At 70.1% G+C, this 54,993-nt stretch carries 57 protein-coding genes and 3 tRNA genes (1 of these 60 running past the window's edge); 27 read left to right on the top strand and 33 right to left on the bottom strand.

Annotated features, from left to right (window positions below):
* The 3 genes in view from HUS56_RS12505 to HUS56_RS12495 are tightly spaced (at most 44 nt apart) and all read left to right on the top strand, a layout consistent with a single transcriptional unit that may run on beyond the window.
* A protein-coding gene (locus HUS56_RS12505; RefSeq protein WP_173923728.1) for a metal-dependent hydrolase crosses the window boundary here: on the top strand, positions 1–105 show its end. It extends 777 nt beyond the left edge of the window; 105 of the gene's 882 nt are visible here — the last part of the coding sequence; its start codon lies beyond the left edge, outside the window; it ends in the stop codon at positions 103–105.
* A gap of 44 nt (positions 106–149) precedes the next feature.
* Positions 150–644 (top strand): cation:proton antiporter regulatory subunit, encoded by a 495-nt coding sequence (locus HUS56_RS12500; protein WP_173923727.1) that lies wholly within the window; start codon positions 150–152, stop codon positions 642–644.
* Positions 645–654: 10 nt separating this feature from the next.
* Positions 655–1,848 carry a cation:proton antiporter gene (locus HUS56_RS12495; protein WP_173923726.1) on the top strand — a complete coding sequence of 398 codons (1,194 nt, stop codon included), beginning with the start codon at positions 655–657 and terminating at the stop codon, positions 1,846–1,848.
* Positions 1,849–1,865: 17 nt separating this feature from the next.
* On the opposite strand, the gene HUS56_RS12490 is transcribed toward HUS56_RS12495, so the two are convergent.
* Complete coding sequence (locus tag HUS56_RS12490) at positions 1,866–2,984, bottom strand: LLM class flavin-dependent oxidoreductase (RefSeq protein WP_173923725.1); 1,119 nt, start codon at positions 2,982–2,984, stop codon at positions 1,866–1,868.
* A gap of 190 nt (positions 2,985–3,174) precedes the next feature.
* Here HUS56_RS12490 and HUS56_RS12485 point away from each other — a divergent pair, with 190 nt between their 5' ends.
* On the top strand, positions 3,175–3,834 hold the full coding sequence (locus tag HUS56_RS12485; protein WP_173923724.1) for an NADPH-dependent F420 reductase: 660 nt from the start codon (positions 3,175–3,177) through the stop codon (positions 3,832–3,834).
* A gap of 16 nt (positions 3,835–3,850) precedes the next feature.
* On the opposite strand, the gene HUS56_RS12480 is transcribed toward HUS56_RS12485, so the two are convergent.
* The 5 genes from HUS56_RS12480 to galU form a co-directional block, all read right to left on the bottom strand.
* Positions 3,851–5,347 (bottom strand): MFS transporter, encoded by a 1,497-nt coding sequence (locus tag HUS56_RS12480; RefSeq protein ID WP_371808307.1) that lies wholly within the window; start codon positions 5,345–5,347, stop codon positions 3,851–3,853.
* 44 nt (positions 5,348–5,391) lie between these two features.
* A tRNA-Ala gene (locus HUS56_RS12475) sits at positions 5,392–5,464 on the bottom strand.
* Between the two features lie 53 nt (positions 5,465–5,517).
* Positions 5,518–6,525 (bottom strand): hypothetical protein, encoded by a 1,008-nt coding sequence (locus tag HUS56_RS12470; RefSeq protein WP_173923723.1) that lies wholly within the window; start codon positions 6,523–6,525, stop codon positions 5,518–5,520.
* Between the two features lie 53 nt (positions 6,526–6,578).
* Positions 6,579–7,241: a GNAT family N-acetyltransferase gene (locus HUS56_RS12465; RefSeq protein WP_173923722.1), complete on the bottom strand. Its 663-nt coding sequence runs from the start codon at positions 7,239–7,241 to the stop codon at positions 6,579–6,581.
* Between the two features lies 1 nt (position 7,242).
* Complete coding sequence (galU, locus tag HUS56_RS12460) at positions 7,243–8,142, bottom strand: UTP--glucose-1-phosphate uridylyltransferase GalU (RefSeq protein WP_173923721.1); 900 nt, start codon at positions 8,140–8,142, stop codon at positions 7,243–7,245.
* Positions 8,143–8,225: 83 nt separating this feature from the next.
* On the opposite strand from galU, the gene HUS56_RS12455 reads away from it, so the two are divergent.
* Both HUS56_RS12455 and HUS56_RS12450 read left to right on the top strand, forming a co-directional pair.
* Positions 8,226–8,804, top strand: coding sequence for a 5-formyltetrahydrofolate cyclo-ligase (locus tag HUS56_RS12455; protein WP_173923720.1), 579 nt, complete (start codon positions 8,226–8,228; stop codon positions 8,802–8,804).
* Between the two features lie 31 nt (positions 8,805–8,835).
* The gene (locus tag HUS56_RS12450) at positions 8,836–9,183 is read left to right on the top strand and encodes an FmdB family zinc ribbon protein (protein WP_173923719.1); all 348 of its coding nucleotides are present in this window, start codon (positions 8,836–8,838) and stop codon (positions 9,181–9,183) included.
* A gap of 251 nt (positions 9,184–9,434) precedes the next feature.
* Here HUS56_RS12450 and HUS56_RS12445 read toward each other — a convergent pair whose 3' ends face one another.
* Positions 9,435–13,205 carry an ATP-binding protein gene (locus HUS56_RS12445; protein WP_173923718.1) on the bottom strand — a complete coding sequence of 1,257 codons (3,771 nt, stop codon included), beginning with the start codon at positions 13,203–13,205 and terminating at the stop codon, positions 9,435–9,437.
* Between the two features lie 78 nt (positions 13,206–13,283).
* Entirely contained in the window at positions 13,284–14,381 is a 1,098-nt protein-coding gene (gene ald / locus HUS56_RS12440) for an alanine dehydrogenase (RefSeq protein ID WP_173923717.1), read from the bottom strand.
* 128 nt (positions 14,382–14,509) lie between these two features.
* Between ald and HUS56_RS12435 the strand changes: the two genes are divergently transcribed.
* Positions 14,510–15,028, top strand: coding sequence for an Lrp/AsnC family transcriptional regulator (locus HUS56_RS12435; RefSeq protein ID WP_371808306.1), 519 nt, complete (start codon positions 14,510–14,512; stop codon positions 15,026–15,028).
* A 51-nt stretch (positions 15,029–15,079) separates the two neighbouring features.
* On the opposite strand, the gene HUS56_RS12430 is transcribed toward HUS56_RS12435, so the two are convergent.
* Positions 15,080–16,147 (bottom strand): ATP-dependent DNA ligase, encoded by a 1,068-nt coding sequence (locus HUS56_RS12430; RefSeq protein WP_173923716.1) that lies wholly within the window; start codon positions 16,145–16,147, stop codon positions 15,080–15,082.
* A 179-nt stretch (positions 16,148–16,326) separates the two neighbouring features.
* Between HUS56_RS12430 and HUS56_RS12425 the strand changes: the two genes are divergently transcribed.
* From HUS56_RS12425 to HUS56_RS12415, 3 genes are read left to right on the top strand one after another with little or no spacing between them, the layout of a single operon-like run.
* On the top strand, positions 16,327–16,485 hold the full coding sequence (locus HUS56_RS12425; RefSeq protein WP_173923715.1) for a hypothetical protein: 159 nt from the start codon (positions 16,327–16,329) through the stop codon (positions 16,483–16,485).
* Positions 16,482–16,751, top strand: coding sequence for a hypothetical protein (locus tag HUS56_RS12420; protein WP_173923714.1), 270 nt, complete (start codon positions 16,482–16,484; stop codon positions 16,749–16,751). The genes HUS56_RS12425 and HUS56_RS12420 overlap by 4 nt, the downstream gene beginning before the upstream one ends.
* A gap of 59 nt (positions 16,752–16,810) precedes the next feature.
* Positions 16,811–17,506: a TMEM175 family protein gene (locus HUS56_RS12415; protein ID WP_173923713.1), complete on the top strand. Its 696-nt coding sequence runs from the start codon at positions 16,811–16,813 to the stop codon at positions 17,504–17,506.
* 27 nt (positions 17,507–17,533) lie between these two features.
* Here HUS56_RS12415 and HUS56_RS12410 read toward each other — a convergent pair whose 3' ends face one another.
* Positions 17,534–17,899, bottom strand: coding sequence for a DUF952 domain-containing protein (locus HUS56_RS12410; RefSeq protein WP_173923712.1), 366 nt, complete (start codon positions 17,897–17,899; stop codon positions 17,534–17,536).
* Between the two features lie 74 nt (positions 17,900–17,973).
* Here HUS56_RS12410 and HUS56_RS12405 point away from each other — a divergent pair, with 74 nt between their 5' ends.
* Entirely contained in the window at positions 17,974–18,396 is a 423-nt protein-coding gene (locus HUS56_RS12405; protein ID WP_173923711.1) for a group III truncated hemoglobin, read from the top strand.
* The gene (locus HUS56_RS12400) at positions 18,393–19,025 is read left to right on the top strand and encodes a metalloregulator ArsR/SmtB family transcription factor (protein WP_173923710.1); all 633 of its coding nucleotides are present in this window, start codon (positions 18,393–18,395) and stop codon (positions 19,023–19,025) included. The genes HUS56_RS12405 and HUS56_RS12400 overlap by 4 nt, the downstream gene beginning before the upstream one ends.
* Positions 19,026–19,062: 37 nt before the next feature.
* On the opposite strand, the gene HUS56_RS12395 is transcribed toward HUS56_RS12400, so the two are convergent.
* From HUS56_RS12395 to HUS56_RS12375, 5 genes are all read right to left on the bottom strand, one after another.
* A tRNA-Arg gene (locus HUS56_RS12395) sits at positions 19,063–19,134 on the bottom strand.
* 296 nt (positions 19,135–19,430) lie between these two features.
* Entirely contained in the window at positions 19,431–20,291 is an 861-nt protein-coding gene (locus HUS56_RS12390; protein ID WP_173923709.1) for a CHAP domain-containing protein, read from the bottom strand.
* Between the two features lie 139 nt (positions 20,292–20,430).
* On the bottom strand, positions 20,431–20,931 hold the full coding sequence (locus tag HUS56_RS12385; protein ID WP_173923708.1) for an HNH endonuclease: 501 nt from the start codon (positions 20,929–20,931) through the stop codon (positions 20,431–20,433).
* Positions 20,932–21,290: 359 nt separating this feature from the next.
* Positions 21,291–22,091 (bottom strand): C40 family peptidase, encoded by an 801-nt coding sequence (locus tag HUS56_RS12380; RefSeq protein ID WP_254431424.1) that lies wholly within the window; start codon positions 22,089–22,091, stop codon positions 21,291–21,293.
* 242 nt (positions 22,092–22,333) lie between these two features.
* Positions 22,334–23,026 (bottom strand): metal-dependent transcriptional regulator, encoded by a 693-nt coding sequence (locus HUS56_RS12375; RefSeq protein ID WP_173923707.1) that lies wholly within the window; start codon positions 23,024–23,026, stop codon positions 22,334–22,336.
* Positions 23,027–23,105: 79 nt separating this feature from the next.
* Between HUS56_RS12375 and serC the strand changes: the two genes are divergently transcribed.
* Positions 23,106–24,221: a phosphoserine transaminase gene (gene serC, locus HUS56_RS12370; protein ID WP_173923706.1), complete on the top strand. Its 1,116-nt coding sequence runs from the start codon at positions 23,106–23,108 to the stop codon at positions 24,219–24,221.
* Between the two features lie 5 nt (positions 24,222–24,226).
* Positions 24,227–24,493, top strand: coding sequence for a DUF2530 domain-containing protein (locus HUS56_RS12365; RefSeq protein ID WP_173923705.1), 267 nt, complete (start codon positions 24,227–24,229; stop codon positions 24,491–24,493).
* Here HUS56_RS12365 and HUS56_RS12360 read toward each other — a convergent pair.
* The 3 genes from HUS56_RS12360 to HUS56_RS17470 form a co-directional block, all read right to left on the bottom strand.
* On the bottom strand, positions 24,469–25,164 hold the full coding sequence (locus HUS56_RS12360) for a DUF3027 domain-containing protein (protein WP_173923704.1): 696 nt from the start codon (positions 25,162–25,164) through the stop codon (positions 24,469–24,471). The two genes, HUS56_RS12365 and HUS56_RS12360, sit on opposite strands and share 25 nt — an antisense overlap.
* Positions 25,157–25,537, bottom strand: coding sequence for a cold-shock protein (locus HUS56_RS12355; protein WP_173923703.1), 381 nt, complete (start codon positions 25,535–25,537; stop codon positions 25,157–25,159). Before HUS56_RS12355 ends, HUS56_RS12360 begins: the two co-directional genes overlap by 8 nt.
* Positions 25,538–25,629: 92 nt before the next feature.
* Positions 25,630–26,871, bottom strand: coding sequence for an FAD-dependent oxidoreductase (locus tag HUS56_RS17470; RefSeq protein WP_173923702.1), 1,242 nt, complete (start codon positions 26,869–26,871; stop codon positions 25,630–25,632).
* A 78-nt stretch (positions 26,872–26,949) separates the two neighbouring features.
* Here HUS56_RS17470 and HUS56_RS12345 point away from each other — a divergent pair, with 78 nt between their 5' ends.
* From HUS56_RS12345 to HUS56_RS12320, 6 genes are all read left to right on the top strand, one after another.
* Entirely contained in the window at positions 26,950–27,225 is a 276-nt protein-coding gene (locus tag HUS56_RS12345; RefSeq protein ID WP_173923701.1) for a multidrug ABC transporter ATPase, read from the top strand.
* Between the two features lie 9 nt (positions 27,226–27,234).
* On the top strand, positions 27,235–29,100 hold the full coding sequence (locus tag HUS56_RS12340) for a helicase-associated domain-containing protein (RefSeq protein WP_173923700.1): 1,866 nt from the start codon (positions 27,235–27,237) through the stop codon (positions 29,098–29,100).
* 75 nt (positions 29,101–29,175) lie between these two features.
* Entirely contained in the window at positions 29,176–30,819 is a 1,644-nt protein-coding gene (locus HUS56_RS12335) for a DNA repair helicase XPB (RefSeq protein WP_173923699.1), read from the top strand.
* Between the two features lie 115 nt (positions 30,820–30,934).
* On the top strand, positions 30,935–31,993 hold the full coding sequence (locus tag HUS56_RS12330; RefSeq protein WP_173923698.1) for an extracellular solute-binding protein: 1,059 nt from the start codon (positions 30,935–30,937) through the stop codon (positions 31,991–31,993).
* 36 nt (positions 31,994–32,029) lie between these two features.
* Positions 32,030–33,577, top strand: coding sequence for an iron ABC transporter permease (locus HUS56_RS12325; RefSeq protein WP_173923697.1), 1,548 nt, complete (start codon positions 32,030–32,032; stop codon positions 33,575–33,577).
* On the top strand, positions 33,574–34,725 hold the full coding sequence (locus HUS56_RS12320; protein WP_173923696.1) for an ABC transporter ATP-binding protein: 1,152 nt from the start codon (positions 33,574–33,576) through the stop codon (positions 34,723–34,725). Before HUS56_RS12325 ends, HUS56_RS12320 begins: the two co-directional genes overlap by 4 nt.
* Here the strand turns inward: HUS56_RS12320 and HUS56_RS12315 are convergent.
* The 4 genes from HUS56_RS12315 to folE are packed head-to-tail and all read right to left on the bottom strand — an operon-like array spanning position 34,707 to position 38,284.
* The gene (locus HUS56_RS12315) at positions 34,707–35,420 is read right to left on the bottom strand and encodes a pyrimidine reductase family protein (protein WP_173923695.1); all 714 of its coding nucleotides are present in this window, start codon (positions 35,418–35,420) and stop codon (positions 34,707–34,709) included. The two genes, HUS56_RS12320 and HUS56_RS12315, sit on opposite strands and share 19 nt — an antisense overlap.
* The gene (gene folP, locus HUS56_RS12310) at positions 35,417–36,292 is read right to left on the bottom strand and encodes a dihydropteroate synthase (protein ID WP_173923694.1); all 876 of its coding nucleotides are present in this window, start codon (positions 36,290–36,292) and stop codon (positions 35,417–35,419) included. The genes HUS56_RS12315 and folP overlap by 4 nt, the downstream gene beginning before the upstream one ends.
* Positions 36,293–36,348: 56 nt before the next feature.
* The gene (locus HUS56_RS12305) at positions 36,349–37,623 is read right to left on the bottom strand and encodes an NAD(P)/FAD-dependent oxidoreductase (protein ID WP_254431423.1); all 1,275 of its coding nucleotides are present in this window, start codon (positions 37,621–37,623) and stop codon (positions 36,349–36,351) included.
* A gap of 16 nt (positions 37,624–37,639) precedes the next feature.
* Positions 37,640–38,284, bottom strand: a complete 645-nt coding sequence (gene folE, locus HUS56_RS12300; protein ID WP_173923693.1) for a GTP cyclohydrolase I — start codon at positions 38,282–38,284, stop codon at positions 37,640–37,642.
* A gap of 88 nt (positions 38,285–38,372) precedes the next feature.
* On the opposite strand from folE, the gene HUS56_RS12295 reads away from it, so the two are divergent.
* The 4 genes from HUS56_RS12295 (at position 38,373) to HUS56_RS12280 (ending at position 42,161) form a co-directional block, all read left to right on the top strand.
* A complete protein-coding gene (locus HUS56_RS12295) occupies positions 38,373–39,062 on the top strand; it encodes a metalloregulator ArsR/SmtB family transcription factor (protein ID WP_173923692.1) in 690 nt (229 codons plus the stop codon).
* Positions 39,063–39,185: 123 nt separating this feature from the next.
* Entirely contained in the window at positions 39,186–39,878 is a 693-nt protein-coding gene (locus tag HUS56_RS12290) for a response regulator transcription factor (protein WP_173923691.1), read from the top strand.
* Positions 39,879–39,909: 31 nt separating this feature from the next.
* Complete coding sequence (locus HUS56_RS12285; protein ID WP_173923690.1) at positions 39,910–41,754, top strand: cell wall metabolism sensor histidine kinase WalK; 1,845 nt, start codon at positions 39,910–39,912, stop codon at positions 41,752–41,754.
* Between the two features lie 116 nt (positions 41,755–41,870).
* A complete protein-coding gene (locus tag HUS56_RS12280) occupies positions 41,871–42,161 on the top strand; it encodes a WXG100 family type VII secretion target (protein ID WP_173923689.1) in 291 nt (96 codons plus the stop codon).
* Positions 42,162–42,332: 171 nt separating this feature from the next.
* Here HUS56_RS12280 and groL read toward each other — a convergent pair whose 3' ends face one another.
* The 4 genes from groL to HUS56_RS12260 all read right to left on the bottom strand — a co-directional run bounded on the left by groL (position 42,333) and on the right by HUS56_RS12260 (position 45,442).
* On the bottom strand, positions 42,333–43,955 hold the full coding sequence (groL, locus tag HUS56_RS12275) for a chaperonin GroEL (RefSeq protein WP_173923688.1): 1,623 nt from the start codon (positions 43,953–43,955) through the stop codon (positions 42,333–42,335).
* 201 nt (positions 43,956–44,156) lie between these two features.
* Positions 44,157–44,360 carry a cold-shock protein gene (locus tag HUS56_RS12270; protein ID WP_173923687.1) on the bottom strand — a complete coding sequence of 68 codons (204 nt, stop codon included), beginning with the start codon at positions 44,358–44,360 and terminating at the stop codon, positions 44,157–44,159.
* Between the two features lie 207 nt (positions 44,361–44,567).
* Positions 44,568–45,113 carry a LytR C-terminal domain-containing protein gene (locus HUS56_RS12265; RefSeq protein WP_173923686.1) on the bottom strand — a complete coding sequence of 182 codons (546 nt, stop codon included), beginning with the start codon at positions 45,111–45,113 and terminating at the stop codon, positions 44,568–44,570.
* 29 nt (positions 45,114–45,142) lie between these two features.
* Positions 45,143–45,442: a DUF3263 domain-containing protein gene (locus HUS56_RS12260; protein WP_173923685.1), complete on the bottom strand. Its 300-nt coding sequence runs from the start codon at positions 45,440–45,442 to the stop codon at positions 45,143–45,145.
* A gap of 189 nt (positions 45,443–45,631) precedes the next feature.
* Between HUS56_RS12260 and msrB the strand changes: the two genes are divergently transcribed.
* A complete protein-coding gene (msrB, locus tag HUS56_RS12255) occupies positions 45,632–46,033 on the top strand; it encodes a peptide-methionine (R)-S-oxide reductase MsrB (protein ID WP_173923684.1) in 402 nt (133 codons plus the stop codon).
* Between the two features lie 10 nt (positions 46,034–46,043).
* Here the strand turns inward: msrB and HUS56_RS12250 are convergent.
* Positions 46,044–46,116, bottom strand: a tRNA-Thr gene (locus tag HUS56_RS12250).
* A 100-nt stretch (positions 46,117–46,216) separates the two neighbouring features.
* Positions 46,217–47,152, bottom strand: a complete 936-nt coding sequence (locus tag HUS56_RS12245) for a thioredoxin domain-containing protein (protein WP_173923683.1) — start codon at positions 47,150–47,152, stop codon at positions 46,217–46,219.
* 288 nt (positions 47,153–47,440) lie between these two features.
* On the opposite strand from HUS56_RS12245, the gene HUS56_RS12240 reads away from it, so the two are divergent.
* Together HUS56_RS12240 and HUS56_RS12235 are read left to right on the top strand one after the other, a co-directional pair.
* Complete coding sequence (locus tag HUS56_RS12240; RefSeq protein ID WP_173923682.1) at positions 47,441–48,541, top strand: ABC transporter ATP-binding protein; 1,101 nt, start codon at positions 47,441–47,443, stop codon at positions 48,539–48,541.
* Between the two features lie 106 nt (positions 48,542–48,647).
* Complete coding sequence (locus HUS56_RS12235; RefSeq protein ID WP_173923681.1) at positions 48,648–49,964, top strand: DUF4032 domain-containing protein; 1,317 nt, start codon at positions 48,648–48,650, stop codon at positions 49,962–49,964.
* A gap of 17 nt (positions 49,965–49,981) precedes the next feature.
* Here HUS56_RS12235 and HUS56_RS12230 read toward each other — a convergent pair whose 3' ends face one another.
* The 5 genes from HUS56_RS12230 to HUS56_RS12210 form a co-directional block, all read right to left on the bottom strand.
* Positions 49,982–50,530 (bottom strand): pyridoxamine 5'-phosphate oxidase family protein, encoded by a 549-nt coding sequence (locus tag HUS56_RS12230; protein ID WP_173923680.1) that lies wholly within the window; start codon positions 50,528–50,530, stop codon positions 49,982–49,984.
* A 94-nt stretch (positions 50,531–50,624) separates the two neighbouring features.
* A complete protein-coding gene (gene rlmB / locus HUS56_RS12225) occupies positions 50,625–51,677 on the bottom strand; it encodes a 23S rRNA (guanosine(2251)-2'-O)-methyltransferase RlmB (protein ID WP_173923679.1) in 1,053 nt (350 codons plus the stop codon).
* Positions 51,674–53,101 carry a cysteine--tRNA ligase gene (gene cysS / locus HUS56_RS12220; RefSeq protein ID WP_173923678.1) on the bottom strand — a complete coding sequence of 476 codons (1,428 nt, stop codon included), beginning with the start codon at positions 53,099–53,101 and terminating at the stop codon, positions 51,674–51,676. The genes rlmB and cysS overlap by 4 nt, the downstream gene beginning before the upstream one ends.
* Before the next feature lie 40 nt (positions 53,102–53,141).
* Entirely contained in the window at positions 53,142–54,332 is a 1,191-nt protein-coding gene (ispD, locus tag HUS56_RS12215) for a 2-C-methyl-D-erythritol 4-phosphate cytidylyltransferase (RefSeq protein WP_173923677.1), read from the bottom strand.
* Between the two features lie 35 nt (positions 54,333–54,367).
* On the bottom strand, positions 54,368–54,850 hold the full coding sequence (locus HUS56_RS12210) for a CarD family transcriptional regulator (protein ID WP_056734541.1): 483 nt from the start codon (positions 54,848–54,850) through the stop codon (positions 54,368–54,370).
* Positions 54,851–54,993: the final 143 nt, after the last annotated feature.

Genomic DNA, 54,993 nt, shown 5'->3' with positions numbered 1-54,993 from the left:
ACCTCGCTCGGCGAACTCGGGCGAGTACGGGTGTCGTTCGAGCTCGACGAGGATGCCGGAACGCGCGTGCTGACCATGCTCACGCGCGCGGAGCCCGAGCGCTGACGCGCCCTGCCGGCGGGGTCCTCCGGCGGGTTTACCATTACCACGTGGCAATTCACATCGAGCGGGTCGACCTCCCCGGCATCGGGTTCCGGCACGACCTCATCACCGAACGCGGGCGTCGCATCAGCGTGGTGTCGCATCGCGACGGCGAACGCGACCTCGGCATCTTCGACTTCGACGACCCCGACGAGTGTCGCGATTCCATTCCGCTGAACGACGACGAGGCCGCAGCCCTCGCCGACGTGCTCGGCGCCTCGGTCATGCTCAGCCGTCTCACGAGCCTCAGCGATGAGACGGCCGGCCTCTTCACCGAGCAGATCGCCCTGCCGACCGACTCGCCGTACCTCAACCGCACGCTCGGCGACACGAAGGCACGCACGCGAACCCATTCGTCGATCGTCGCCATCGTGCGCGACGGTGCGATCATCCCCTCCCCGACGCCGGCTGAACCGCTGCGCGCCGGAGATGTCATCGTCTGCGTCGGAACTCGTGAAGGACTCGACGGAGTAGCCCGACTCCTCTCCAACGGCCCCGGCTAGGCGGCCTCGCATGCACGAGACGACGCTGCTCCTCATCGAAGTCGGCGCGCTGCTTCTCGGTATGAGCCTGCTCGGTCGTCTCTCGCTCCTGATCGGCATCTCGCCGATCCCGTTCTACCTCCTCCTCGGCCTCGCCTTCGGCGAGGGAGGCCTCGTGCCGCTCGACGCCAGCGCCGAGTTCCTCGAGGTGGGGTCGGAGATCGGCATCATCCTGCTGCTGGCCCTCCTCGGACTCGAGTACACGGCCGAGGAGCTCTTCACCAGCCTGAAGTCGGCGCGCGTGCCGGGCATCGTCGACGCGCTGCTCAACGCCCTGCCAGGAGCAGCGCTCGCGCTCCTGCTCGGATGGGGGCCGATCGCCGCGGTCGCGCTCGCCGGCGTCACATGGGTCTCGTCGTCGGGCGTCATCGCCAAGCTGCTCCGCGACCTCGGCCGCCTCTCGAACCGCGAGACGCCCGCGGTGCTGGCCGTGCTCGTGATCGAGGACCTCGCGATGGCCTTCTACCTGCCCGTGCTCTCGGCCGTCGTGGTGGGCGTGAGCCTCATGCAGGGGGCGATCGCCGTGGCCGTCGCCGTGGCGGTGGTCGCCGTCATCCTCTTCGTCGCCCTGCGGCATGGCCACGTGGTCTCGCGGCTGTTCCCGGCCGACGAGTTCGAGGCGCTGCTGCTCGGCGTCATGGGGTTGACCATGCTCGTGGCCGGCCTCGCCGCGCAGGTGGGGGTCTCCGCCGCGGTCGGCGCCTTCCTCGTGGGCATCGCCCTGTCGGGCCGGGTCGCGGCGAACGCGAGCCAGGTGCTCACCCCGCTCCGCGACCTGTTCGCGGCGACGTTCTTCCTCTTCTTCGGCCTCACGTCGGACTTCGCCGGGCTGCTCTCGATGCTCCTGCCCGCGCTCGGGCTCGCGATCGTCACGATCTTCACGAAGCTCGTGACCGGCGCGTACGCGGCTCGGCGAGCGGGCGTCGGCACGCTCGGCCAATGGCGGGCCGGCCTGTCACTCGGCCCTCGCGGCGAGTTCTCGATCGTGATCGCCGGGCTCGCGGTGAGCGCCGGGGGGCCACCTGAGATCGCACCCCTCGCGACGGGTTACGTCCTGATCACGATCATCGCGGGCACGTTCCTGTCGAGGCTTCCGGATGCCGCGTGGTTCCGCGCCGCCGTCAGGCGGCGCGCCGCGGCGGCTCCGGCGCGCGGCACCGCCTGAGGCGGCGTGCGCTCGCGTCAGTCGCGTGCGTGCTCGGCCGCTGCGGCGGCATCCGCTCGATCTGCCGCGTCGAGCTCGACGGGCTCGCCAGCGGCGTCGGACTCGGCGAGCAGCTCGCGGACGCGGGGCACGACCTCCGTCGCGTACCGCTCGATGCTGCCCATCATGTGCTCGTGCGACAGGGTCCCGTTCGAGTACTTCAGATCGAAGCGGGTCGCGCCGATCGCCCGCATCGCCGCCGCGATCTTCTGCGCGACCGTCTCGGACGAGCCGGCGTACAGCGCACCGCTCGGGCCGGCCTCGACCTCGAAGTGCTCGCGAGTCACCGGACCCCAGCCGCGCTCCTTGCCGATGCGGTCGATATTGGCCTTGTAGTGCGGCCACAGCGTGTCGCGCGCCTCAGCGTCGGTCTCGCCGATGTGCCCGGGCGAGTGGACCGCGATGGGCTGCGGTTCGTGGCCGAACTGCTCGAGGGCGCGCCGGTAGAGGTCGGCGAGCGGGGCGAACCGAGCGGGACTGCCGCCGATGATCGCGAGCACGAGCGGAAGCCCGTAATGGGCGGCGCGCACGACGGACTCGGGGCTGCCGCCCACGCCGACCCACGTCTTCAGCCGACCGTGTTCCACGGGCGGGTAGACGAGCTGGTCGGTGAGCGGTGAGCGCAGCTCGCCCGACCAGGTCACCGGCTCCTGCGGCAGCAGGGCCGCGAAGAGGTTGAGCTTCTCCTCGAACAGCTCCTGGTACTGGCTCAGGTCGAATCCGAAGAGCGGGAACGACTCGATGAACGAACCGCGCCCGAGGATGACCTCGGCGCGCCCGTTCGAGAGGGCGTCGAGGGTCGCGAATCGCTCGAACACCCGCACCGGGTCGTCGGAGCTCAACACCGTGACCGCCGAGCCGAGGTGGATGCGCTCGGTGCGGCCCGCGATCGCCGCCAGCACGACCTCGGGTGCCGAGACCGAGAAGTCCTCGCGGTGATGCTCACCGACACCGAAGAAGTCGAGACCGAGGCGATCGGCGAGCACGGCCTGCTCCACGAGGTTGCGCAGCGTCTGCGCGTGCGTGAGCAATGCGCCGTCGGGGCCCGCCGTCACATCGCCGAAGGTGTCGAGTCCGAACTCGAAGTGCCCAGCCATCTCACGCCCCATCCCGTGCATGCACGCGCACGCATCGTCTCGCACAACCGTCGCGCTGCCGACACTATTCCTCCTGCCCCCGCGGCACCATGTCGCTCGCGGAATGCCGAGGGCACCGCACGCGTTGCTGGAAGATGTCGATGCATGGATCATCCCCGTGGATGAGCACCGCGTGGGCGAGAATGGAGGGGTGGACGTGACGGAACGGCCGGTGGTCGGGATCTTCGGTGCTGGGAAGGTCGGCACCGCCCTCGCCCGACTCCTCGAGGCATCCGGGTACGACGTCCTCATCACCGGTTCCCCCAGGCAGAAGGCGCTCGATCTGCTCGTGGCCGTCGTCGCTCCGGGCGCCCGCGTCGCCACCCCCGATGAACTCGTCGCCGAGGCCGACGTCATCATCGTCGCCGTGCCGTTCGGCAAGGCCGCAACGGTGCCGTGGGAGCTGTTCGACGACCGCATCGTGGTCGACGCCATGAACTACTGGCCGCCGGTCGACGGGCACCTGCCGATGATCGACGCCGACGAGCGCTCGACGAGCGAGATCAACGCCGCTCGCAACCCGCGCGCGCGGGTGGTGAAGTCGCTCAACCACCTCGGGTATCACGAGATGGAGGACGACAGCATGGACGCCGGCTCTCCGCTGCGCCGTGCGCTGGCCGTCGTGGGGGACGATGAGGATGCCCGCAACGTCATCGCCCGGATCATCGACGACATCGGATTCGACGCGGTCGACGGCGGTCCGCTGGCGAACGGGCGAGCGCTCGAGCCGGGGAATCCGGCGTTCGGCCGGGAGTTGTCGGCGAGTGAGCTCGTCGCACTGCTCGCGCCCGTCGCACACCTCGCCGCCTGACCCGAACGGGTTCCGCTCATCCGGGCACCGGATCCGCACCGCCGAGCGCCGTGCGGCGTCGGCGACGTGAGCCGAGGTCGACGACCCCGATGGCGAAGGCGACCGCGATGAAGAGCGCGACCGCGAGCATGCCGACCCCGTAGGCGTCGTGATACGTGGTGAGGTCGGGCGAGGACGTGCCCGACTCGCGATAGATCGTCGAGTAGAACAGCGACAGGGCGACGGCGGTGCCGATCGACGTGCCGATGCGCTGGCCGAGCTGGCCGACCGAGCCCGCGAGGCCGCCCTGCTTGACGGGGATGTCCATGAGCGCCAGCGTCTGGTTCGGCGCGATGACGAGGCCGCCGCCCGCCCCCGCGATCGACATCGCCGCGGCCATCAACCACGGCGTGACGGCCGGCGGCGTGACGAGCGCCACGAGCACGAGCAGGCCCAGTCCGAGCAGGAAGAGCGCGAGTCCCCAGACCACGAGTGGCCGGCCCATCCGGTTCACGAGGTTCCCGCCGATCCATGACCCGAGCGCGCTGACCAACGCGAAGCCGATGCTCACCATCCCGGCGTAGAGGGCCTCGAGGCCCAGCCCGTGCTGCAGGTAGAGCGTCGTGAGCAGGAACATGGGCGGTGCCGCCGCGAAGTAGGCGCTCGCGAGCGCCGTGCCGTTGCGGAAGCTCGTCACCCGGAACAGCCCCAACGGGACGAGCGGGTGCTTGCCGGATGCCGCGTACCGCTTCTCCCATGCGATGAACGCCGTGAGCGCCAGGACGAAGACCACGAGCACCCACCATCGGGCCGGGTCGTCGGTCGGAGCTCCGGTCGTGAAGAGGAACGGCCACATGAGGGCGACCACGGTGACGCCGAAGAGCAGGACGCCGACGGGATCGAGCGACAGCGGTTCATCCGACGGATGCCGCGTGGTCGGCAGGTACCAGATGGCGAACCCGATGGCGATGAGCGTCAGCGGCACGTTGATCCAGAAGATGCCGCGCCATCCGTCGACCGGTCCGCCGAGGGCGATCAGCAGGCCGCCGAGCGTCGGGCCGAAGGCGGTCGCGAGGCCGATGGTGGCGCCGAAGAGCCCGAACGCCTTGCCCCGCTCGGCGCCGCGGAACAGCTCCTGCACGAGGCCCAGCACCTGCGGCATCTGGATGCCGGCCGCGACCCCCTGGAGCAGGCGCGCCACGAGCAGCACGGTGGCGTTGGGGGCCAGCGCCGCGGCGAGGCTCGTGAGCGCGAACAGGCTGAGTCCGATGACGAAGAGCACCTTGCGCGACCGCTGGTCGCCGATACGGCCGGCGGGCACGAGCGTGAGCCCGAACGTGAGCACGTAGCCCGCCACGATGAGCTGAAGCTCGGTCGAACCGGCGCCCAGTGAATCCTCGATCGACGGGAGCCCGACGTTCAGCTTCGAGAGGTCCATGATCGTGAGCGCGGCAACGCCCACGCAGATCCAGTACGCGCGCCAGCGGTGCCGGTCGGAGATCGGGATCGATCGAGTGGGAGGCACATCGGTCACCGCTCAACCCTACGCGAGGAGCCTCGGGCTGCCGCATCACACGGTGGACCCAGGGGGATTCGAACCCCCGACCTTCTCATTGCGAACGAGACGCGCTACCAACTGCGCCATGGGCCCGAGCGACAACGACTCTATCACCCCCCGGAGGGTGGTCCGGACCACGCGTCGGGTCAGATCGCCCGACGGCGACGACGCAGCACGGCGTCGAGATCGTCGAGCGCGGGCTCGGCCACGTCGACGATGCCCATGCGTGCGTAAGGGCTCGTCGGCTTCGGGGCGGCCGACGCCGGCGCGGCCGGCGCGAGCTTCGGAACCGCCTGCTCGGCCCGTCGGGCGACCTCGGCCTCGAGCTCCGTTCGGCGCAGCTGCTCCGCCGCCTCGATCGACGCCATGGCCGCAGCGGCGATCGTTCCCCGCGACAGGTGCAGGGGCTTCGGCAGCGGTTGCGGTGTCCACTCGTGCTGCTCCGCCACCGGTTCGGCCTCGGCCAGGTCGATGGGTTCGAACGGCACGGTCGACGGCCGCACGACCGGATCGGCGGCGACGACGGGGAGGCGCACGCGGGCGAGTGCCACGAGGGCGGTCGCGGCCACCAGCACGCCGAGACCTCCGCCCGCCGCGATGAACGGCGTCGCACCCGAGGCCCACACGATGGCGCCGCCGACCGCCGTGAGCAGCGACGCCAGAAGCAGCAGCGAGCACAGGCCGCGCCTGCGGCGCAGCGACCGGCGAGCACGGATGGCGATGTCGTAGGAACGAGCGGCCGGCGAGGCATCCGTCATTCTCGGGAGCTGCAGCGGCTCCGTCACTGCGGCCCCGGTCGCCGCAGCAGCCGTCGTCGCGGCTGCCGCGAGCTCGCGCGCCGCCGCGGCCGCCTCAGCCGCAGACCGTCGCTCGGCGACCGCGAGGTGCTCGGCCGCTTCGGCGGCGAGCCGAGCCGCCTCCTCGTGCTCGTGCAGGATGCGCTGCTGCGCCGCGACCTCGCGCGCCGTGGCCTCGACGCGCACGGGTTCGGGCGTCTCGGCCGTCTCGGCCAGGATGCGGAGGGTCTGCTGCAGGCGCACGGCGTTGCGTTCGGTCGCGAGGTACTGGCGACGACGAAGCCAGCTCGGCAGCAGGTAGGCGATCCACAGCGCGGCGGCGGCCGCCACGAGAACTCCCCCGCCGATCGCGTCCATGCGACAACGCTAGGTCAACGCGCACGAATCACGCGGCTCGTCGGAGGGCGTGTTCAGTGATCGGTGAGGTGCAGCGGCGACGCCGCGGCCGCGCGGTCCTCGGGTGGGATCCGGGCGGCGTCGACCGGTACGCGGCCCTCGCGCCAGCGACGCAGGACGCCGCGACGCACCTCTTCGGCGACGAGCGCGAAGGCGAAGTGATCGCGCCAGTCGCCATTGATGTGGATGAAGCGTCGCCGGAGTCCCTCGTAGCGGAAGCCGAGCTTCTCGACCACGCGAAGCGAGGGGCCGTTCTCGGGTCGGATGCAGATCTCCATGCGATGCAGTCGAAGCACCGAGAAGCAGTGGTCGGTCGCGAGGGCGACCGCCGTCGGCGTGATGCCGCGACCGGCATACTCCTGCGAGACCCAGTATCCGATCGACGCGGACGAGAGGGAACCGAACGTGATCGACGACACGTTCAACTGGCCGACGAGCCGGCCGTCGTACTCGATGATGAAGGGAAGCCCGTTGCCGCTGCGGGCGTGTGCGAGCAGGTTCCGGATGCTCCCGCGCGTGTCGATGACCGAGCCGCCGCCGGGATAGGTGGCCTCCCACTGTCGCAGCCAGGCGCGGTTCTCGAGGAGCACGCGCTCGAGCGGCTTCGCGTCTCGCGCGCGGATGGGCCGCAGCGTGACGTCCCCGTCACGCAGCGTGGGGAGCACGGCGGCCGCCATGTCAGTCCAGGTCGAATCCGGTGACGTACTCGGCGAGCCACGGCTTCAGCTCGGGTCCGAGGTCGTCGCGGTCGACTGCGAGCTGGACGACGGCCTTGATGTAGTCGAGCTTGTCGCCGGTGTCGTACCGTCGGCCGCGGAAGACCACGCCGTACACCCCGCCCGTGCCCTCGATGTCGGCCGCCATCTCCATGAGCGCGTCGGTGAGCTGGATCTCGCCGCCCTTGCCCGGTTCGGTGCGATCGAGGATGTCGAACACCTCTGGGCGCAGCACGTAGCGACCTATGACCGCGAGGTTCGAGGGCGCCACGTCGGCCGTCGGCTTCTCGACGAGTCCGGTGACTCGCACGACGTCGGGGTCGTCGGTGGGTTCGACGGCGGCGGCCCCGTAGAGGTGGATGGAGTCGGGATCGACCTCGAGCAGCGCAACGATGGTCGCTTCGCGCCTGTCGTGCTCAGCCAGCATCCGGGTCAGGAGCGGGTCGCGAGCGTCGATGATGTCGTCACCGAGGAGCACCGCGAACGGGTGGTCGCCGACATGCATCCGAGCACGAAGCACCGCGTGCCCGAGCCCCAACGGATCGCCCTGTCGCACATAGTGCATGTCGGCGAGCTCGGTGGACTCGTTCACCTTCTCGAGCTTCGCCGTGTCGCCCTTGCGCTCGAGCGTCGCCTCGAGCTCGGCCACCCGGTCGAAGTGGTTCTCGAGCGCGTTCTTGTTGCGTCCGGTCACCAACAGGACGTCGGACAGCCCGGCGTCGACGGCCTCCTCGACCACGTACTGGATCGCGGGCTTGTCGACGACCGGGAGCATCTCCTTCGGCATCGCCTTCGTCGCTGGAAGGAAGCGAGTGCCGAGCCCTGCGGCCGGAATGACGGCCTTCGTGATCCGTTGGGTCATGCGATTCAGCGTAACCGGATGTCGGAGGTGCCGGTGACGCGGGTCGGCCGGCACCCGGCGTGCGGCGCCCTAGGATGAGTGCCATGCCCGACGATGTGGATGTCCGGAAGCGCATCCTGCGCGCCGAACTGCGCGAGCGCCGGCAGGTCATGACCTCCGCCGAGCGCCGTCGCGCCTCGGAGGGCATCACGGCACGACTTTCGGAGCTCATCGCCTCCACGGGCGCCGAATCGGTCTCCTGCTACCTGTCGATGCCGAACGAGCCCGACACCCGGCCCTTCCTGGAGTGGGCGAGGGCCCGCGGCATCCGCGTGCTGCTTCCCGTCACGCGCGAAGACGGCCTGCTCGACTGGACGGTCGGCGAGGAGGACGACGAGACCCTCGGTCTGCACGGGGTGCCCGAGGCGATCGGCGAGTTGCTCGGACCGATGGCGATCAACGACGTCGACCTCATCCTCGTGCCGGCGGCGGCGATCGACCGCACCGGAATGCGGCTCGGCTGGGGTCGCGGCTACTTCGACAAGACCCTCGGTTCGATGGAAAAATGTCCTCCGGTGTACGCCGTCGTGTTCGACAGCGAGTTCGTCGAGCAAGTGCCGCGCGAGGTGCACGACCAGCCGGTGAACGGGGTCGTCACTCCCACGCGGATCATCGCGTTCTGAGCGTCACCACCGATCCGGAAGAGTCTCCTGAATGCCCACCTATTCCTACCGCTGCACCGAATGCGACAACGCGTTCGACATCCACCAGGCCTTCACCGACGACGCACTGACCGTGTGCGAGGTCTGCGGCGGGCGACTTCGCAAGCTGTTCAACACCATCGGCGTGACGTTCAACGGCTCGGGGTTCTATCGCACCGACTCCCGCAGCGGTGACGGCGGCTCGGGCTCCTCGAAGGGCGCAGAGGGGTCGGGCTCGTCGTCGGCCACCGAAGGCTCCGCCGGTTCCAGCGGCTCGAGTGGCCCGGCAGCCGCGAGCGGTTCAGGCGGATCGTCGGGGGGCGCCCGCGCATCGTCGGGGTCATCCTCCGCCACGGTGTAGCCCCGCCCGCACACGTACCGGTGCTCACACGCCCGTCTACGTCTGACGCCAGTGGGGTGGGCGATCGCGCGTCAGGCGGTCATCGTCGGATGACGCGGGCCGGTCGCCGTCCCTCCGTTCCCCGACCTCGCCGTCGTCGCCGCCTCGCACCGGCGGCTCGGGTGCGGGATCCGAGCCGGGTGCGGGGGTGAGCTTGGCGCGTCGGGCCCGCCCCGGGGCGCGCTCGATACGCTGGCGCGGTTCGTCGGCCATCAGCTCGCCGCGGCATCCGTCGACCGCGTCGCCTGCTCGGGCTTGCCGAGCAGTGCCGCAACCCGGTTCGCGACCGCCTCGGGGTCGCTGAAGAGCTCGAAGCTGTGCACCCGCAGGTAGTGCCAGCCCAGACGGCGGAGCACATCGGGACGCAGCCGGAGCGACTCGCGAAGGCTCAGCCCCTCGAAGGCCTCGTCCGTCTCGACCACGACGGCCTTGCCCGCATGCGCAGCGGCCAGGGGCAGCTTGCCCCGGTGGTCGACGCTCACCCGGATGCCGCGACGGGCGAGCCGCGCAGCGAGGTCGCCGAGCATCGAGTCGATCGGCACTCCGGCATCGTCAGCGGCAGCGGCGCGCTGCTCGGTCTGGCTGAGGATGTTCGCGAGCGCGAGCACGCCGTGCGACTGCCGATCAGCGTCGATGTGCTCGGGGCGGAAGGCCGAGACGAGGTCCATCGACCGGCGCGCCCGGGTCATGCCCACGGCCAGCAGCCGGTCGCCGCCCGGCGCACCGAGCGAACCGAAGTTCGAGAGCAGGCGCCCGTGCGGGGTTCGCGCATACCCGACGGAGAAGATGACCCGGTCGCGGCTCTGGGCGACGGCCTGCTCGAGCGTCAGCACCGTGAACGGCTCGGCTCGGTCCTTCAGGATGAAGTCGGACAGGTCGGTGCGCTTCGCGAACGCGGCGAGGACGGCCTGGTGCACGCGCGCCGCGTGCTTCGCGCTCGCGGTGATCACCATGAGCGACTCGCGCGGGCGCTTCACCGCGTGCTCCATCACGAGTTCGACCACCTTCGCGACCTCGGAATCGATCGATTCCACCGTGCCCGTGAGCGAGTCGGGGAGGCCATTGCCGCGAACGTAGTGCAACCCCAGGCTCCCGTGGCCGAGGAAGCTGCCCGCCCACGGCAGGGAGTCGATCCGCCCGGCGTAGAACCGGCGGTTCACGAGTTCGGCGAGATCCTCGCCACCCGCCCGGTAGCTGCGCGTGAGCGTGAGCGTCGGCAGCAGCTCACCGAGGCGCGCCAGCGCCGAATCCGCGTGCAGCGCGTCGACGCCCTGCTCGGTGCTCGGGCCGCCGTCGTGCTCGACGTCGTCGATCGCGGTCTCGAACAGGGTGGGGGTCTGCGTCACCGGGTCGCCGAATGCGACGACCTGCCGGGCGCGACGGATCGCTCCGAGGTTCTCGGCGATCGTCGTGGATCCTGCGTCCACGAGGATGACCGCATCGAAGGCGATGGCGTCGTCGATCTCCGCGACCTCGTACGGCGACGTGAGCCAGATCGGAGCGAGGACCCGGAACAGGTGCGGTGTGTCCCGGTGCAGCAGGTCGGGGCGCACCCGGTCGCCCCGCAGCATCCGCCGCAGTTTCTGCGCCTCGTCTGGGTGATCGACGAGGGCGACCTTCCAGTTCTCGGCGAGATGCCACGAGAGCAGCGCTCCCGCGGCGGAGGCATGCGCCTCGTCGACGAGCCGGAAGTCGGCCTCGAGCCGGTCGAGCACCGCCGTGTTGGCACCGAGCAGTGCGGGCTCGCCGGCCAGCATCATCTCGAAGACCGACTGCCACCAGGCGAGTTCGAGTTCATTCGCGACGCCGCGCTCGGGCACGTGCCGCTTCGCGAGGTCGAGCAGCAGCGGGTCGAGCCCCAGTTCTCGCAGTCGGGCGAGCACTGCGGTGCGCTCCTGCAGGTTGGTCAGCACCTCGGACTCGGCCGCGAGGCCGGCGAGGTTGGCCCCGAGCTCGCGAACCGGGCGGGCCGCGAGCTGCCTGGGAGTACCGGCCACGCCGAGCGGCGCGTCGAGCGCCGCGAGGTCGGCGCCGACCGTCCGGTAGAGCACGTGCACATCGTCGATGCCCACCGGCACGCTCGGGACGGCGCCCGCCTCCGAGTACCGCTGCCAGAGCGTGCGTTGCTGCTGGATGCCGCGAAGCGCCGCGTTCAGGTCGGAGACGTGCACGCCGGGCCGCACGTACTCGAGCGCGAGTCGACGCAATCGACGGCGGTTCGTCACCGACATGCCGGTCGACTCCCGTCGCGCGCTGGTCGCCGCGATGAGCTCGCCCAGCGGCCGGTCGAACACGGTCGGCTGGAACCGGTCGAGCGTCTCGCGCACGTCGAGCAGGAGCCGGAGGAACACGCCGAGCTCTGCCACGGATTCGAAGGGGCGCAGGCGGGTCTGGGCGATCAGCGCGCGACCGCGCTCCGGGAGTCGGGGAAGATCGGTGGCGCTCAGGCGCTTCGCGGGCTCGTGCGCTCGCGTCGCCTCGTCGGATGACGTGAACGACGCGCCGTACCACGGCGAGTCGCCGGGCCCGTAACGGAACTCGCCGAGCTCGGCCGCGCGCGCGAGATCGTGCGCGACCGTGCCGCGGCCCTTGGCGAGTGCGACGAGCGAGCCGTGGTCGAGCCGCGCTGTCGTGGACGGGGCGTCATCGAGGAGTGCGAGCCGCGCAAGTTCGCCGAGCGCGTCGAGCACCGAGACCCCGAGCTCGGGGTCGCGCCGGGTGAGTGCCGCACGATAATCGAGCAGCACCTTCCGGAGCCGGACGAGCGCGTCGTCGACGTCGGCAACCCTCGGTCGCTCCACCTTCTCGTTGCGCGAGATGGACTGGATGAGGTCACGACGCAATCCGGCCGTCGTGACGGCGGCACCGCCGAGCCCGACCTGACCGAGGCGATGCGCGATGCCGTCGAGGCTCGCCCGTCTCGCCCCGACGACCAGCACTCGCTTGTCCTTCGCGACGAGGGCGCCGATCGCGTTCACGATCGTCTGCGTGCCGCCTGTTCCGGGCAGCGTCTTCACGACGATCGACGACCCGGACTCGATCTCGGCGATGACCTGCTCCTGCTCGGGATCCGCGTCGAGCAGCAGCGAGTCGGTGGATGGTGGTCGTTCGTCCTGCGGCACCATCCTGGCGCGCTCGCGGTCGCTCGCCAATGCGGCGCGAGCCGCCGGATTGCCGGCGACCGCGTCGATGAGCGGGTGGTCGAGTCGCTGGGCGTCGGCCGCCATCGCCGGGCCGACCTCGGCGAACGAGGACACCACGAGCCGTGGTGCCACATGGAACACGGGCAGGTGCGACGTCAGCCCCCGGAGCCGGTCGATGACCGGCTGCGGCTTGAACACGCCGTTCGTGATGGCGAGGGCGACGAACGTCTCGGCGTCGAGGGCGATCTGGAACTGCTCCCGCAGTTCGCGGGCGAGCGCGGGGTTGAGGAACGGCTGGCCCTTGAGCTTGAGTTCGAAGTCGCGCCCGTACCGTCGGATGGCGAGGGGCCGCAGCAGAACCGGTGCGAGGAACTCCTCCCCCGCGTTGCGCCACGACGCGAGGCCGATGGCGAGGTGCACGGCCTCGATACCGCGCACGGAGCGAAGCTCGATGCCCTTCTGCGTGATCTCCGCGGCGGCGAGGCGGGCGTTGCGCAGCGCGAGCTCGTCGCGGATGAGGCTCGAGAGCAGGGTCGACTTGCCCGTGATGAACTGCGGCAGGCCGCCGGGATGCGTCGTGGAGAGCTCGATCCGCGTGCGGGGCGTGTCGACGAATCGCACGAGCGGCGAGCGGCCGCCGACCGCCGAGAGCTCGGCGTGCCACCGATTCCAGCTGGGTTCGGCCACGTTACCGGCGACGAGCCGAGGGTCGCCGAGGCTGAGTCCGTCGGGGCTGGTGCTGTCGTCTCGCTGGGGATCTGGAGTCAGGTCATCGGCCGCGGCATCCGTCTCGGCGCCGAGGAGATCCCCGGCGTCATGGTTCCGATCGAGCCGCCACACACGGACACCATACGTTGCCCGGCCGGGTTTGCCGGGAGCATCGCCGCGTCGGCCCCGCTTTCGCGACGACGGATCGGTTCAGTACGCCGATTGGGGTTCCAGTCCGTGGGCGAGGGCGACGCCTTCATTGACGAGACGTCCTGCAGTCGCGTTCAGGCCGAGGGCGAGTGCCGGGTCGGCATCGAGCGCGGCGCGCCATCCCAGGTCGGCGATCTTCACGGCGTACGGCAGGGTGGCGTTCGTGAGCGCGGGCGTCGACGTCGCGGGCACGGCGCCGGGCATGTTCGCGACGCAGTAGAAGATCGCGTCGTGGACGCGGAACGTCGGCTGCTCATGCGTCGTCGGACGCGATCCCTCGAAGCATCCGCCCTGGTCGATCGCGATGTCGACGAGCACGCTGCCCGGCCTCATCGTGGCGACCATCGCATCCGTGACGACCTTCGGTGCAGCGGCGCCGGGGACGAGCACCGCGCCGATCACGAGATCCGCGTCGCGCACCTGTCGCGCGAGTTCGTACTGCGACGACGCGAGGGTCTTGATGCGGTGGTCGTGGCGGGCATCGAGCTCCCGCAACTTCGGCAGCGAGATGTCGAGCACGGTCACGTCGGCGCCGAGTCCCAGCGCCGTGGCTGCGGCCTGCTCACCGGCCACGCCGCCGCCGACGACGACGACCTTCGCGGGCGCGGTGCCGGGAACGCCGCCGAGCAGGATGCCGCGTCCGCCCCTCGTCGCGTGGAGTTCCGCCGCTCCGACCTGGGGGGCGAGTCGGCCGGCGACCTCGCTCATCGGAGTGAGCAGCGGGAGGGACCGGTCGGGCAGCTGCACGGTCTCGTAGGCGATCGCCGTGACACCGGAGTCGAGGATGGCACGGGTGAGCGGAAGGTCGGCCGCGAGGTGGAGGTAGGTGAAGAGCGTCAGGTCTTCGCGGAGGAATCCGTATTCCTCGGCGATCGGCTCCTTCACCTTCATCACGAGGTCTGCGGCCCACGCCTCTTCGGCGGTCTCGACGACCCTCGCTCCGGCGGCGACGTACTCTGCGTCGAGGTGGCCGGCCCCGACGCCGGCGCCGGCCTGGATGGCGACGTCGTGCCGTTGCGCGAGCGCGTGCGCGCCCGCCGGCGTCATTGCGACGCGGAACTCGTTGTTCTTGATCTCTGCGGGCACGCCGATGTGCATGGTGACTCCGAATGCTGTGGGGTTGTGGCACCATGTTCGTCGCTTGTTCGAACGGACGGAAGGGATTCCGAACGGAATTCGGTAGACTCACGCTATTGGCGCTGTTCATTCGGACTAGGAGGCGCCCAGTGGCCGATTCACCGCACATCAGCGAACCGACCGGCGCGGCATCCGCTCCCATGGTGCTCGACGCGGTGGATCGGCAGATCGTGGCCCTGCTGCACGAGAATGCCCGCATGCCCAACGTCGACCTCGCCCGCGCGGTCGGCATCTCGCCGTCGACGTGCCTCGCGCGCGTCCGCTCCCTCCGGGAGCGCGGGGTGATCACGAGGTACACGGCCGAGATCAATCCCGCCGCCCTCGGCTTCACGCTGCAGGCGCTCGTGAGCGTGCGCATCCGGCCGGGTGCCCGCCACCTCATGGAGCAGATCTCCGACGAGCTGCGCATGCAGCCCGAGGTCGCCCAGCTGTTCTTCCTCGGCGGCAGCGAGGACTTCCTCATCCACGTCCGGGTGCGCGACAGCGACCATGTGCGGCAATTCGTGTTGAAGAACCTCTCCGCCAATCCGGCGGTCGCACTCACCGAGACGCATCTGGTGTTCGAACACCACACGGCGCTCTCCGCCGGACTGCGCACGGTGCTGTGAGCCGACTGTTGCGCCCGCCCGCGCCCGGTGCTGCGGCCTCGGCCGCCGGGTTCAGCGCTGCAGTGGCAGGATCTCGGACAGGGCGAGGTCGTCGGGGGACTCGAGCTGCTCGTAGGTGCAGCTCTCGGGTGTGCGATCCGTGCGCCACCGCCGGAACTGCGCCGTGTGGCGGAAGCGGTCGCCCTCCATCTTCTCGTACGCCACCTCGACCACGAGCTCGGGACGCAGGGGCACGAACGAGAGGTTCCTGCCCGCACTCCACCGGCTGACGGCGCCGGGCATTCGCGTCGAGGCGTGCGCCTCCTGGTCGGCCCATTCGCCCCACGGATGCCGCGACAGGTCATCTTCGACGTACGGCTCGAGCGTGGCCACGAGTTCCCTGCGCTTGGCCATCGGGAACGACGCAGCCACGCCCACGTGATGCAACCGCCCGTCATCGCCGTAGAGCCCGAGCAGGAGCGAGCCGATGACCCCGCCGGACTTGTGCCAACGGAAGCCGGCGACCACGCAGTCGGCCGTGCGCTCGTGCTTGACCTTGTACATGGTGCGCTTGTCGGGCTGGTACGTGCCGTCGAGCGGCTTCGCCACGACTCCGTCGAGTCCTGCGCCCTCGAACCGAGTGAACCAGTCGCGCGCCTCGCCGAGGTCGGCGGTGGCCGGCGTGATGAAGACCGGGTCGGATGCCGCGGCGAGCGCCCCCTCGAGCCGGGTCCGCCGCTCGGCGAACGGCCGGCCCATGAGGTCCTCGTCGCCGATCGCGAGCAGGTCGAAGGCGACGAACGACGCCGGCGTCTGCTCGGCGAGCAACCGCACGCGGCTGTCGGCGGGATGGATCCGTTGCTGCAGCGCGTCGAAGTCGAGCCGGCCGTCGATGGCGACGATGATCTCGCCATCGACCACGCACCGGCCGGGCAGGTTCTCGCGCAGCGCCTCCACGAGCTCGGGGAAGTACCTCGTCATCGGCCGCTCGTTGCGGCTGCCGAGCTCGATCTCGTCGCCGTCCTTGAACACGATGGTGCGGAATCCGTCCCACTTCGGCTCCACGTGGCCGACGTCGGGGATCTCCTTCACGGATTTCGAGAGCATCGGAGCGACGGGCGGCATCACTGGGAGGTCCATCCGTCCATCATGGTGCGCGGCGGGCGACCGCGCAGCCCCCGGCCGCCTCCACGGCTTCGAAGCATCGGCTAGCACCGGCCCGGAGGCGGGTCAATCCCCTGCCGTCGCCTCCCGCCTCCACGTACCGTAATGTGGCGGACCTCGACGTTGCGGCCCGCTCCGAGCGCGGAGGTGCTTCGATGACCGATTCCGGCCCCACACATTCCGATCCCGAGAGCGACGCCGACCGGGCGCACGGCGACCTCGAGTCGGGTCCGCCAGAGCGCGAGACGTCCGACGACCGGGTCATCGTTCGAGACCCAGACACCGGCCACGTGACGAAGGAGCCCACGCCATGAGCTCCATCATCGACGAGCCGGCCCACGACGAGCGCCCGACCGGACAGTACGGGTTGCCTCCGATCGGCCTCTGGTGGCCCATGCTGGAGCGACCCCTGCAGCACGAGCTGCTGGAGAACCTCGACGCTCCGTTGCGGCAGTACGTCGTGCGACGGATCTTCGATCTCTGCGAGCTCGAGTCGCCCGTGCCGCGCGGTTCGGTGCGCCTCGGCGTGAACGAACGCGCCTACATCGCCGGCTGGATGCACGCCGTGGACTGGGGCTGACTGCGTTCCTCGCGGCGAGTCGGATGGAGTTGCCGCCCGGCGCGCGGCACACTCCTCGCGTGAGCATCGAAGGGGCAGGCGCCGAGCGCGAGTACGGCCGCGACACCGTGGAGTTCGGGCGGGCGGTGGCATTCTTCGATGCCGTGTACGCATTCGCGGTGACCCTGCTGGTCGTGAACATCGACCCGCCCGAGGCATCCGACTGGGCGAGCCTGTCGACCCTGCTGGGGACCGGCCTCGAGTGGCAGCTGCTCGGATTCGCGATCAGCTTCGTCGTCATCGCCATCTTCTGGCGGGTGAATCACCGCATCATCGCGTTGTTCCGTGCGATCAGCCCCGGAACCATTGCGGCGAACCTCGTCGCGACCGCGTTCGTCGTGCTGATCCCGTTCTCGACGCAGGGGATCAGCGACGTCACCACCTCCGACGAGCCGCTCGCGATCGCGGTGTACGCCGTGAACATCAGCTGCGCGATCCTCGCGCAGTCCGCGATGTACTACGTCGCGAGACACGACGGGATCATCGCGCAGCCGCTCCCCCGCAGAGCCGACTTCGCCCAATTCCTCGACACGCTCACCACGCCGATCGTCTTCCTCGCGTCGATTCCGATCGCCTACGCGTTCGGCGCGAACTGGGCGCGACTGACCTGGGCCACGCTCATCGTCATCGGTCCCGTCAGCGGACGGATCGCCACCCGGCGCGTCGAACGGATCGTCGCCGAGGATGCCGCCGCGACGCCACCCCACGACCGCTGACGCGTCTGACGTCGCACGTGGCGGAGGTCACTCGTCGAGGCGGGCCGGAGCCAGCCAGCCCTGCTGGCTCCGATGCAGCGGGATGAGCTCGCGGATGACCTCGGGATCCCCGCTCGGCAGCGGTCCGTCGATGCGCACGGTCGTACTGCCGGCCTCGTGATCGACCGGCACGCCCGAAGCCGCGAGTGCGTCGGTGTCGATGCACACCAGAATCAGGGGGAGCATGAGGTCCTGGTACTTCGAGTCGAGCACGCCCTGGACGCCGTCACGAGTCGTGGCCCGGATGAAGCCTCCCGGCTCGTACGCCAGCCCTCGCGTGGCGGCCTCGTACTCGCCCAGCCCGAGGCTCATCTCCCAGTCGTCGGCGATGGCGACGTGGAACGCGCGATGCATCTCCGCCTCCCCTTGTGGATCGCCCCAACGTTTTGAACGTATCATCTTCCGCTTTAATCGGCTAGGGTGAGGGCATGCCTCGCGACCTCGCCGATCGGACCGATGTCGAGGAGCTCGTGACGGCCTTCTACCGGAGCGCGTTCGCCGACCCCCTCATCGGGCCGATCTTCACCGAGGTCGCCCGCATGGACCTCGATCACCACCTGCCGATCATTTGCGACTTCTGGGAGACGGTGCTGTTCCGAGCCGGCCTCTACCGGCGGAACGCCCTGCAGGTGCACTACGTGCTCAACGCCCGCCATCCACTGACCGAGGAGCACTTCGACCGCTGGCTCCAGCTGTGGAAGGCGACCGTCGACGACCGCTTCGCCGGCGTGAAGGCCGAGTTGGCGAAGACCCAGGCGACGCGCATCGCGGGCTCGATGCAGCGGCGACTGGAAGGAAGGTCGGGCAGCGAGTTCGAGCGCATCGGCCGGCGCGCGGCAACAGGATCATGAACCGCGACCAGGCGACGCACGCGGCGCTCGCGTCGACAGCCAGGCGTCGGGTGCTCGACGCCCTCACTGCGTCGTCCGTGGCGCTCGACGCGCACGCGATCGCCGAGCGCCTCGGACTGCACGTCACGACGGTTCGCTTCCACCTCGATCAGCTCGAGCATGCGGGGCTGGCTCGACGGCAGTCCGAGGCTTCGGGGCGCCGCGGCCGCCCCCGAATCCTGTTCCGCGCAGACGGGGTCGCTCGCGACGAATCCACTCGGGAACAGATGGTCGAACTGCTCGCCACGGCGCTCGCCACACGTGACGACGAGACCGACCGCGCCGTCGAGGCCGGACGGCGCTGGGCCGACGCCCTGCACACGCGAACCACCCGACCCCCGAGCAGCACGCTCGTCGAGGCCTTCGACCTCCTGGGCTTCGAGCCCGAGCTCGATGGCGACGAGATCCGCCTGCACGGCTGCCCGTTCCGCGACGCCGCCCGCAGCCACCCCGAGGTGATCTGCTCCGTGCACCGCGGGCTCATCGACCGGCTCCTCGAGCGATCGGGCTCGGGCACCAGCGCACACCTCACGCCGTTCGTCGAACCTCGACTCTGCACGGTCGCCCTCGCGGCGTCACGCACCGCGTGAGCCGTGGAGTCGCGAGGGCACCGCTGAGCGGTCACGGTGCCCCTGGAGGGACTCGAACCCCCAACCCTTTCCTTAGGACGGAACTGCTCTTCCATTGAGCTACAGAGGCTGACCGCACGATTCTATCCGCTCGGCAAACGCGTGCAGCTCGGAGTGCCGGCAGAGCGGCGGCTCAGTTGTACCCGAGCACCACGATCGCGGAGGTCGAGGGCGTGAGCTCGTCGACGAACCCGATCTCCTCGAGCCGTGATTCGTCAAGGGGCTGCGTCATCACCGTCACCTGCCTCCGCTGGGGAATGTCCTCCACCGTACCGGCCCGAAACGCCGATCTCACTGTCCCACTCGTCCAACAAATCGTGTCGATCACGCCACGGCGTCGACAACCGCGTGCGACGTGCTCATGCCTCAGCCCGGCGGATAGAGGTAGAGCGCCGAGCCCGCCGGAATGGTGCGCCGGTGGTAGGAGTGGTCGGAGTTCTGGTTGTACTCCTCGATATTCACCGAGCCGTCGTCGTTGATGGACTGCACGTACGCCACGTGGTTGTACGGGAACCACGCGACGGCTCCGATGACGGGCTCGCTCGAGGTCGGCCAACCGTTGCGCGCCCACGCGTCAGCCCACGAGTACGCGCTGCCGGCGCCGAGGCTCGCCCAGTCCCACTTCCACGGGGCGCTCGTGACGCCGGCGTCGCGGTTCAACCGCCAGGCCACGAAGTCGACGCACTCGCGGTAGTAGTACCGCAGCGGCGAGAGCCCTCCGCCGTAATCGTCGGGCACCTCGTACCACCAGGGATAGTCGTCGCCCTCGGCCCTCACCGTGTAGACGGCGTAGCTCCCCGAGGCGCGCGAAGCCAGTTCTGCGGCCCACGCCGCCTGTGACGCCGCCTCGGCCTGGCGGGCGGCCTCATCGAGCTCGGCCTTGGTCGTGACGGCGTACGAGTCGGTCGACAGCGGTGCGCCGCCGGCGAGCGCCGAGACTTCGACGTCTTGGGCGTGCGATCGGCTGAGACTGAACGCACCGGATGCCGCGAACCCGCCGCCGGTCGGCATGAGCGCGTAGGCCGGGAGGGCCACCGTGCCGACGATCGCCGGAACGACGAGCATCGCGGCGAACGCCCGCGCCGGGCCGTGACGACGGGTCGAGCCCGACGAGGACGCCCTCGGCGCGGGCGACGGCGTCGACGGGTTGCGACGGGTTCGGCCTCGTTCGAGCGCTCGACGCGCTGAGCGCGGACGCTCGGGGGCGTCGTTCTCGTCACCGTGCACCTGCGGAACCTCCGGCACCCGTGGAGGCCGCGGGGCAGCCCGGAACGGGTCGTCTTCATGGTCTCCGGAGGTCGGGCGCTCCGGACTCGTCTCACCCTAGGGCACGGGTGCGCCGGATGTCACGAGCCACGCGATCCGATCACGCCGCCGCCGTCACGAGGTACTCGTCCCACTGGGGGAGCGGACGGTCGAAGCCGCGCACCACCCAGTTGTGGCCCTGCGGCATCCGGGGTGTGAACCGGAGTTGCCAGCCCATCTCAGCCGGCGTGTGGTCGCCCTTCGTGTTGTTGCAGCGGAGGCAGCAGGCGACGAGGTTCTCCCAGGTGTCGCGGCCGCCGCGGGAGCGCGGGAGGACGTGATCGATGGTCGACGCGGAATGGCCGCAGTAGGCGCATCGGTGCTCGTCGCGCCGCAGCACCCCGCGCCGGCTGACGGGCAGGGCGTGCATCCGGGGTGTGCGTACGTACCTCGTGAGCAGGATCACGCTGGGACGCTCCCACGTGCCGCTCGTCGCGTAGACGGGATTGCCCTCCTCGTGCATGATGACCGTGGCCTTCTGGTTCATGACGAGGAGGAGTGCTCGCTTGAACGACACGACAGCGAGCGGTTCATATCCGGCATTGAGCACCAGGGTGCGCATGGAGTGCCTTTCGATCGGTGCTGGATGGCTTCCAGCCGCGTGAACGGATCGACGCGCCGAGCACCCTGCGGTGTGCCGGGAGGGAGGAGACCGCCGTGCACGAATCACCCCGAGAACGCAGGACGGGCACCGTCATGAAGACAGTGCCCGTCGAGGCGCTCGCTCGAGTCGTGCTCGGCTGACTGCTGAACCGATGGTGGAATTGCGCGCGCGCATCCGCGGAATGGATGCTGCGCGTCGCGACCATCGGCTTCCCCTGCCCGGTATTCGGATCGTCAGAGTTCAAGGGTAAAGCACGAATGGCGTGCCGGGTCGCCCCGGCACGCCATTCACGGTTCACGTCAGGCGAGGTGCACGGATCAGATCCGCACGATCCAGTAGTCGCTCGTCCAGATCGGCTGGATGCGCACCACGGTTCCCTCGTAGGGAGCGTGCAGGATCTGCCCGTTGCCGGCGTAGAAGCCGATGTGACCCGACATCACGACGAGGTCGCCGGGCACGGCCTCGGATTCGGAGATCTGGGTGCCCGCTGCGCCCTGCGCGTTCGACGAGTGCGGAAGGTCGATGCCGAACTGCGCGTACACGTACTTGACGAGTCCGGAGCAGTCGAAGCCGGCCGGCGTCGCACCGCCGTACACGTACGGCACGCCGAGGTACTGCTGCGCAACCGAGAACACGCTCGCCGGGTCGGCGGAGCCGTATACGGGGGCGGCGGCGATCGCCTCGGCGGAGGGGCCGCTGTACGACGCGGCGTACGAGGCCATGGCCGCCTCCGCGGCCTGACGGGCGGCCTCGGCCTCGGCGGCGCGAAGCTCCTCGCCCGTCGTCATCGCGTAGTTGTCCTTCGTGACGGGCGCGGCGATGACGTCGTCGGCGACTTCGACCGACTGCGCCTGGGCGTGGGTCAGCTTGGTCTCATCGCTCGTGCCGAACTGCGGGCCGTTGCTGCCCGGGGCGAGCGCGTACGCGGGAATCGCGAGCGTGCCCACGATGCCGGCCGCGACGGACATGACGACGATGTTCGCGACCCCGCCGCGGCGGAGTCGCCGGGTCGTCGACGGGAGAGGTTTCGCAGGAGCCTGCTGGGCGAGGTCGGTGCTGCGGGATGCTGGGGCCTTCGAGACGGGAGCCTTCGTGAGGGCTCCTCGAGCGGTGTCCACGGTGGAACGTCGCCGGGGGAATCGAGCCAAAACGTGTACCTCCGCCGTCCCACGGCAGGTGAACCTGTCGTCCCACCGGGTGCGCGCGAGGCGCTTCCACGGGTTCCGGATCGAGCGGTGGGCGTCGTGGGGACGATCCCGATCCTGTTCCGCCGACTGGCTTCGTGCCGACGGACTCGAACGAGAATACGCGAGGCTCGCCGAATTGTCACATTTCGATCACGGCGAGGCGAGCGATCGGCCTAGACGCCGACGAAGATGTGGCTTGCGACTTCGGTGGGCAGTTCGAGCGCACCCTCGACGCCGTCGACCTCGACGCGTACGTACGGGCCCGAGTTGCTGAAGGTGGCTGCGGCACCGGGCACGACGCCGGCGTGCTTCAGCTGGGCGAGCAACTCGGGATCGAACTGCACCGGCTCACCGAGTCGACGGACGACCGCGTGGACCGGGTCGCCGCCGGACGCGAGCCGGTCGACCACGCGGATGACGCCGGTCATGAACGAGTCGGCCGGGGGCAGTCCGAGCTCCTCGAGCCCGGGAATCGGGTTGCCGTAGGGCGACTCGCGCGGCTGGCCGAGGATCTCGATGAGGCGTCGCTCGACCTGTTCGCTCATCACGTGCTCCCACCGGCAGGCCTCGTCGTGCACGTACTCCCAGTCGAGGCCGATGACGTCGGCGAGGAGGCGCTCGGCGAGTCGATGCTTGCGCATGACGTGCACGGCCTTGCTGCGGCCCGCCGGCGTCAGCTCGAGGTGCCGATCGCCGGTGACGATGACGAGGCCGTCGCGCTCCATGCGCGCGACCGTCTGGGAGACGGTGGGGCCGGAATGACCGAGACGCTCGGAGATGCGAGCACGGAGCGGCACGATGTGCTCCTCCTCGAGGTCGAGGATCGTGCGGAGGTACATCTCCGTCGTATCGATCAGATCGGTCACCCTAATGTCCTCCCCTTCCGCGGCCAGCACCCAGCCTACCGGCCGCAGGGGGCGGGCCTCCCGTCGCTAGACTCGACGCATGCCGAGCATCGCCATCCCCGACGACCTGCTGCCCGCCGACGGCCGGTTCGGCTGCGGACCGTCGAAGGTCCGCCCCGAACAGCTCGCGCACCTCGCTGCGGTCGGCCCCGAGCTGCTCGGCACGTCGCATCGCCAGGCGCCCGTGAAAGACCTCGTCGGTCGCGTGCGGGCGGGCCTCGCCGAGCTCTTCTCGCTGCCCGAGGGGTACGAGGTCGTGCTCGGCAACGGCGGTTCGACGGCATTCTGGGATGCCGCGGCATCCGGTCTCATCGATCGTCGTGCGCAGCTCTGCTCGTTCGGCGAGTTCGGCCAGAAGTTCGCGAAGGCCGCCGCGGCTCCGTGGCTCGAGGCGCCCGACGTGCGCACCGCAGACCCGGGCTCGCGGTCGACGCCTGAGGCGATCGAGGGCGTCGACGTCTACGCCTGGCCGCACAACGAGACGTCGACGGGCGTGATGGCCCCCGTCACCCGCATCGCCGGCGACTCGAGCGCGCTCACCGTCATCGACGCCACGAGCGCGGCCGGCGGCATCGAGGTCGATCCCGGCGAGTTCGACGTCTACTACTTCGCGCCGCAGAAGAACTTCGCCTCCGACGGCGGCCTCTGGTTCGCACTCTTCTCGCCTGCAGCCATCGAGCGCGTCGAGCGGCTCGCGGCCGGCGATCGCTACATCCCCGAATTCCTGTCGCTGAAGAACGCGCTCGACAACTCGCGGCTCAACCAGACCCTGAACACTCTCGCGCTTGCGACGCTCGTGCTCCTCGAGAACCAGCTGGAATGGATGAACGAGTCGGGCGGGCTCGCATGGGCCGACGCTCGCACCCGCGAGTCCTCGTCGGTGCTCTACGACTGGGCCGAGCGCTCCGACGTCGCCACTCCGTTCGTCGCAGATCCCGCCGATCGTTCGCAGGTCGTCGTGACGATCGACTTCGATGCTTCGACGGATGCCGCGCGCATCGCCTCGGTGCTCCGCGAGAACGGTGTCGTCGACACCGAGCCGTACCGCAAGCTCGGGCGCAACCAGCTTCGCGTCGCGACGTTCACCGCGATCGAGCCCGACGACGTGCGCGCCCTCACGGCCTCGATCGACTACGTGCTCGAGCGGCTGGACTGAGCGTCGTGCGATTCTGGCTGAGCGAATCGGAGCGGCGCCCCGACCCGGCGCCGGCACGGGCCGATGCGCGCAAGGCGCTTCTCGTCGGCACGATCCTGTGGCTCATCGCCCTCATCGCCACGCTGGTCTTCCACGCCCAACTCGCCGCGGCGGCGCTCGGCTGGCTCATGTGGGCCTGCGTCATCGGCTCGGTGCTCGGCCTCGTCGGGCTCGCGGTGGTGCAGGTGGTCCGGCGCCGGATCACTCGTCACGGCGACGGCTCGACCGCCTGATCGCCCTGGGGCTCGTCGACGCTCGGCTCGGAATCGTCGGCCTCGTCGCCGGCCGACTCGTCGAGCGCGTCGATGTCGATGCCGTCGAACTCGTCATCGTCGCCCCTGCCGAACGCTGCGTCGAGCTCGGCTTCGTCGTCGAGATCGTCATCGTCGAGGTCGTCGTCATCGAGGTCGTCATCGTCGTCATCGACCTCGTCGTCGACGACGTCTTCAGCCTGGTCGTCGAGGTCATCGTCGTCGAAGTCGTCGTCGAGTCCGTCATCATGGTCGGCCCGATCGGATTCGCCCGATTCCGCGCCGCCGGACGCGCTCTGCTCCGCTGCGGATGCCGCGGCCTCCTGTGCCGCCCGATACTCCGCCAGCCGTTCGGACCACGGCACCCATTCGGGTGCGAGCAGCGCCGAATCGCCCGGCCTCAGCTCCGTCTCGAGCACGGTCGGCTCGCCGCCCTCGACCCGCGCCATCGTGACGCTCCAGTGCCACCCCGGGTACCCCGAGAGATCGGAGGCGAAGAGGAGGGTGAGCACCTGCTCGCCCTCGACCACGTGCCCGATCACCGAGCCGACCGTCTGGGCGGGAGTCACCTCGAGAAGGGCGCCACGCGCCAGGTCGACCGAGGCGAGGAGCACCTCGTCGGCCGCGAGCGCGGTTCCGTCGGTCTCAGGCATCGAGGTCGTCAGCCACCCTGCGGAGCACCGCGGCCACGGTTCGGGCCTTCGACCTGTCGGGATAGCGACCCCTGCGAAGGTCGGCGCCGATGCCGTCGAGCACCTTCACCACGTCTTCGACGATGATCGCCATGTCGTCGGCGGGCTTCCGGTTCATCTTCGTGAGGCTGACCGGCGCGTCGAGCACCCGGACCGAGAGCGCCTGCGCGCCCCGCTTGCCCTCGGCCACGCCGAACTCGAGCCGCGTGCCGCTCCGGACGGTCGCGCCGGCGGGGAGAGCGGACGCGTGGAGGAAGACCTCCTGGCCGTCATCGGAGCTGATGAAGCCGAATCCCTTCTCCTCGTCGTAGAACTTGACCTTGCCGGTGGGCATCGTGTGAACCTCGCTCGTGTGTCTCGTGGCGCGTCGAATCCGCGTCGAATCGTCGGACCATCCATCGTCCAGTCTACGGTGACGGGACCACCTCAGGATCGCGCCGACGTCGTCCCGAGCTCGGCCAGCACCGTGCCGGCAACCGCCTCGCCCGAGCGGACTGCGCCCTCCATGTACCCGTTCCACTCCGACGCGTGCTCGGTCCCGGCCCAGTGGATCGGACCCACCGCCGCGGTGAGGGCCGGGCCGTACGACGTCCAGACGCCCGGTGCGAAGTGCGCCCCGTAGCATCCGCGGGTGAACGGTTCGGCGGTCCAGTCCTTCTCCAGGTAGTCCGACGCGCCACGCGCTTCCGACCCGAAGTATCGGCGGGCGCAATCGATGAAGGCGTCCCTGCGTTCGGCGGGCGTCCGTCGCGCCCAGGTCCGGGCGTGGCCTCCCTCCATGAAGCCCAACAGCACCCCGCCGGTATGGCCCGGCGGCGTGTTGTCGAACGTCACGGTGACCGGTCCTCGATCCGAGACGGCCTGTCCGTTCAGGCCGCGATCCCTCCAGAACGGCGAACCGAAGACCAGGTGGAGCTTGATGACACTGCCGGCTGGGACCCGTTGCGTGAGCTGGTCGCGCCACCCCGGGAGCGGGGGGTCGTACAGCCCGCGAGCTCGGCCAGCCGCTCGCTCACTCGCACCGAGCCCCCCACGACCCGATCCTGCTGCGCTCCGTCTTCGACCGCAGCGAGCGTGTCGAGGTCGACCCCCCGCTCTCGCGTAGAACATCGCGTGCAGGGCCGAGAAGTCGGACGCGTCCGCGGCGAAGATCGGAGCGGCGAAGAGCTCCAGGAAGGCCCGGCCGGTGCGCGTCCGCAGGTTGCGCCGGATCCAGGTGCGGAACGTCTGACCGTCGAGGGACGCCGCGTCGGGCGTGGTCCACGGCCGGGTGGGGTCGATCCGGGCGGCCTGGCGGCCGAACCGCGAGTACCCGTACGCGACATCGGCGAGCGCGAACGGGTTCATCCGAGGCAGGGACCCCTTGGCGGAGGCCACCAGCCGGTACCTGCCGAGGAGCTCGAGCACGACGTCACCCGTGTTGTAGGTCGGAAAGGTCGAGAGGCCGAGCTCATCGACGAGCGCGTACATCCGATCCTGGCCCGGTCCGAGCCATTGGCCGCCGACGTCGATGGCCTGCCCATCGGGAAGCACCCCGTTCTCCGTGCGGCCGCCCACGCGGTCGCGCGCCTCGAGCACCTCCACCGAGGCGCCCGCGGCGGTCAGCCGGCGCGCAGCCGCCAGGCCCGCAAGCCCAGCACCGACGATGACGACGTTCGTCGCTCGCATCGTTCCCTCGAACGAAGCGTAGTCCGGTTCGCCGCCGATGAGGCCCCCGAGCGGACCTCGCTGCCCTATTCTGAGGGAGTGAGCGAATCCGGCCCTGTGACCGAGCATCGTGCCGAGCGCATCCTCGCCTATATGTTCGTCGGCATCGTGGCGCTGTCGATCGGCGCGTTCATCGCCGTGATCGTGGGCACGCTCGCCGGGGCCGGCTCGAACGACGGATTCAGCCAGGGCATCTGGCCGGCGGTCATCATGCTGCCGTGGTTCGGACTTCCGATCGCATTCCTCCTGCTCATCGCCCTCCTCATCGTGAACGGCGTGCGTCGGTCGCGTGCCGCGCGCTCCGGATCGAGCTGACGGAGGCCGATGCTCGAGCTCGCCGCACGACTCAGATCCCTGCCGCGACCCGACCTCGCGGCGGCGTTGCAGTCGCGCGAGTTCGACGCGTCGGGCGTGCGCGACCTGTTCGATCTCGCCGAGGCCCTGCTCGCACCCGACTCCGTGGACCACGCGATCTCCCGCCTCGATCGGCGCCACCTGGCCGTGCTCGCGGCGGCATCCGGGATCGCCGGCGAGCATGGCGACACCACGGCCGAAGCGATCCGGGCCGAACTCGCGCGGCTCGGGGCGTCAGCCGACCTCACGGATGCCGCTGCCGATCTGCTGGGCGACCTCGCGAACACTCTCCTGGTCGTGCGGTCCGACGACCATCTGCACGTTCCCACCGCGGTGACGGCGCGCCTCGTCGCTCGCACGCCGAGGGAGGTGCCGACGGCAGAAGAGCTCGCTGCGCCCGCGCCTCCAGTGCTCGTCGGGGTCGATGACGTCGACCGGAGCCTGCTCGAACGTCGCGCGGCCGAGGCGGCGTATGCGACGGTCGCGGCCACCGCCGAGCTGCTGGCCGAGCTCGGCCAGCAGCCCGCCCGCGAGCTGGCCAAGGGCGGACTCGCCCTGCCCGACTCCAAGCGCCTCGCCGAGGCCGCCGGCATCGCCCTCGAGGGGCTGCCCCGGCTGTTCCATCGCGCCGACGAGGCGGGGCTCGTGGTGCGCGACGGCGCCTTCTGGCTCGAGTCCGACCTGGGCGCGGAGTGGACCCAGCTGAGCGCTGCAGCCAAGTGGCGCCGTCTCGCCGAATGCTGGCGCGATCGCATCCCCCAACCCTTGCGCGACCTCGTCGGGCGGCGCAGCGAGTCGATCACCGCCACCGATCTTCGAGATGACGTGCGGTGGTTCTATCCCGCGGGCGGACGCTGGATCGACGAGGGCCTCGATCGCCTCGTCGACGATGCGGAGGCGCTCGGCCTCGCGGTCGCCGGCGAACCGGTCGGCGCCGGACGCCTGGTGCTCGCGGGCGACATCGATCGGGCGGCCCGGCAGCTCGCCGCGCACTTCCCACCGCAGGTGAACAAGGTCTACCTGCAGCACGACCTCACCATCGTCTCCCCTGGTCCGCTCGAGCCCGCGCTCGACGCCCGGCTGCGGGTGTTCGCGGATGTCGAGGGCCGGGATGTCGCGTCCACGTATCGAGTCAACGCGGCATCCGTCAACCGAGCGCTCGCTGCGGGCGAAACGGCGGAGTCGATCCTCGACTTCCTCCGCGGGCTCGCGATCGCCGGGATCCCGCAGCCGCTGGCGTACCTCGTCGGTGAGGCCGCCGCACGCTTCGGTGCCGTCCGGGTGACCGCCGCCGACGAGTCGGATGCTCCGGCTCGGTCGTCGATCCGCTCCGACGACGAGCAGCTCGTCGGCACCCTCGCGGTCGACCAGTCGCTCTCCTCACTCGGGCTGCGCCAGGTCGGCCCGCACCGGCTCCTCTCGCGGTTCCCACCCGAGGTGGTGTTCTGGGCGCTGTCCGACGCACGATACCCGGTGGCCGCCGAGGACGCGAACGGCGACATCGTGCGCCTGCGACGCCACCGCCTCGCTCCGGCTCCGCCTCCGCCGCCGAAGACCGATCCGATCGCGACGATGCTCGACCGCGTGCTCGATCACGGGGAGGATGCCGCGACGGAACTCGCATGGCTGGCCCGCCAGCTCGAGGCCGCCGCGCGCGCGAAGGAGACGCTCACGGTCACCGTGCGCATGCCGGGCGGCCAGACGGCCGACTACCTGCTCGCCCCGGCGAGCGTGGCCAACGGCCGGTTGCGCGCACGGGATCGCAAGGCGGATATCGAGCGGACACTGCCGCTGTCGGCGATCGCCGCGGTCGCGCCGGCCCCGACCGGCGGGTAGGTTCGCGGGTTCCGAGCGGCGTCGGGCTCGGCCGCCAGCCCCTCGACCACCGATGAGGGCGTAGACTCGAAGGCTATGTCAGACGGCCCCCTCATCGTGCAGAGCGACCGAACGGTGCTTCTCGAAGTCGCGCACCCGCTGGCCGAGGACGCTCGGCACGACCTGTCGGTGTTCGCCGAACTCGAACGCGCACCCGAGCACGTGCACACGTATCGCATCACGCGGCTCGGGCTCTGGAACGCCAGGGCGGCCGGGCACGACGCCGACGACATGCTGAACACGCTCGAGAAGTACGCGAAGTTCCCCGTGCCGCAGACCGTCGCCGTCGACATGCGCGAGACGGTCGCCCGCTACGGGCGGTTGGTCGTGGATCGCACGGCTGACGGCGACCTGCGCCTGCACTCGTCCGACGCTCCCGTGCTCACCGAGGTGGCGTCCGCCAAGCGCATCGCGCCCCTGCTGACCGAGCGCATCGACAGCGAGAGCTACCTGGTCGCGCCGTGGGCGCGAGGGCAGCTGAAGCAGGAACTCGTGAAGCTCGGCTGGCCCGCCGAAGACCTGGCCGGCTACACGCCCGGGACGCCGCATCCGATGGAGCTCGAGCAGAACGGCTGGCACCTTCGCGACTACCAGCAGAAGGCGGTCGACAACTTCTTCGACGGCGGCTCTGGCGTGGTCGTGCTGCCCTGCGGCGCGGGCAAGACGCTGGTCGGAGCCGGGGCGATGGCGACGGCGAAGACCACGACCCTCATCCTCGTGACCAACACGGTGTCCGCGCGCCAGTGGCGCGACGAGCTCCTGAAGCGTACGAGCCTCACGGCCGAGGAGATCGGCGAGTACTCCGGGCAGGTGAAGGAGGTGAAGCCCGTCACCATCGCTACCTACCAGATCCTCACGGCGAAGCGGAAGGGCGAGTACGCGCACCTCGCGCTGCTGGACGCGCTCGACTGGGGCCTCGTCGTCTACGACGAGGTGCACCTGCTGCCCGCTCCCGTGTTCAAGCTCACCGCCGAGCTGCAGGCGCGCCGTCGACTCGGCCTCACCGCCACGCTCGTGCGCGAGGACGGCCGCGAGGGCGACGTCTTCTCGCTCATCGGGCCGAAGCGGTTCGACGCACCGTGGAAGGAGATCGAGGCGCAGGGCTTCATCTCCCCGGCCGCCTGCTACGAGGTGCGCATCGACCTTCCCCAGTCGGAGCGGCTGACGTACGCGGCATCCGCCGACGACGAACGCTACCGGCTCGCCGCGACCGCCCCCGCGAAGCTCGGCGTCGTGAAAGAGCTCGTGGCCAAGCACGCCGGAGAACGCATCCTCGTGATCGGGCAGTACCTCGACCAGATCGAAGAGCTCGCCGACGAGCTCGGCGCGCCCCAGCTCACGGGCGCCACGCCGATCGACGAGCGCGAGCGGCTCTACCAGGAGTTCCGCGACGGCACGACACCCGTTCTCGTGGTCTCGAAGGTCGCGAACTTCTCGGTCGACCTTCCCGAAGCGACGGTCGCCATCCAGGTGTCGGGCTCGTTCGGCTCCCGGCAGGAGGAGGCGCAGCGCCTGGGCCGGCTGCTTCGTCCCAAGGAGTCGGGGCTGTCGGCGAACTTCTACACGCTCGTGGCCCGTGACACCGTCGACCAGGACTTCGCCCAGAATCGCCAGCGCTTCCTCGCGGAGCAGGGGTACAGCTACACCATCCTCGACTCGCACTCGCTCGAGGCGGCCTGACGCCAGCGCGGGTCCCATTCCGTCATCGAGTTGGGCATCTCCGATCATGAGGTTAGGCTTACCTAAGCCACCGATCGCGGCGGCATCCCTTCCCTGAGTTCGGAGACACCCCGCCATGCGCTCACACCGTCGTGCCCTCGCCCTCAGCGCCGGCCTCGCCGCCGCCCTGACCCTCGCCGCCTGCGCGACGACGGGGGGCGGGAACGACGCGGCAGCCGACGCCGAAACGGCCGCCGTCGAGAGCGACGGCCAGCTCACGCTCTACGCCGGCCGCAACGAGGAGCTCATCGCTCCGCTCATCGAGCAGTTCACCGAGGACACGGGCATCGAGGTCGAGGCGCGATACGCGTCGAGCCCCGAGCTGAACGCCCTGCTCCTCGAGGAGGGCGACCGCACGCCGGCCCAGGTCTTCCTGTCGCAGGATGCCGGTGCCCTCGGCTCCCTCGCGGCCGCCGGGCTGACCGCACCGATCCCGACGGAACTCGCCGACCTGATCCCCGCCGGCTTCACCTCGGAGGACGACAGCTGGATCGGCGTCACGGGCCGCGCCCGCGTCATCGCGTACGACGGCGAGAAGCTCGAGGAGGGCGACGTGCCCGAGACCGTCGACGTCCTCGTCGAGCCCGAGTGGAGCGGTCGAGTGGGCTTCGCGCCCGGAAACGCGAGCTTCCAATCCTTCGTCACTGCGCTGCGGGTGCTCGAGGGCGAGGATGCCGCGGCCGAATGGGTGCAGGGCATCGCCGCCAACTCGCCCGTGCTCACCGAGTCGAACGGTGCGACGCTCGACCTCGTGAACTCCGGCCAGCTCGACCTCGGCCTCATCAATCACTATTACTGGTACGAGCGGGCCGCCGAGCTCGGCGAGGACGCCATGCGCGCCCAGCTGGCCTTCCTGCCGGGCGACGCCGGCGGCATCGTGAACGTCACCGGGGCCGCGATCCTCGCCGGAGCGGAAGGCGACCCCGACGCGCTCGCGTTCGTCGAGTACCTCGTCTCCGAGAAGGCCCAGCGCTACTTCGTGGAGGAGACGTTCGAGTACCCGCTCCTGCCGGGCATCGACGCTCCCGGGGGCCTGCCGTCGCTCGAGAGCCTCGTCAATCCCGAGCTCGACCTCAGCGACCTCGAATCGCTCGAGCAGACCCAGCAGCTGCTCGCCGACGCAGGTCTCGTGTAGGCGGGCGCCTGTGCAAGCACACCTAAGCTGAGAAGGATGTCCCCGACGAGCCGAACGCGCCCGCCGCGCCTCCTGCTCGCCGCGGCCATCGTCGCGTGCGCGCTCGCGGCGATCCCCCTCGCCTACCTGCTGGTGCGCGTGGGCGCGGCGGGTCTCGACGAGGTCGTCGCCGTGCTCTCGCGGCCGCGAGTCCCCCTGCTCCTCGCCAACACCGTGCTGCTCGCGGCATCCGTCACCATCTCGACCATCGTGATCGGCGTGCCGAGCGCCTACGTGCTCGCGCGCACGAAGATCAGGGCGCTCGGGGTCTGGACCGTGCTGGCGGCGATGCCGCTCGCGGTGCCGTCGTACCTGGCCGCGTACGGCTGGTTGGCCGCGATGCCCTGGATGCGAGGATTCTGGGCGGCCTGGTTCGTCCTCACCATCGTCGCAGTCCCGTATGTCACGCTCTCGGTCGCCGCGGCGCTGCGCAGCAGCACCACCGGGCTCGACGATGTCGCGCGCACCCTCGGCCGCGGACCGCTGTCGGCGTTCCGCCTCGGGACCTGGCCGCAGATCCGGCCCGCCGTGCTGGCCGGCGCGCTGCTCGTCTGCCTCTACACGCTGAGCGACTTCGGGGGCGTGGCACTGTTCCGCTACCAGGTGCTGACCACCGCGATCCAGCAGGCGTACGGCGCGAGCTTCAACCGCGACTACGCGGCCATCCTTGCAACCGTGCTCGTGCTGCTCGCCGTCGCGGTCGTCGCGGTCGAGCGCCTCGCACGGGGTCGGGCCGCGCGCCAGTTCGGCGCGGTCGCCGGACCGGCGCGTCGGCGACGGCACGCGCTCGGCGCCTGGGCCGCACCCGCCGTCGTCCTGCTCGCGGCGCCGCCGATGCTGGCCGTCGGCGTCCCGGTCGCCGTGCTCGTCACGCGCCTCCTCGACGCCGAGACGCTTCGCGCGTTCGAGCTGCCCGAACTCGGGTCGGCCGTGCTCAACACCGTCGTGCTGTCGGCGGGCGGGGCCGTCGTCGCGATCGTGTTGGCGCTGCCGATCGGAGTGCTCGCGGCACGGCATCGCGGGCCCGCCTCGCGCTCGATCGAGACGATCGGCTACCTCGCGCTCGGGTTGCCCGGTATCGTCGTCGGACTCTCGCTGGTGTACTTCTCGCTCTCGGCGGTACCGGCCCTCTACCAGACAGCGCTCGTGCTGGCCTTCGCGTACGGCGTGCTGTTCATGCCGAAGGCCATCGGCGGCATCCGCAGCGCGACCACGCAGGTGGCGACCTCGCTCGAGGACGTCTCGCTCACGCTCGGCAACAGTCGCCTGCGCACCTGGTGGCTCGTGACCGCCCGGCTCGCCCGGCCCGGCATCGCGGCGGCGGCGCTGCTCGTGACGGTCACGGCGATGAAGGAACTGCCCGCGACCCTCCTGCTGCGGCCGACCGGCACCGACACCCTGGCCACCGAACTGTGGTCGCGAACCGACGTGTCGGCCTACGGGGCCGCGGCACCGTACGCGATCGCGCTCATCCTCGTCGCCGCGGTTCCGGCGTTCCTCCTCTCCCGGCCTCGCGCCGGCGAACTCGACCGGGTCGCCACGTGAGCCGGCTCGAGGTGCACGCGCTCACCGTCGGCTACGAGGACGCGGAGGACGTGCTGCACGCCGTCGACCTCGAGGTGCCCGACGGCGCGCTGCTCGCGATCGTCGGGCCGAGCGGATGTGGGAAGACGACCCTGCTGCGCACGATCGCCGGCCTCGTTCGCGCCCGCCACGGCGAGGTCCGCATCGGGCAGCGCATGGTGACCACGCACGGGATCCACCTCGCGCCCGAGAAGCGCCGCATCGGCTGGGTGCCCCAGGACGCGGCGCTGTTCCCCCACCTCTCGGTCGCCGAGAACATCGCATTCGGCCTCCCCTCGGCGCGGGGGTCGGCGAGGAACGCCCGGCGGGCGGCGAAGGCGGCGGAGGTGGGCCGCCTCCTCGACCTCATCGGCCTCTCCGCGTTCGGCGATCGGCTCCCCGCGCAGCTCTCGGGCGGCCAGGCGCAGCGCGTGGCGCTGGCACGCGCCCTCGCCTCCTCGCCCGACGTGGTGCTCCTCGACGAGCCGTTCGGAGCGCTCGACCCGATCCTGCGCGCCGAGCTGCGCGGCTCGGTGCGCGAGCTCCTCCGGGAAGCCGGCGTCACCGGCATCCTGGTCACGCATGATCAGGCCGAGGCGCTCTCAATCGCCGACCGTGTGGCGGTCATGCGAGACGGCCGGGTGCTGCAGCTCGACACGCCCGAGCAGGTGTATCAGCGGCCGTCGACCGCGTGGGTCGCCGGGTTCGTCGGCGACGCAGTGTTCCTCCCGGGCACGTGGCACGCCGGCGAGGTCGCCTGCGCCCTGGGCCGACTTCCCGCTGACTGGGTACCCGATGACGGGGCCACCGCCTCGGCCGCCGAGGCCGCCGTCGACGGGGCATCCGTGCAGGTGCTCATCCGACCGGAGGAGCTCGCCGTGACGCCGCTCGACCGCGACGCCGCCGACCGCGGCGCCGCTGACCGCGACGGGGATCGACGTCGCCCCGGCACCGGACTCGAGGCGATCGTCGCCGACGTCGACTACACCGGGCACGACGCGATGCTCGAACTGGTCTCGGGCGACCTGCGCCTGCAGGCTCGGGTGACCGCGGCGGGCCTGCTGCCGGCGGGCGCCCGCGTCGAGGTGCGGGCGACAGGTCGGGTCCTCGCCTACCGGTCCCTGGCGTAGCGCAACAGCAGCAGGTCGCCGGCGGGGATCGCGTGCACGAGGCGCATGCGGTGGGCCGCCTCGGGGGCGCCTCGTGCGATGCGCCCCGCGTCACCGGCCACGAGCACGGGGCTGAGGCTGAGACACAGCTCGTCGACGACGTCGGCCTCGATGAGCGACCCGAACAGGTGCGGGCCGCCCTCGCAGAGCACCTGTGGCAGGCCCGCGGCCGCGAGCGCGTCGACCATCGCCGCCGGGTCGACCTCGTCGTCGCCGCAGATCCGCACGTCGGCGACCTCGGCGAGGGCCTCGACCCGGTCGGCGGGCGCAGTGCCGTGGGTGATCAGGATCGGCGGCTCCAGGGCCTCGGTGAAGAACGGATGCGACGGGGCGAGGTCGAGCCGCGATGACACCACGGCGATGCGGGGCTGGGCGGCCATGCCGTTCGACTCGCGCCACGCGGCATCCGCTTCACCGACGCGAACGCCGCCGTAGCCCTCGACGCGCACCGTTCCGGCACCGACGAGCACGACGTCCGCGAGCGTGCGCAGCACCTGCATGGCGAGCCGGTCGTTCTCGTCGCCGAGTCCGCCGCTGCGACCATCGATCGTCACCGCGCCGTCGAGGCTCATCACGAAGTTCATGCGGACGCGGGGCGTCGCCCGGTCGCCGAGATCGTACGCCGCGAGGAGCTCGTCGCGGCTGACGGAGATCATCGGTTGTGCTCCAGGAAGACCGGTCGGCGCCATCCCTCGATCGCGGCGACCATGCGCATCGCGTCGACCGTTTCGCGAACGTTGTGCACGCGCACGAGGCGCGCCCCCTTGGTGACGCAGTACACGGCGGCCGCGATCGACCCCTCGACGCGCTCGTCGCGCCCTCGCCCGAGGCTCTCGCCGATGAAGTCCTTGTTCGACAGGGCGACGAGGGTGGGGAATCCGAGCTCGATGACCTCCCCCAGTCGACGGGTGAGCTCGAGCGAGTGGACGGTGTTCTTGTTGAGGTCGTGGCCGGGGTCCACGATGATGCGCTCGCTCGGCACGCCGAGCTCGATGGCCTGGTCGACCCGGCGCCGCAGGAGGTCGACGACCTCCCTCACGACGTCGGCGTCATACGACGGAGACGGCAACGGCGTGCGGGGCTTCGCGAGCGAGTGCGCGATGACGATCGTCGCATCGCTGTCGGCGACCACGCGCGCCAGGTCGGGGTCGTGCAACGCGGTGGTGTCGTTGATGACGTGGGCACCCGCGCGGATCGCGGCCCGGGCCACGGCGGGCTGGAAGGTGTCGACCGAGATCACCGTCTCGGCACCGCGGAGTGCGCGCACGACCGGCACCACTCGATCGATCTCGTCGTCGACGGCGAGCGCCGGTCCGGGAGCGAACTTCACTCCGCCGACGTCGACCATGTCGGCACCGTCGGCGACCGCCGCCCTGGCCGTGGCCACCGCGGCATCGAGCCCGAACGTCGCGCCACGGTCGTAGAACGAGTCGGGCGTGCGATTCACGATCGCCATCACGGCGACCTCGCGAGCGAAGTCGAACCGGCGGCCGCCGATCACGCGCACCATCGACCGGGCTGCTTCCATCCTCCTATCGTGCCCGGTCACGGACGTGACGGATGCCGCAGCGGCGCCGAGCACCGTCACGTCGTACGCGCCGGATCCGCTGCGTCGGCCAGCTCCGTGATCGGCACCTCGGGGTCGGCGAGCCGCTGCGGGTCGACGGGGCGCTCCGAGCGGATCAGCGCCTGGATGTCGTCGCTCACGTCCCAGATGTTCACATTCATGCCCGCGACGACGCGCCCGTCGTCGGCCTGCCAGAACGCGATGAACTCGCGCGTCGAGAGGTCGCCGCGCACGACGACCCGCGCGTCGGCCGTGAGTGGCGGGTACCCGGCGTACTCCATGCCGATGTCGTACTGGTCGGTGTAGAAGTAGGGAACGTCGTCGAAGACCGCGTCCTGGCCCGCGAGCACGCGTCCGGCGACGCGTCCGCCGTTCAGCGCATTGGCCCAGTGCTCGTTGCGAAGGTGGCGCCCGAGCACCGGGTGGAACGCGTTGGCGACGTCGCCCGCGGCGTAGATGTCTGCGACGCTCGTGCGCAGCGAGGCATCCGTCACGATGCCGTTGTCGATCTCGAGCCCGGCTGCCTCGGCCAACGCGGTGTTCGGTGCGGCGCCGATGCCCACGACGACGACGTCGGCGGGGAGCGTCTCATCCTCGCTCACGACGCCGGTCACGCGCCCGTCGCGCACCTCGAAGGAGGAGACCCCGGCCGGCAGTCGGAACCGAACGCCCCGTTCGCGGTGGGCCGCGCCGAACACGTCGCCCAGCTGCGCACCGAGCACCGTCTCGAGCGGCACCTGCTCGAGGCCCAGCACCGTCACCTCGTTGCCATACCCACGTGCTGCGGCGGCGACCTCGAGTCCGATCCAGCCGGAGCCGACGATGACGACCCGCTTGGTGCCGTCGGCGATCTGGTCGTGCAGGCGCTCGCTGTCCTCCAGCGTGCGCAGGTAGAGGACGCCCTCGGCATCCGCACCCGGGATGCGGAGGCGTCGCGAACTCGCGCCGGTTGCGAGCAGCAATCGATCCCAGTGGACGGTTTCGCCGGAATCGAGTTCGGCCGTGTGCGCCGCCGGATCGATGGTGGTGGCGCGGACGCCTTGGGACACGACGATGCCGTGCTCGTCGTACCAGCGCGGCTCGTGCACGAAGACGCTCTCGCGGCCGGCGCTTCGGTTGAGGTACTCCTTCGAGAGGGGCGGCCGGATGTAGGGACTGTGCGCCTCGCCGGCCACGATGCGCACCGAGCCGGTGAACCCGGCCTCGCGAAGATGCTCGGCGGCCTTCGCGCCCGCCAGGCCTCCCCCGATGATCACCACGCGCTCGTCGCGCCCCTGCTCTGCGGCACCCACGGCTCCTCCTTCGTTGTCAGGCTCCCCGTCGGGAAGCACCCGCACCGGTGACGCCGGTGCGATCCAAGAACTCGCGACGCGCCTCGGGGTCGTCGCGAAGCTCACCGCGCAGGGCGGTGGTCACCGTTCGGGACCCCGATGCCCGGACACCGCGCAGCGACATGCACAGATGCTCGGCCTCCAGCACCACGCCGACGCCCCGCGGCGCCAGCCGATCGTCGAGCCAGTCGGCGACCTGGGTGGTCAGCCGCTCCTGCACCTGCAGGTCGCGCGCGAAGTAGTCGAGCGCTCGGGCCAGCTTGGACAGGCCGACGATGCGGTCGCCGGGCAGGTACCCGATGTGGGCCACCCCGCGGAACGGCAGCAGGTGGTGGGCGCACAAGGAGTGGAACGGGATGTCGCTGACGAGCACCAGGCCGTCGGATTCGCACTCGTCGGGGAACGTCGTGAGTGAGAACTCGCCTGGCGTAAGCATCTCGATGAAGCTCTCGGCGACGCGGCGTGGGGTGTCGGACAGATGGGGCGCGGTGACGTCTCGACCGAGGGCCCCGAGCAGCTCGGCGACCGCCGCCTCGACGCGTTCGAGCACGATGCCGTCGCTCCCGCCGATGGCGTGCAGGGCGGCACCGGTCGGTTTCACGACGTGCTCTGCCATGGTCATGAGCGGTCCTCCGTGTTCCTTAGTCCTGAGGCTAGATCGCACTCGTTCTTATGTCAAGGAATCTTGATTTTAGAAGTACACTGAACTCATGGACGAAGTCGAGGAAGTCCGTCCGCCTGACTCGGCGGGCGGCCCGCAGCAGGCCACGCTGTCCCGTCTGCTCGCCCTCGGAGACCCCGTGCGGCGCCGGGTGTACGACGTCGTGGCCCGCGGCACGGAGCCGATGAGCCGCGATGCCGTCGCCGCCGAGTGCGACCTGTCGCGCAGCACCGCCGCCTTCCACCTCGAGCGCCTCGCCACCGACGGACTGCTCGTCACGGAGTCGCGACGCCTGAGCGGACGCACCGGCCCCGGTGCCGGACGACCCGCGAAGCTCTATCGCCGCGCCGACGACGAGTTCGCCGTCTCGGTGCCCGACCGGCAGTACCGTCTGGCGGGCGAGGTGCTCGCCACCGCGATCGAGGAGTCGCACGAGACCGGCGAACCCGCTCGTGAGGCGGTTCGCCGGGTGGCGGGGCAGACCGGTGAGCGCCTCGGCCGCGAGTCGCCGAGCCTTGCAAGGGCGCTCGAGGTCCAGGGGTACGAGCCGCGGGCCGACGGCACCGACGTGATCATGGGCAACTGCCCGTTCCATCGGCTCGCGGCGGAGCATCCGTCCCTCGTCTGCGAGCTGAACGTCGAGCTCGTCCGGGGTGCGGCGCGTGGGTCGGGCGAGGCATGCCGGGTCGACCTCGACCCCGGAGCGGGCGGATGCTGCATCCGGATCTCGAGCGACTGACGGGCTCGCGGCATCCGTCCTCGCTCGGGGCACGGGCGGCGCACCGCTCGCACTGAGCCGTCGCCCATCGACAGGCCGACGTATTCACAGGCGGGTTCCAGCGAACGCGCAGATACTTGGCCCATGAGTGACGGACCCCGCATTCTCATCGTCGACGACGAGCCCAACATTCGCGATCTCCTCACGACGAGCCTTCGCTTCGCGGGGTTCGCCGTACGCGCCGTCGGCAACGGCGCCCAGACCATCTCGGCCGTGCTCGAAGAGGAGCCCGACCTCATCATCCTCGACGTGATGCTGCCCGACATGAACGGATTCGGTGTGACCAAGCGCCTCCGGTCGGCCGGGTACACCGCGCCCATCCTGTTCCTCACCGCGAAGGACGACACGGAGGACAAGATCACCGGCCTCACGGTGGGCGGCGATGACTACGTCACCAAGCCGTTCAGCCTCGACGAGATCGTCGCGCGCATCAAGGCGATCCTGCGTCGCACGATGCACGCCGAGGAGGACGCCGTCATCCGTACCGGCGAGCTCACCATGGACCAGGACACCCATGAGGTGCTCGTGGGTGAGGTGCCGGTCGAACTCTCCCCCACCGAGTTCAAGCTGCTCCGCTACCTCATGCTGAACCCCAATCGGGTGCTGTCGAAGGCGCAGATCCTCGACCACGTCTGGGAGTACGACTTCAACGGCGACGCCGGCATCGTCGAGAGTTACATCTCGTACCTGCGACGAAAGCTCGACCAGCACTCGACCGAGCCGCTGATCCAGACCAAGCGAGGATTCGGGTACATGCTGAAGTCCTCCAAGCCCTGACTCAGGCAGCGCCGCCTAGACTCGGCTCGCGATGCATCAGACGATCTCCGAGCGGTGGAACCGCATCTCGCTGCGCACCAAGATCACGGGTGTGACGGTACTGATGCTGACCCTCGGCCTGCTCGTCTCGGGCATCGGCACGGCCGCGATGCTGCGATCGTACGTCGAGGACCAGATGGCGTCGAAGCTCGACACCATCGCCGGTGGAGATCTCACGAAGTACTTCGAGGACGACGGTCATGAGCCCGACGCGAAGACCGACCTCGGCGACCTCGGCTTCGCCTCGTCCGACGAGGTGTTCGTCGCCGTCTACGATCGGGCGACCGGACGCCTGACCGGGCACAACTGGGTCGGGCGCGACCGCGATTCCGTCCCGATCGTGCCGCAGAGGGTGACGCTCGACGACGTGATGTGGACGAATGCGCCGAGCAACGGCGGGTACACCGTCTATCCGCTCGACGACCGGAGCGGCCAGGCCTCGTTCCGTGCGGTCAGCGCCCTCATCCAGGCCGACCAGCAGGGCAACTACGCACCGATCATCATCGCGATCTCGTCGAAGGACACCGAGCGGCTGCTCGCGGTCTACCTCACGATCTTCCTCGGGTTCGGCCTCGGCGTCGTTCTCGTCGGTGCGCTGCTCACGCGCATGCTCGTGACCAGCACGTTCACCCCGCTGCGCGAGGTGGAGCGAACTGCGGCCGCCATCGCCGACGGCGACTTCGGGCAGCGCCTCGGCGGCGCCACGCCGAACACCGAGGTCGGCCGCCTCAACCGCTCGCTCAACACGATGCTCAACCGGATCGATCGGGCGTTCCGCGACCGCGCGCGCACGATCGAGCAGATGCGCCGCTTCGTCGGCGACGCCTCCCACGAGTTGCGCACGCCGCTCGTCTCGGTGCGCGGCTACGCCGAGCTGTATCGCATGGGTGCCCTGCAGACGCCCGACGAGGTCGCGCAGGCGATGGAACGCATCGAGAAGGAGGCCATCCGCATGGGCGGCCTCGTGGAGGACCTGCTCGCGCTCGCCCGACTCGACGAGGCGAAGCCGTTGGAACTCACCGAGGTCGACCTCGTTCCGCTCGCCCGCGACGCGGCACTCGACGCTCGCGCTGCGCACCCGGGCCGTACCGTCACCGTGATCGCCCCTGAAGACCTCGGAGATGCGGAGGCCGCGATCACGGCGCCCGTCGAACTGGAGGTCGAACTCGAACCCGAGCGTCCCCTGACGGGCGCGATGTCGTTCGCCGGTGCCACGCTCGCGCGGATGCGCGGACGCCGGCCGCGTGGGGAGGCGGCGGTGTCGGGCGGCGGGCGACGCGGCGCGAATCAGCGCGGCGCGGCATCCGGATCGAAACGGGCACAGACGGCCAAAGCGACGAAGACGCGGGTCGCGGCGGCCGAGGTGTCGTCGGAACCGGTCGCGAGCGAGCCGGTCGGCGACGTCCCGGCCACCCGAGCGACGGTGACGGCGCCCGTGCGGCGCGCCGTCGTGCTCGCCGAAGAGAACAAGATCCGGCAGGTGATCACCAACCTGATGGCGAACGCCATTCGATTCACCTCCGAGGGCAGCCCCATCGAGATCCGCGTCTCGATCGACGACGTCGCCGAGCGCGCGATGATCGAGGTGATCGACCACGGTGAGGGAATCGCGCCGCAGATCCGCGAGAAGATCTTCCAGCGCTTCTGGCGCGCCGACACCTCCCGCACCCGCGAGACCGGCGGGTCGGGCCTCGGCCTCGCGATCGTGTCGTCGATCGTCGCGGCGCACAACGGCACCGTCGACGTGGTCGAGACGCCCGGCGGTGGCGCCACCGTTCGCGTCTCGCTGCCGCTGGCCGGCTCCTCGGCCGCACCGCAGCCGGTCGCCGGCGCCTGACCGCTCCTCCCCAGCCCACCGTCGGAGGATGCCGGCCAAGCGTCGGTGATCCCGTGCCGGGGAAGCGCCGGCCCACTCCTAACGTGGGGACTCCACGATCCGAGGAGGGAACCCGCATGACCACCTACCACGTCGACGCCGCCCAGGTGTCCGCCGCCACTCAGTCGGTGCAGGGCACGATCGGGCGCATCCAATCCGAGGTGTCCTCGCTCCTCGGCCAGCTCACCGGCCTGCAGTCGTCGTGGTCGGGGCAGGCGGCGACCGCGTTCCAGGGGGCGGTCGCAGACTGGCGCACGACGCAGCTGCACGTCGAGCAGAGCCTCGCCGGCCTGAGCCGTGCGCTCGGGATCGCCGCGACGCAGTACGCCGAGGCCGAGCAGGCCAACGCACGGCTGTTCCTGCGGTAGGCGCTCTGGGATTCCGCGGCGCCATGCTCGAGCCGGAATCAGGCCGACGGCATCGGATCAGGACGATTCGGCGCCGTCGGTCCTGATTTCTCGGCAACGAACGCCCCCAGGGCGGAAACGGCGAAGGGCGCCCCCATTGCGGGGACGCCCTTCGCGCGTGTCGTGTGCGGACTAGAAGTCCATGCCACCGCCCATGTCGGCGCCGGCCGGAGCCGGGTTCTTCTCGGGCTTGTCGGCGACGACGGCCTCGGTGGTGAGGAAGAGGCCGGCGATCGACGCGGCGTTCTGCAGCGCCGAACGCGTCACCTTGGCGGGGTCGATGATGCCCTGGGCGACGAGGTCGCCGTACTCGCCGGTCGCGGCGTTGAGGCCGTGGCTGGCGGGCAGGTCGGCGACCTTGGCCGCGACGACGCCCGGCTCGAGACCCGCGTTGAGGGCGATCTGCTTGAGCGGAGCCTCGATGGCGACCTTCACGATGTTGGCACCGGTCGCCTCGTCGCCCTCGAGCGAGAGGTTGCCGAACGCCTTCTGGCCGGCCTGGATCAGGGCCACGCCACCACCGGCGACGATACCCTCCTCGACGGCGGCCTTCGCGTTGCGGACCGCGTCCTCGATGCGGTGCTTGCGCTCCTTGAGCTCGACCTCGGTGGCCGCACCCGCCTTGATGACGGCCACGCCGCCGGCGAGCTTGGCGAGGCGCTCCTGGAGCTTCTCGCGGTCGTAGTCGGAGTCGGTGTTCTCGATCTCGGCACGGATCTGCGCGACGCGACCGGCGATCTGCTCGGGGTCGCCCGCACCCTCGACGATGGTCGTCTCGTCCTTGGTGATGACGACCTTGCGAGCCTGGCCGAGCAGGTCGAGGGTGACGTTCTCGAGCTTGAGACCGACCTCCTCGGAGATGACCTGGCCGCCCGTGAGGATCGCGATGTCCTGCAGCTGGGCCTTGCGGCGGTCGCCGAAGCCGGGAGCCTTGACGGCGACCGACTTGAAGATGCCGCGGATCTTGTTCACGATCAGCGTCGCGAGCGCCTCGCCGTCGACGTCTTCGGCGATGATGAGCAGCTGCTTTCCAGTCTGGATCACCTTGTCGACGATGGGCAGCAGGTCCTTGATGTTCGAGACCTTGCTGTTGACGATCAGGATGTACGGGTCTTCGAAGACCGCCTCCTGACGCTCGGGGTCGGTCACGAAGTAGGCCGACAGGTAGCCCTTGTCGAAGCGCATGCCCTCGGTGAGCTCGAGCTCGGTGCCGAAGGTGTTCGACTCCTCGACCGTGACGACGCCTTCCTTGCCGACCTTGTCGATCGCCTCGGCGATGATCGCGCCGATCTGCTCGTCGGCGGCGGAGATCGATGCGGTCGCGGCGATCTCCTCCTTGGTCTCGATCTCCTTGGCGGCGGTCAGCAGCTCAGCCGAGACGGCCTCGACGGCCTTCTCGATACCGCGCTTCAGCGAGATGGGGTCGGCACCGGCGGCGACGTTGCGGAGGCCCTCGCGCACGAGCGCCTGGGCGAGCACGACGGACGTGGTGGTGCCGTCACCCGCGACGTCGTCGGTCTTCTTCGCGACCTCCTTGACGAGCTCGGCACCGATCTTCTCGTACGGGTCGTCGAGCTCGATCTCCTTGGCGATCGACACACCGTCGTTCGTGATCGTGGGCGCGCCCCACTTCTTCTCGAGCACGACGTTGCGCCCGCGCGGGCCAAGCGTCACCTTCACCGCGTCGGCGAGCGTGTTGAGACCGCGCTCGAGACCGCGGCGGGCCTCCTCATCGAAAGCAATGATCTTTGCCATGTGTTTCTCTCGTCCTTTCCCGGACGTCTTCAAAGTATCGTTGAATTAGCACTCAAAACGCGTGAGTGCTAATACGATTCTGGCACTCGACCGTCACGAGTGCAAGTGAGCGGGATGCCGCAGGCTCACCCCATCGGCGAACGGCTGGGTGACGCACGAACGCGCCGCCGGCGAGCCGGCGACGCGTTCCCGAATTGCTGCCTAGGCGGGCCGAACGGCCTCGGCCTGCGGGCCCTTGGCGCCCGCGCCGACCTCGAAGACGACCTGCTGGCCTTCTTCGAGCACCTTGTATCCCGCCATGTCGATCGCGGAGTAGTGGACGAAGACGTCCTGGCCTCCGCCATCGACGGTGATGAACCCATAACCCTTTTCAGCGTTGAACCACTTGACGGTCCCGTTCGCCATTCGTTTGCTCCCATGTTGCCGTGTGTCGTTCAGCACGTGCCTGTCGCCTGTACCGGGCCCCTCGTATCGTGCTGACAGGGCACCGATGCGGGTACCCGACCGTTCACACGGGAGAGAGCGACCACCTCCAGATCCTAACGACGTGGGGAATCGGCACAAGAGGTCACGCGCGGACGAATGTCGCGGAATGGCAACGATTCGACGCGATCAGCCGCCCGTGGCCTCGGCGTAGTCGGATCCGAGCACCAGCACGAGCGGGGTGCCGATCTCGGCGAACTCCTCGGACAGCCGCACGTCCGCCACGGGCAGGACCTGGGCGACGCCCCGCGCTGCCCCCTCGAGGTCTGGCGTCGCGTAGTACACGACGGTCTCCGTGACGTCGTCTGCACTCGCGTTCGCGGTCGTGCCGACGGGGATGCCGTTCGCCGTCAGCATCTCGCCGGTGCTGGCCGCGAGGCCGGTCGTGGTCGTTCCATTGAGCACGGTGACCGGGATATCGGGAGCGATCGTCGGGGGCGCGGTCGCGACCGCCGTCTCGGACGGCGTCGGGGTGGTGGGTTCGGCGAAGTCCAGTCGATCGTTGAGGAGCATGACACCGCCGATGCCGACCGCGATGAGCACGATCGTCGCCAGGGCGGCCCACCCGAAGGCGATCCAACCGGCGCCACGGCGGGCCGGGGCACGGTGCGCACCCACTCGCTCGATGCCATGCGGGATGGAGTCGAAACGATCGCGAGGGAACTTCTGCGCCATGGAATCCAGTCGTCGGGTCGGGGCCGCGTTCAGTCCAGCGCACGGCCGATCGAGAGCGAGCGGCGCCGCCGCGTCGCCGCGCGCGCCTCCCGCATGCGCTGCAGTCGCTTGACCAGCATGGGGTCGTGCCGGAGCGCCGCAGGCGAGTCGATGAGGTCACCGAGGATCCGATAGTACCGGGCGGCGGAGATGCCGAACTCCTCCCGAATCGCCTCGGCCTTCACGCCGGGGTGCTGCCACGCCCGCGCCTCGAAGGCGAGGACCCGTACGGCCCGCTCGTCGAGCGGCGCGTCGCGATCGCCCGGTGAGGGAAGTCGCTCTGCGCCCATGCCGCCTCCCGTCACGCTGGTCGTCGCCGCCTGCAGCACATCCTAGGGACAGGTGCATGCGCGTCCGTCGAGCGGCGGCGGCGTGTACCGGAGGGACCCCGCAGTCGCGGCATCCGTCACGTGTCGTCTCATTCAGCTGGACCTGCGAGGATGAACATCGGACCATACGGCCGATCGGAGGGAACGCCAATGGAGTATCGCGTCACGAAGAGCGACGAGCAGTGGCGCGCCGAACTCGGCGTCGAGCGGTACGCCGTGCTGCGAGAAGCGGCGACGGAACGCCCGTGGACCGGCGAGCTGCTCGACGAGGAGCGCGCCGGCGTCTACACGTGCGCGGCGTGCGGAGCCGAGCTCTTCAAGAGCGGCACGAAGTTCGATTCGGGCTGCGGCTGGCCGAGCTTCTACGAGTCGGTGCGACCCGAAGCCGTGGAGCTGCTCGAGGACACATCGCTCGGCATGGTGCGCACCGAGGTGCGCTGCGCGAACTGCGGCTCGCACCTGGGGCATGTCTTCCCCGACGGCTTCGGCACGCCGACCGGCGACCGGTACTGCATGAACTCCATCTCGCTGGAGTTCACCCCCGAGGCCTGATCGATCGAAGAGCCGGCTGCGGGACTCGAACCCGCAACCACCGCTTTACAAGAGCGGTGCGCTACCAATTGCGCCAAGCCGGCGAGGGCGGATGCCTCTCCGACATCCTACCGACAGCACGAAGGCCCGGGCGTCGGCCCGGGCCTCCTGCGCTGTCGCGGACGCCGTCGAAGCCCGCGCGACCTACTGCGGCGCCGGCGTCGGGGTGGGGGTCGGGGTCGGGGTCGCCTCGGAATCGTTGAACGTCGCGCTCGTCGCCTGCACCACGAAGGACTGGAACTCGGCCGGGTCCTGGAGGTTGCCGGTGAACTGCTGCCCGTTGACGAGCACGGTCGGAGTGCCGGTGATCGCCGGCAGATCGGAGTTCGGCACCGGACCGCTCAGCGCGCGATTCGTGGCCTCCTGCACCCACGAGTGGAACTGCTTGTCGTCGATGCACTGCTCGATCGTCGAGAGGTCGCTCGCACCGGCCTGCTCTGCGAGGGCCTTGATCTCGTCGTTCGTGAGACCAGCCGTACCCTCCTGCGGCTGGTTCTCGAACAGGAGCGCGTTGAAGTCGAAGAACGAGTCGGGCGACGAATCGGCCACGCACGCGGCCGCGTTCGCGGCCCGCAGCGAGTACTGCGTGCCGTTGGACTTGTTCGTCAGGATCGCGATCGGGTGCACCTCGAGCGTCGCCGCGCCCTCCTCCACCATCGTGCGGATGGAGTCGGAGTTGGTCGCCTCGAACTGCCCGCAGAAGGGGCACAGGTAGTCGACGTAGACGACGATGTTCGCCACCGTTCCGCTGTCGTCGGGTTCGGTCGGCGTCGGGCTGCCTCCGGCAGGCACCGCGGGCGTCTCCACGGCCACGATGCCGTCGTCGCCGGCGGTGAGGAGGATGCCGTCGCTCGCCATGTTGCTCGGCCCGGGACCGGCCGGACGAACGCTCTGGAAGATCAGCGTGCCGATGAGCGCCGCGATCGCGAGCACGACGACGATGATGCCGCCCTGGATGAGGAACTTGTTCCGTCGCTCGCGCTTGCGCTGCTCCTCGCGGAGGATTCGGGCCTTCTCCCTTGCCGCCTCCCTGCGTTCGTTGCGGGTCGGGCGTGGCTGATTGGATCCGCCGTAGGTCATCGAGGGTCACTCCGGGTCGCTGTGTGGGCGCGCGCGTATGCACACGAACGCACTCACGATAGTAGGAATCATGACTGGGAATCACCCAAACGGATGCCGCACGCGCGCCGCACGTGGGATGTACAGGTCGTACGTCCGACGTACACGCCGCCGCCGGAGCATCCGGCCGTGTGGTCCGAGCGCCGGCGGGCGCATGCGATACTGAGCGTGGCGTCGAGGGCGACGCCGCTCATCCATTCACGACGGATCGTCCGGCACGTACCTGCCGGTGAAGGAGACGACAGAACCATGGCAACCGCCACGTTCGACAAGGCCTCCCGCCTCTATCCGGGTGCCACCCGCCCCGCGGTCGACAAGCTCGACCTCGACATCGCAGACGGCGAGTTCCTCGTCCTCGTCGGCCCCTCGGGCTGCGGCAAGTCGACGTCGCTTCGCATGCTCGCCGGTCTCGAAGAGGTGAACGAGGGCAACATCTTCATCGGCGACCGCAACGTCACCGACGTGCCGCCGAAAGACCGCGACATCGCCATGGTCTTCCAGAACTACGCGCTCTACCCGCATATGACCGTCGCCGAGAACATGGGCTTCGCGCTCAAGATCGCGGGCGTCAACAAGGAGGAGCGGGCCGCACGCGTGCTCGAGGCCGCGAAGCTGCTCGACCTCGAGCCGTACCTCAGCCGCAAGCCGAAGGCGCTCTCGGGCGGGCAGCGCCAGCGCGTCGCCATGGGTCGCGCGATCGTGCGCCAGCCGCAGGTGTTCCTCATGGACGAGCCGCTGTCGAACCTCGACGCGAAGCTCCGCGTGCAGACGCGCACGCAGATCGCGTCGCTGCAGCGTCGCCTCGGCGTCACCACCGTGTACGTGACCCATGACCAGACCGAAGCGCTCACCATGGGCGACCGCATCGCGGTGCTGAAGGACGGTGTCCTGCAGCAGGTCGGCACGCCGCGCGACCTCTACGAGAAGCCGCAGAACGTGTTCGTCGCGGGCTTCATCGGCTCGCCGGCGATGAACCTGTTCCACGCCGACCTCGTCGAGGACGGCGTGAAGTTCGGCACGGCCACCGTTCCGGTCGACCGCGAAACGCTCGCTGAGTCGTCGGCCCGGGTGGCGACCATCGGCGTGCGGCCCGAGGACATCACGGTCTCCCCCCACGAGGGCGAGGGCCTCGCGGTCGATGTCGACCTCGTCGAGGAGCTCGGCGCCGACGGCTACCTCTACGGCCACTCCGTCGTCGAGGGCAAGCGCACCGACATCGTCGCGCGGGTCGACGGCCGCTCGCACCCGAACGCCGGCGAGAAGGTGTACCTCACGGCCACGCCGAACCACGTGCACCTCTTCGACGCGGACACGGGCGAGCGCCTCGGCAACAAGGCCGTCGTCAGCTGAGTGACGTGTCGTGTGATGCCGGTCGGGTCCGGGGCCCGGCCGGCATCGCCGCGCTCGTCGGCGGTGGCGCCTGCCGCGCCGACGCGCAGGGTTACGCTGAACGACGATGAGCGGCTCACTTTCCATCACGTCGGCCATGGCCGATCCGGCCCTGCTCGACCTGCCCTGGGACCTCCCACTCGCGTCCTGGCCGAGTGACACGATCGCGGCATTGCCGAAGGGCATCTCGCGACACCTCGTCCGGTTCGCCCACCTGGGCGGCCACGTCGTGGCCGTCAAGGAGACCACCGCCGAGATGGCGAAGGGCGAGTACGACATGCTGCGCATGCTGCAGCGCCTCGAGATCCCCAGCGTCGAGCCGGTCGCCGTGATCACCAACCGTGCGGACGCCGACGGAGAAGACCTCAAACCGGTGCTGGTCACGAGGCACCTGCGGTTCTCGCTGCCGTACCGGGCACTGTTCTCCCAGACGCTGCGACCCGACACCGCCACCCGCCTCGTCGACGCGCTGGCGGTCCTGCTCGTGCGTCTGCACATCGTCGGCTTCTTCTGGGGCGACGTGTCGCTGTCGAACACGCTCTTCCGCCGCGACGCCGGCGCGTTCGCGGCATACCTCGTCGACGCGGAGACCGGCAAGTTGTACGAGGGCGGGCTCTCCGACGGGCAGCGTGAGCACGACCTCGAGATCGCCCGGGTGAACATCGCCGGTGAGCTGCTCGACCTCGAGGCCGGCGGACGCGTGACCGACGAACTCGACCCCGTCCGCATCTCCGACGGCATCGTCGAGGCGTACCGCAGCCTCTGGAACGAGCTCACCGGCGTCGAGTCGTTCTCGAGCGCCGAGCGGTGGCGCATCAACGAGCGCGTCAATCGCTTGAACGACCTCGGGTTCGACATCGAGGAGCTCACGATCAAGACGGATGACTCGGGCACGACCGTCCGCATCCAGCCGAAGGTGGTCGATGCGGGCCACCACCAGCGGCGGCTGATCCGGCTCACGGGCCTCGACACGGGAGAGAACCAGGCACGGCGCCTGCTGAACGACCTGGACTCCTATCGGGCGGCCTACGGCAAGACCGGCCTCGACGAGGAGATGGTGGCGCACGAGTGGCTCATGCGCGTGTTCGAACCGGTGGTCCGCGCCATCCCCACCGAGCTGCGCGGCAAGCTGGAGCCGGCCGAGGTGTTCCACGAGTTGCTCGAGCACCGCTGGTTCATGGCGCAGCAGGCGGCACGCGACATCCCGCTGGCCGAGGCCGTGAGCTCGTACGTCAACACCGTGCTGCGGCATCGGCGCGATGAGGCCATGATCGCTCCCGACTCCGGTTCGCTGACCGCGTCGATCGACGTGGTGCCGCCAGACACCTCGGCGGTCGCGGTCGTCGACCCCGACGATGAGAACGACTGGCGGGCGAACGTCTGACGGGCGTGCCGTGCAGGTCAGAGCGCGACGCTGCGGTTCTCGCCGATGTCGGGCTGGCGGCGGGTCACGATCGCGGCAGCCGCCTTGACGAGTGCGAACACGCCGGGCTCCGTCCTGGCCCAGTACTCGGCGCCGTCACCGGCGACCTCGAGGACCGCGATGCGCGGATCCTCTCGCCCCTGGGGGAACCACGCCTCGGCGGTCGGACCCCAGAGGTCGTCGATCAGCGCATCATCCCGGACGACGGAAGCACGGCCGGCGATCGACAGGTAGCCCTGACGTGACGCGAACGACACGTTCACCATCGGGTCGGCCTCGATCTCGAGCGTCTTCTCGCTGGGGTGCTGCACCAGGAAGCGCACCACGCCGTCGAAGTCCTTCTGCAGCACCGCGAGCGGGCGGGCGTGCAGCGTGCCGTCGGCGCCGCGGCTCGTCAAGAGGGCCGCGTCCGCTCCCGTCACGAGCTTCGAGATGAGTTCCCGCTCGTCCTCGGAGTCGGGTGGCGGATCGACGACGTGAGCGGGCGCGCCCTCCGCCGTCGACGGGTCGTTCCTCAGCTGGTCCATGCCATCGCTCATGCGGGCCCACGTTACGTGGCCCGCCGGGCGCGATCGAGGCCCTTGACAGCGCACGGCCGGCCCGGCAGTGGGTCGCCCGAGGCTAGTCGGCCCGGGCAGCGCGCTCCTGGCCGGAACGGAGCTTGGAGATCTCGTACAGGGCCACGGATGCCGCGATCCCGGCGTTCAGCGACTCGGTCGAGGACTCGATGGGAATCGACACGATGGCGTCGCACGTCTCGGCCACGAGTCGCGAGAGCCCCTTGCCCTCGCTGCCGACCACGATGACGATCGGACGATCGGCCCATGTCAGACCCGGCAACGAGACGTCGCCGCCGCCGTCGAGGCCCAGCACGAAGATGCCGCGCTCCTTCAGCGCCTTCAGGGTCTGGGTGAGGTTCGATGCCATGGCCACGGGGACCCGCGCGGCGGCGCCCGCCGACGTCTTCCACGCGGCCGAGTTCACGCCGACCGAGCGGCGCTGCGGCACGATCACGGCCTGGCCGCCGAAGGCGCCAGTCGACCTGAGGATCGCACCCAGGTTCCGCGAGTCCGTGATTCCGTCGAGGGCGACGAACAGCGGCGTCTCGTCGCGGGCGAGCACGTCGTCGAGCACCTCGATCGGGTGCGCATATTCGTACGGCGGCACCTTGAGGGCCAGGCCCTGGTGCACGCCGCCCTCGCCGGCGAGGCGGTCGAGTTCGGGGCGCATCACCTCGAGGATCGGAATGCCGCGGTTCGTGGCGATCTTCGTCGCCTCCTTCACCCGGTCGTCCATCTCGACGCGGGCCGCCACGTAGAGCGTCGTCGCGGGGATGCGGGCGCGAAGCGCCTCCACCACTGAGTTGCGCCCGGTCACGATCTCGGACTCGTCGCCCGACTTCGCCCTGCGGGATGCGCCCGAGGCGCCGCGGGGCGCCCCCGCACGCGATCCCTGTCCGGCGACCTTGCCGCCCGGCTTGCCCTTGCCCCCTGCCGCGCGGTACCGCTCGTCGGCGGCCTTGCGCTTGCCCGCAGGATGCCAAGCCCGGTCTTCGGCCTTGGGCGTCGGGCCCTTTCCTTCGAGCGCCTTGCGCCCGTGGCCGCCGGTGCCGACCTGCGCGCCCTTGCCGCCCTTGCGCACCGCGCCGGGACGTTGCTTGCCGCTGCCCTTCATGATCCGAAGCTCCAATGCGTGCCGGTCTGGCTGTCTTCGATGGTGATTCCCGCCGATGCGAGCTCTGCGCGAATGCGGTCGGCGGCCGCGAAGTCCTTCGCCGCGCGAGCGGCCTGACGATCGTCGATGAGCCGGGTGACCAGGATCTCGAGGGCGGATGCCGCCGGTGCGGCATCGGGAGTCCAATGCGGGTCGCGCGGGTCGATGCCGAGCACCTCGACCATCGCGACCACCTGGCCGTGCAGTGCGGCCGCGTCGTGCAGCTCCTCGTCGTCGAGGGCCTGGTTGCCCGCACGCACGGTGTCGTGCAGCACGGCCAGCGCCTGCGGAACCCCGAGATCGTCGTCCATGGCGTCGGCGAACGCGTCGGGGATGACGGGACTGCCCACTCCGGCATAGCGCGTGCCCGCCAACCGGCGTTCCACCCGTGCGAGGAACGAACGGACGCGGTCGACGGCGGCCTCGGCCTCGGAGAGCGAGGTCGGCGAGTAGTCGAGCGTCGAGCGGTAGTGCGCTGCGCCGAGCAGGTACCGCACCGCGAGCGGCGAGGCGAGTTCGAGGAGTTCGCCCGCGTACACGGAATTGCCGAGCGACTTCGACATCTTCTGGCCGCCGACGTTCACGAGCCCGTTGTGCACCCAGTAGCGCGCGTACGGGTCACCGGCAGCCGTCGACTGGGCGAGCTCGTTCTCGTGGTGCGGGAAGCGCAGGTCGAGCCCACCGCCGTGGATGTCGAACTCGGCGCCCAGGTACCGGATCGCCATGGCCGAGCACTCGATGTGCCACCCCGGCCTGCCGTCGCCCCACGGTGACGGCCACGACGCCGAAGCGGGCTCCTCGGGCTTGCGGCCCTTCCATAGCGCGAAGTCGCGCGGATCCCGCTTTCCCCGAGGGTCGGCGTCGGCGGCGGCCTCCATGTTGTCGCGGGATTGGCGGGTGAGCTCGCCGTATGCCGGCCAGCTCGCGGTGTCGAAGTACACATCGCCCGAGCCATCGGGCGCCGGGTACGCGTGGCCCCGCTCGATGAGCCGGTCGATGATCGCCTGCATCTGCTGCACGCTCGCCGTGGCGCGCGGCTCGTACGTCGGCGGGAGGATGCCGAGCGAGGCGTAGGCGGCGGTGAACTCGAGTTCCACGCGGTAGGCGAGCGCCCACCACGGTTCGGTCGCCTCGCCGCCCTCCTCGGCGGATGCCGCGAGGATCTTGTCGTCGATGTCGGTGACGTTGCGCACGAACGTGACGTCGTAGCCGCGGTATGAGAACCAGCGCCGGAGGATGTCGTAGGCGAGCGCACTGCGGAGATGTCCGATGTGCGGGCTCGACTGGACGGTCGGGCCGCAGACGTACATGCCGAGGTGCCCCTCACGGAGGGGCACGAAGTCTCGCAGGGCCTGGGCCTTCGAGTCGTAGAGTCGCACGGTCACCCGCCAAGCCTACCGGCGGGGCCCCACCGTGACGCGCGAGCTAACGGGGCATGACCAGCGCGGTGGCGATCGCCGTGACGCCCTCGCCGCGACCCGTGAACCCCAGCGTGTCGGACGTGGTCGCCGCGACGCTGACGGGGGCGCCGAGGATGCGCGACAGGAACGCCTGCGACTCGGCACGCCGCGGCCCCAGCCTCGGCCGGTTGCCGATGAGCTGCACCGTCACGTTGCCGACCGCGAACCCGGCTTCGCGCACGAGCCGCAACGTCTCGGCGAGGAAGACCTCGCCGTGCGCGCCCTCGAACCGCGGGTCCCCGGTGCCGAAGACCGCCCCCAGATCGCCGAGGCCGGCAGCAGCCAGCAGCGCGTCGCAGATCGCGTGGCTCGCGGCATCGCCGTCGCTGTGGCCCGAGAGGCCGCGCTCATCCGGCCAGTGCAGGCCGGCGAGCCAGAGTGGCGTGGCCGGGTCGTCGGCGAACGCGTGCACGTCGATGCCGGTGCCGATCCGCGGCACCGGCCTGCCGCGATCGGCACCCTCGGGCCGCCGGGACACGATCGACTCCGCCCGCCGCAGGTCGGCTGGGAGCGTGATCTTGAACGCGCGTGCGTCGCCGGGCACCACGTCGACCAGCAGACCCGCGGATGCCACGAGCGCCGCATCATCCGTGAACTCGGTCGTCGCGGCGGCGTACGCGGCGTCGAGTGCGTGCCTGGGGAACCCCTGCGGAGTCTGCACCGCGGCGAGCTCGGACCGGTCGACGGTCTCGAGCACCCGACCGTTCGGACCCACGCGCTTGATGGTGTCGACGACGTCGAGCGCCGGGACGACGCCGTGCCGGCGGGCATGAACGGCCGCGACGACCTCGTCGAACACGATGGCCGGGGTGAGCGGGCGGGCGGCATCGTGCACGAGCACCGTGTCGATCTGCCGCGGCAGCACCTTCAGGCCCGCCGCCACGGACCCCTGGCGGTGCGCACCACCGGCGACGACGTCGAGCGATGCGGATGCCGCGGCGACGACGGGCCCGTATCGAGCCCGCGTCTCATCGACCCGCTCGGCGGGGACGACGAGCACGACGAGCGGCGTCTCGCGCATGCCGAGCACGGCATCGAGCGCGACGCCGAGGATGGTGTCATCGCCGAGCGGGACGAATGCCTTGGGCTCCGAGTGGCCGAGTCGCGTACCCTCGCCCGCTGCGACGACGATGACGGCGACCGTTGACACGCTCATGCGTCGAGCGTACTGCGGGTCGATCGCCGCGGCGGTTACGAGGCGAGCACCTCGTCGAGCACGGTCGACGCCTGCTCTTCGTCGGTCTTCTCGGCGAGCGCGAGTTCGGAGATGAGGATCTGCCGTGCCTTCGCGAGCATGCGCTTCTCACCGGCAGAGAGGCCGCGGTCTTGGTCGCGTCGCCAGAGGTCGCGCACGACCTCGGACACCTTGATCACGTCACCGGAGGCGAGCTTCTCGAGGTTCGCCTTGTAGCGCCTCGACCAGTTCGTGGGCTCCTCGGTGAACGGGGCGCGCAGCACCTCGAAGACCTTGTCGAGGCCCTCTTTGCCGATCACGTCGCGGACGCCGACGAGGTCGACGTTCTCTGCGGGCACCTCGATGACCAGGTCGCCCTGCGTGACGTTCAGCTTGAGGTAGAGCTTCTCTTCACCCTTGATGATTCGTTTCTTCACTTCGGTGATCGTTGCGGCTCCGTGGTGGGGGTAAACGACGGTTTCGCCAACCTCAAAAAGCATGAATGAAAGTCCTTTCGGCAACTCTCAGGATATCACATTCGGGATCGTGCTAAGGTTCGCCACCCCTCCACGGGGAGGGGGCTGCCGTAGGCTACACTCGGATCGATTCCCTTCGCGCGAGCCGCTCGTTCGCGCTCGTCGGC

The organism is Agromyces sp. Marseille-P2726, from assembly GCF_902809835.1.
In the GTDB taxonomy this organism is placed as follows: domain Bacteria; phylum Actinomycetota; class Actinomycetes; order Actinomycetales; family Microbacteriaceae; genus Agromyces.
The sequence above is the reverse complement of the archived record's forward strand: the minus strand, read 5'-3'. Positions and strand labels throughout refer to the sequence as shown.

Coding starts and splice junctions, on each gene's coding strand:
- HUS56_RS12495 (WP_173923726.1), top strand. CDS start 655: ATGCACGAGACGACGCTGCTCCTCATCGAAGTCGGCGCGCTGCTTCTC.
- HUS56_RS12490 (WP_173923725.1), bottom strand. CDS start 2,984: ATGGCTGGGCACTTCGAGTTCGGACTCGACACCTTCGGCGATGTGACG.
- HUS56_RS12470 (WP_173923723.1), bottom strand. CDS start 6,525: ATGGACGCGATCGGCGGGGGAGTTCTCGTGGCGGCCGCCGCCGCGCTG.
- HUS56_RS12465 (WP_173923722.1), bottom strand. CDS start 7,241: ATGGCGGCCGCCGTGCTCCCCACGCTGCGTGACGGGGACGTCACGCTG.
- galU (WP_173923721.1), bottom strand. CDS start 8,142: ATGACCCAACGGATCACGAAGGCCGTCATTCCGGCCGCAGGGCTCGGC.
- HUS56_RS12455 (WP_173923720.1), top strand. CDS start 8,226: ATGCCCGACGATGTGGATGTCCGGAAGCGCATCCTGCGCGCCGAACTG.
- HUS56_RS12450 (WP_173923719.1), top strand. CDS start 8,836: ATGCCCACCTATTCCTACCGCTGCACCGAATGCGACAACGCGTTCGAC.
- ald (WP_173923717.1), bottom strand. CDS start 14,381: ATGCACATCGGCGTGCCCGCAGAGATCAAGAACAACGAGTTCCGCGTC.
- HUS56_RS12430 (WP_173923716.1), bottom strand. CDS start 16,147: ATGGACCTCCCAGTGATGCCGCCCGTCGCTCCGATGCTCTCGAAATCC.
- HUS56_RS12425 (WP_173923715.1), top strand. CDS start 16,327: ATGACCGATTCCGGCCCCACACATTCCGATCCCGAGAGCGACGCCGAC.
- HUS56_RS12420 (WP_173923714.1), top strand. CDS start 16,482: ATGAGCTCCATCATCGACGAGCCGGCCCACGACGAGCGCCCGACCGGA.
- HUS56_RS12410 (WP_173923712.1), bottom strand. CDS start 17,899: ATGCATCGCGCGTTCCACGTCGCCATCGCCGACGACTGGGAGATGAGC.
- HUS56_RS12405 (WP_173923711.1), top strand. CDS start 17,974: ATGCCTCGCGACCTCGCCGATCGGACCGATGTCGAGGAGCTCGTGACG.
- HUS56_RS12400 (WP_173923710.1), top strand. CDS start 18,393: ATGAACCGCGACCAGGCGACGCACGCGGCGCTCGCGTCGACAGCCAGG.
- HUS56_RS12385 (WP_173923708.1), bottom strand. CDS start 20,931: ATGCGCACCCTGGTGCTCAATGCCGGATATGAACCGCTCGCTGTCGTG.
- serC (WP_173923706.1), top strand. CDS start 23,106: ATGCCGAGCATCGCCATCCCCGACGACCTGCTGCCCGCCGACGGCCGG.
- HUS56_RS12360 (WP_173923704.1), bottom strand. CDS start 25,164: ATGCCTGAGACCGACGGAACCGCGCTCGCGGCCGACGAGGTGCTCCTC.
- HUS56_RS12355 (WP_173923703.1), bottom strand. CDS start 25,537: ATGCCCACCGGCAAGGTCAAGTTCTACGACGAGGAGAAGGGATTCGGC.
- HUS56_RS17470 (WP_173923702.1), bottom strand. CDS start 26,871: ATGCGAGCGACGAACGTCGTCATCGTCGGTGCTGGGCTTGCGGGCCTG.
- HUS56_RS12340 (WP_173923700.1), top strand. CDS start 27,235: ATGCTCGAGCTCGCCGCACGACTCAGATCCCTGCCGCGACCCGACCTC.
- HUS56_RS12335 (WP_173923699.1), top strand. CDS start 29,176: ATGTCAGACGGCCCCCTCATCGTGCAGAGCGACCGAACGGTGCTTCTC.
- HUS56_RS12330 (WP_173923698.1), top strand. CDS start 30,935: ATGCGCTCACACCGTCGTGCCCTCGCCCTCAGCGCCGGCCTCGCCGCC.
- HUS56_RS12325 (WP_173923697.1), top strand. CDS start 32,030: ATGTCCCCGACGAGCCGAACGCGCCCGCCGCGCCTCCTGCTCGCCGCG.
- HUS56_RS12315 (WP_173923695.1), bottom strand. CDS start 35,420: ATGATCTCCGTCAGCCGCGACGAGCTCCTCGCGGCGTACGATCTCGGC.
- folP (WP_173923694.1), bottom strand. CDS start 36,292: ATGGAAGCAGCCCGGTCGATGGTGCGCGTGATCGGCGGCCGCCGGTTC.
- folE (WP_173923693.1), bottom strand. CDS start 38,284: ATGACCATGGCAGAGCACGTCGTGAAACCGACCGGTGCCGCCCTGCAC.
- HUS56_RS12295 (WP_173923692.1), top strand. CDS start 38,373: ATGGACGAAGTCGAGGAAGTCCGTCCGCCTGACTCGGCGGGCGGCCCG.
- HUS56_RS12290 (WP_173923691.1), top strand. CDS start 39,186: ATGAGTGACGGACCCCGCATTCTCATCGTCGACGACGAGCCCAACATT.
- HUS56_RS12285 (WP_173923690.1), top strand. CDS start 39,910: ATGCATCAGACGATCTCCGAGCGGTGGAACCGCATCTCGCTGCGCACC.
- HUS56_RS12280 (WP_173923689.1), top strand. CDS start 41,871: ATGACCACCTACCACGTCGACGCCGCCCAGGTGTCCGCCGCCACTCAG.
- groL (WP_173923688.1), bottom strand. CDS start 43,955: ATGGCAAAGATCATTGCTTTCGATGAGGAGGCCCGCCGCGGTCTCGAG.
- HUS56_RS12270 (WP_173923687.1), bottom strand. CDS start 44,360: ATGGCGAACGGGACCGTCAAGTGGTTCAACGCTGAAAAGGGTTATGGG.
- HUS56_RS12265 (WP_173923686.1), bottom strand. CDS start 45,113: ATGGCGCAGAAGTTCCCTCGCGATCGTTTCGACTCCATCCCGCATGGC.
- HUS56_RS12260 (WP_173923685.1), bottom strand. CDS start 45,442: ATGGGCGCAGAGCGACTTCCCTCACCGGGCGATCGCGACGCGCCGCTC.
- msrB (WP_173923684.1), top strand. CDS start 45,632: ATGGAGTATCGCGTCACGAAGAGCGACGAGCAGTGGCGCGCCGAACTC.
- HUS56_RS12245 (WP_173923683.1), bottom strand. CDS start 47,152: ATGACCTACGGCGGATCCAATCAGCCACGCCCGACCCGCAACGAACGC.
- HUS56_RS12240 (WP_173923682.1), top strand. CDS start 47,441: ATGGCAACCGCCACGTTCGACAAGGCCTCCCGCCTCTATCCGGGTGCC.
- HUS56_RS12235 (WP_173923681.1), top strand. CDS start 48,648: ATGAGCGGCTCACTTTCCATCACGTCGGCCATGGCCGATCCGGCCCTG.
- HUS56_RS12230 (WP_173923680.1), bottom strand. CDS start 50,530: ATGGACCAGCTGAGGAACGACCCGTCGACGGCGGAGGGCGCGCCCGCT.
- rlmB (WP_173923679.1), bottom strand. CDS start 51,677: ATGAAGGGCAGCGGCAAGCAACGTCCCGGCGCGGTGCGCAAGGGCGGC.
- ispD (WP_173923677.1), bottom strand. CDS start 54,332: ATGAGCGTGTCAACGGTCGCCGTCATCGTCGTCGCAGCGGGCGAGGGT.
- HUS56_RS12210 (WP_056734541.1), bottom strand. CDS start 54,850: ATGCTTTTTGAGGTTGGCGAAACCGTCGTTTACCCCCACCACGGAGCC.